Raw genomic sequence first — 57523 nt, 5'->3', positions numbered from 1 at the left:
CCCTGGGCCGGCGGTAGGGTTCCGTCATGATCGGGGACGGGGAGACGGCGAGCGGCAGCGTCACGACGGTTCTGCGGGTCGGTGACACCATCCGCCGGCCGTGCGGGCGGTGGACGCCGGTGGTGCACGCGCTGCTGGCCCACCTGGAGAGCGCCGGGTTCACCCGCGCGCCCCGGGCGCTCGGGATCGACGCCGAGGGCCGCGAGATCCTGTCGTTCCTGCCGGGCGAGACGGCGCGGCGGCCGTGGCCACCGGCCCTGACCGAGCCCTCCGGGATCGTCGCGCTGGCCACGTGGCTCGCCGAATACCACGCCGCTGTCCGTGACTTCCGCCCGCCGGCGGGCGCTGACTGGTTCGTACCCGGCCTGACCTGGCGGGAAGGGCAGATCATCCGGCACGGCGACCTCGGCCCGTGGAACTCCGTGTGGCAGGGAACGGAGCTGGCCGGCTTCATCGACTGGGACTTCGCCGAACCCGGCGAGCCGATCGAGGACCTCGCACACCTGGCCTGGTACGCGGTCCCGCTGCGCGGCCCGGCTCCCGGTGCCCGCGAGCGCCTCGAACTACTGTGCTCCGTCTACGGCGCCGAACCGGTCGCTGTGCTCGACGCGCTGGCCGGGTTGCAGCGGCGGGAGCGGGAGCGGATCGTGCGGCTCGGTACCGAGGGAATCGCGCCCTGGGACTCGTTCCTGGAGCGCGGTGACGTGCGGCAGATCGACGCCGAGGCTGCCTGGCTCGCAGGTAACCGGGAATCTCTCCTGTGATGGCGGATGGCCGCCAGTCCATACAGGACTGACGGCCATCCGGGTGTCGCTTACTGCGCGGTGCTTACTTCGCGGCGTCGACGCCGAACGTCTTGGCGATGTCGTCGAGGATGAAGTGGGCGCCCTGGACGGACACGGACGTCATCCACAGTTCGTCCTTGACCTCGGTGACGTGCTTGTCCTGCACGCCCTTGAGACGCTGCCACAGCGGGTTCGCCTCGAACTTGGCCTTGCGGTCGGCACCGCCGGCGTAGGTGGTGACGAAGATGTAGCTGGCGTCGGCGAGGCCGATCTGCTCCTCGCTGATCTCGACGGCGAAGGTGTCCTTGGCCTGCGCGTCGGGCCGCTTGAGGCCGGCGTCCTTGAGGACGATGCCCGCGAAGCTGCTGTGCGCCATGAGGCGGGTCGGGCCGTCGACGAACCGGACGACCGAGATCGTCGGGTTCGAAGCCTTGGCGTTGACCGCGTCGCCGATCTTCTTGGCCCGCGCCTCGTAGGCGCCGAGCTTGTCAGCCGCCTTCTTCTCCTCGCCCAGTGCCTGGCCGAGGAGCTTGACGTTGTCCTTCCAGATCGGGCCGGTGGTCTTCACGAACACCGTCGGCGCGATGGCCTTGAGCTTGTCGTACAGCGCGTCGTGGCGCACCGTGGCCGACACGATCAGGTCCGGCTTGAGGGAGGCGATCAGCTCCAGGTTCGGGTTGTCGAGCGGCCCGATGTCCTTGGTGTCCTTCACCGCCGCGCCCAGGTAGTCCGGGAACGTCTTCTGGTTGCGGTAGGACGCGATCCCGCCGACCAGCGGCCGCTCCAGGAGGACGACGGCCTCCACGAGGCTGTTGTCGAGGGCGATGATCCGCTGCGGCTTGGCCTTCAGCTCCGTCGTGCCCTTGTCGTGGGTGACCGTGCGGGGGAACACCGAGGTGGTGTCGGCGGCCGCGCTGCTCGTACCGGCGGCCGGCTTGTCACCGTCCTTGGTGTTACCGCAGGCGGCAAGGCTGGCGGCCAGGGCCAGGCCGGTCAGGCCGATGGCGAACCGGCCAGCGGCCGAACGCGCGAAACGCGACATGCGAAGAACTCCTCAGGTAAGGCTGTCCTTATGAATCCGGGTGAGGTTAGCCTCGCCTGACTTCGACTCTCAAGCCGGCCCCGGCCCGCGGGGCCAACCCGTCGCCGGCCATCGATGTGACGCCGGCCCTGACCTCGGCTCAGGGGGCCTTGGTCAGATGGGTCACACTCTTCGCTGATCCCTTGTGGACTTCGCCCGCCGTGTGCTTAACCCTGCCAACCGGGATCACAATGGGCGTACCGGCCACCGGGCACGTCATCACCTGGCAGTCCAGTTCGAACACGTCGCGGACCAGCTCCGGAGTGACCACCTCCGACGGCCGCCCGGCCGCGACCACCTCCCCGGCGCGCATCGCCACGAGGTGGTCGGCGTACCGGCAGGCCTGGTTCAGGTCGTGCAGCACCATCACGATCGTCGTGCCGTGCTCGCGGTTGAGTTCCGTGACGAGTTCGAGGACGTCGACCTGGTACCCGAGGTCGAGGTACGTCGTCGGCTCGTCGAGCAGGAGCACCTCGGTGTCCTGGGCCAGGGCCATCGCGATCCACACCCGCTGGCGCTGCCCGCCGGACAGCTCGTCGAGCGTCCTCTCCCCGAGCTCGGTGGCGCCGGTCGCGGCCAGTGCCCGGTCGACGATGGACTCGTCGGCACCCGACCACTGCCGCCACCAGCGCTGGTGCGGGGTCCGGCCCCGGGCGACCAGGTCGCGGACCGTGATCCCGTCCGGGGCGATCGGCGCCTGGGGGAGCAGGGCCAGGCGCAGCGCGAACTCCCTGGCCGGCAGGTCACGGACCGGGCTGCCGTCGAGCAGCACCGAACCGGCGGACGGCGTCAGCAGCCGCGACAGCGCGCGCAGTGCCGTGGACTTGCCGCACGCGTTCGGGCCGACGAGCACGCTGACCTTCCCGGACGGCAGGTCGAGGTCGAGGCCGGACGCGACGGTCCGCTCGCCGTACCGCAGGGTCAGGTCCTTACCGGTGAGCGCGGCCATCTCAGCCTCCCGTCCCGAGCCGGTTGGCCCGTAGCAGCAACCACATCAGGTACGGGGCGCCGACCGCGCCCGTCACGACGCCGACCGGCAGCTCGATCGGCTCGAACACCAGCCGGGCGGCCAGGTCGGCACCGAGGAGCAGCGCGGCGCCGACGCATCCGCTGGCCAGCAGCGGCACGCTCGCCGTCCCCGCGAGCCGCTTGGCGATCTGCGGGGCGGCCAGCGCCACGAACGACACCGGGCCCGCCGCGGCGGTCGCGATCGCGGCGAGCACGACGCCGGCCAGCAGCAGGATCATCCGGGCGCGGTGTACCGGGACGCCGAGGCCGAGCGCTGTGTCCTCTCCGTACTGGAGAAGCTGGTACGGCCTGCTCAGCGCGAGCACCACGGGCACCACCACCGCGAGCGCGATCCCGGCCCACCAGGAGTGCTCGAAGCCCCGGCCGTTCAGGCTGCCGGTCAGCCACACCATCGCCCGCGAGGCCTGGTCGATGTCGGCACGCGCCAGCAGCCAGCTCGTCAGCGCGCCGAGGACACCGTGGACGCCGAGGCCGACGAGCACGAACCGGTACCCGGTGATCGTGCCGCCGCGCCAGGCCATCACGTAGATCACGGCGGAGGCGGCGAGGGCTCCGGCGAGCGCGCCGATCGGTACCGCCTCGTAGGAGCCGGCCCCGGCGGCCGTCACGCCGCCGATCAGGATCGCCGCGACCCCGCCGGCACTCGCGCCAGCGGAGACGCCGATCAGGTCGGGGCTGGCCAGCGGATTGCGGGTGACCGCCTGGAACAGGGCGCCGGCCAGGCCGAACGCGCAGCCGACCAGCAGCCCGGTCAGGGCGCGGGGGAGGCGCAGCTCCAGGACGATCAGCGCCGCGTCCTCGCTGCCCGTCCCGGTGAGCGCCGCCAGCACGTCAGCGAACGGGATCGTGAACTGTCCCAGCGAGACGGAACCAGCGAGGGCCGCTGCGGCGAGCGCCAGCGCGCCCAGCACGACCATCGCCAGCCTCGGCCGGAGTACGCCGCCCACCGGGCCTGCCTGCCAGCCGACCCGGCCGGGTGTGCGCTTCACGTTCAGGAGGGTCATCGGGTGTGCTCCCGGAGCTTGCCGCGCCGGACCAGCGCTATGAGGAAGGGCGCGCCGGCGAAGGCCGTGACCACTCCGGCCTGTACCTCGGCCGGATGGTCGAGCACCCGGCCCAGCGTGTCGGCCCCGAGCAGCAGCACGGCCCCGCCGAGCGCGGAGGCGGGCAGCAGCCAGCGCAGGTCAGGGCCGGTGAACGCCCGCATCACGTGCGGTACGACGAGCCCGACGAAGGTGACCGGCCCGGCGGCGGCCACGGCTGCCCCGGTCAGCGTGACGACGGCGAGCGCGCCGAGCAGCCGGGTCGCCCCGACCTTGACGCCGAGGGAGCTGGCCAGCTCGTCGCCGAGTTCGAGCGCGTTGAGCTTCGGCGTCAGCGCCAGGGCGAGGACCAGCCCGGCGATCGCGAACGGGGCCAGCTTGGCCGCCAGCTCGCCGTCCCGGCCGGCCAGGGAGCCGACGGCCCAGAACCGGTACTGGTCGAGTGTGCGCACGTCCAGCAGCACCAGCGCGTACGTGACGCTGCCGAGCAGCGCTGTGATCGCCGCCCCGGCCAGGGCCAGCTTCACGGGTGAGGCTCCGCCGCGTCCCGTGCCGCCGATCAGGTACACGAGCGCGCCTGCCAGCGCCGCGCCAGCGAACGCGAACCACACGTACTGCAACGGTGAGGTCAGCCCGAGCACCCCGATCCCGGCGGCCACCGCGACCGCCGCCCCCGCCGACACGCCGAGCAGGCCAGGGTCGGCCAGCGGGTTACGGGTCACGGCCTGCGCGATCGTCCCGGCCGCGCCGAGGCAGACGCCGACGAGCAGGCCGAGCAGGGTACGGGGAAAGCGCAGTTCCGACACGACGAGCGCGTCGCCGGAGCGTTCACCGGCGAGGGCGCGCAGCACGTCGGGCACCGCGACAGCCTTGGCGCCGATCATCACGCTGGCCAGGCAGGCCAGCAGCACGCCGGCCAGCAGGGCAGCGAGGAGCACCGGCCGCCGGAGCGCCGCCGGGCGTCTGGGGGTCCGCTGCTGGGGAGAGGGCACTAGCACCCGACTAAGATAAGGCAAACCTAATCTGCCGGGCGGCCGGCACCGTGCGGGGTGACGAGAGCCCGGTGATCAGGCCTCGCGGGCCGACCAGGCCGCCACTCCGGACAGTGCGAGCGGGACGACGAGGAGTAACCAGGCGGTGCCGGTGTTCCACTCGGCCATCGGCGCCAGGCGCGGCGCGTAACTCAGGTATGCGATGCCGGCGCCCATCGCCACCAGGCCGATCGCCCGCCGCCGCAGCGGCCCGCGCGGCCCGGCCAGGGTGGACAGCCGCAGCCGGGCGCCCTTCGGCAGCCGCTTGAGCATCCGGTCGCCGGCCAGCCACAGCCCCGCCAGCACCGCCGTGCCCGCGATCGGCCGCCACGGCTGGTTGACCTGCGTGAACGCCACCAGGCAGAACACGCCGAACATGCTGACCGCCCCGCCGGACCACAGCCGCCTGGCCAGCATCATCAGTGCCCAGTCGACATGGTTACGGTGGTTCGAGTCGGAAGGATCGAGCGCCGCTGCGTTGCTCAGCACGTGGATGGCATCGCCGATCTTCCCGTACTGGATGCCGTGCTCGCCCAGCCACTGCAACGCGCCGGCGTCCTCGGGATCGAGGGACAGCACCCGCCGCCAGCAGTCCGCCGCCGCTGCCTGGTCGCCGGACAGCTCCTCCACGCACGCCAGCAGCCGGTGGTTGACCGGCTGCTCAGGCTCCAGTTCCAGAGCTTTCTCCGCGTGTACCCGGGCCTCGGCGTGCTCACCGGTCCGCAGCAGCTGCCATCCGAGGTGACAGTGCCGGTACCAGTGGTCCGGCTGCAGCTCCAGCGCCCGCCGCGAGGCCCGCACCGCCCCCTGGGGGTCGAAGGAGCCGAGCGCGTCGGCCAGCGCGTTGTGCGCCGAGGCTTCCTCCGGGTCGAGCGCGACGCCCCGGCGGGCAGCCTGGAGCGCCTCGGTGTCGTTGTCGAGCGCGTGGTGACAGCGCGACAGCAGGACCCAGCCCTCGGCGCTGTCAGGCTCCTCGGCCAGGTACCTCGCGAGGTACGGCAGGGCTGCGGCCTCCCGGTCGGCCTGGTAGAGCTGCCGGGCGCGCTCGAAGTCTCCGTCCACTACAGCATGTTCCGCGCTTTGAGGTACTTCGCGAGTTCGTCGTACGTGCCGTCGGTGTTCGCGAACAGCGCGACGTTACGGGCCGTCTCCAGCCACGGGCCGATCGAGGGCGACACGTCCCGCAACGCCCGCTCGAAGTCCCGGTGCTCGATCATCCTGACCTGGCCGGAGCGGATCGAGTCGTGCATCGCGTACTCGGCGGCGCTGTCGCACAGGTGCGCCAGGTCGGCACCGGAGAAGTGCTCGGTACCGGCGACGAGCTGGTCGAGGTTGATGCTGGCGATCGGGCGCTCGCGCAGGTGGTACTGGAGGATCGCCGACCTCGCTGCGGCGTCCGGCGGCAGGACCAGCAGCGTCCGGTCCAGCCGGCCCGGCCGGCGCAGCGCGGCGTCGACATCCCACGGCGCGTTGGTCGCCGCGAGCACGAACACGCCCTCGTTGTCGGAGTCCACGCCGTCGAGCTCGGACAGCAGCTGGTTCACCACGGTACGCATGCCGTGTGAATTGATCTTGCTGCGCTTGCCGCCCAGCGCGTCGATCTCGTCGAGGAACAGCACACACGGCGCGTTCCGCCGGGCCTGCTGGAACAGCTCGTGCAGGCTACGCTCCGAGCTGCCGATCCACATGTCGAGCACGTCGACGATCGTCAGCGAGAGGAACCCGGCCCCCAGCTCACCGGCCACAGCCCGCGCCAGGTGCGTCTTCCCGCAGCCGGGCGGGCCGTACATGAGCAGGCCGCCGCGCAGGCTCTTGCCGTACATCGCGCGCAGCTGCGGGTTGCGCATCGGCGCGAGGAACGCCAGCTCCAGCCGCTCCTTGACCTCGGTCATCCCGCCGACGTCCGCGAGCGTCAGCGCCGACCGCTCCACGTCGAACATCCGGTCGCCGTCCCCGGCCACCTGCTGCGGAGCGGCGTGGTCGGCGGGCTCGGCCCCCGGGCCGCCGACGAACCGGGGCGGGAACACGTCGGCCATCTCGGCCTCCAGCGCCCGCAACGGGTCGTCGTCGGGCGCCGGCGTGCTCGGGGCAGCCGGAGCCGGTCCGCCCAGTGCGCGCTGCATGACGCCCTGCGCGTCAGCGCTGCCCGGGTCGTGCTGGAGCGCGACGGCCGCCTGGCCGATCGCCTCGGCGCTGCGCCCGGCGGCGAGCAGCAGCCCGGCCAGGTGCACCCGGAGCGGGACGTCCGCCGGGCGGGCTTCCAGGGCTGCTGTCAGGCTGGCGATGAGCGGATCCTCAGACACCCACGCAGAGTACTTGGGGTTGGGTGGTGGCGTCCTCCCGCAGGTTCCCTTCGCACTCCGGCCTGGGGGCCGTTGTCCTTGCGACGTCTGCCGGCGCTTCACGGTCAGCCCGGTTGTGGCCGGATAGTCGGCGGTAACGATCAAATGTGGATATTTGCCATCGCTTACCCTCGCCCGCGTGCCATGATCGGCTCCACAGTGGTGACCTGGGGAGGCACACGTGGGTGGCTCGATACGGCTGGACGCTGCGCGGAGAACGCTGTCGGCCGTCCTGGCCGCGACGATGGTGGCCGGTGGTGTGGTCACCGGGGTGCTGGCGGCCCCGCCGCCTGCCGCCGCCGGGGTGCCGGTGACGGTGTCCGTGACGCTGCTGGACATCGGGGAGTGCTGCGAGAGCAACATCGACTCGGGCTCAGGGGCCGACTACTACGCCAGCATCTGGCTCGACGGCGCGAAGTCCAGTTTCTCGTACGAGGACAATCACGACTTCATCGAACCGGGCTGGCGCGCGGAGAAGGTCGTGGACAGCGGGACAGAGTTCGTGCAGCTCACCTTCGACGTGTGGGACCGGGACGGCGGTGCGAGCGGCGACGACGACCACATCGACGTGAGCTTCGGCGACACCGGTGACGACCACGACTACGACGCGCGGATCGACCTGCACCGCGCCGGCCACGACTGCGGGGTCGACGGTGACGGCGTACGGGGCTTCTGCAACCAGACGCTGGAGACGTTCGGCGGGTTCGCCAAGTACCCGGAGCGGGCGAGAGTGCACTTCAAGGTGGAGGTGACGGAGCCGCCGGACGCGCCGGGGCTGCACATCCGGTGCACGCACACGCCGCTGTGGCCGCAGCCGAACGAGACCGTCGTCATCACCGCCGAGACGTTCTCCGACCAGCCCGAGGGGCAGGAGCTGCCGGCGCGCACGATGGACGAGATCGAGATCTGGTACTCCACGGACGACGGTGGCACGCGGGCCGTCGACAGAATCGCCAGAGGTTCCACCCACACCATCTCCAGAACGGCTGGGGCCAGCCAGAGCCGTCTGGCGTACGGCTGCCGGGCGAAGGACAGGAACACCCCGGCGGTCTTCTCCGGCTGGAAGAGCGTGCAGGTCGGTGATCCGCCGGAGGGCCGGGTGGTCCCGGTGATGATCGGGGATTCCGCCAAGCGGCACGCGCTCGACGTCGTCATCATCCCGGCGTCCGAGCAGGCTGCGGCTAATCCGTTCTTCTTCCCCACCGTCGGGCCGCGCATGAACGACGCCCTCTACACCGACGCGCGTGACCCGCGGTTCATCGCCCACGCCGGTGCGTCGGTGGCACAGTTCTGGCGGGAACAGGTGATGCTGGAGCGGCAGCGTTCCGTCAACATCTGGTTCGCGATGAGCGGTGCGGCGACGGGTGCGCTCCGGGACCTGATGACCGACACGGACGGCGACCGCAGGCCCGACACCTTGGCACGGGACACGACCGGCGACGGCATCCCCGACGGAGACGGCATCGTCGACTACTGCCAGCACGAGCGGCCGTACCTCGCCAGGTTCGAGTACGGCTGGGCGAACGCGCGGGCCATCCTGCACCCGCCGCGCGTGCCGAACCCGCCGCTGGCCACGTACCGGGACTGCGCCTACGGCGGTGTCGACTCGATTTTCAGCTCGGGCGACGCGGCCTACACGTTCGTCCACGAGACCGGGCACGCCGGCTTCGGCCTGTCCGACGAGTACTGCTGCGACGCCGGCAACCGCCAGGTCGATCCATTCCCCAACGTGTACGCGAGCCTCGACGCCTGCAGGGCCGACGTGGGCAACCTGGGCGGCGTGCCGGCGGACTGCACCGGATACGACAAGAACGGCGACGGCCAGCATGACTACTGGGTGTCCGACCCGCCATCGGCACCGCATCCGACCATTCCGAACGCCACCATCGGCGACATCATGAACAGAGCGACCTTCAAGTACTTCGGCAGAGGCGACCGGCGCAGGATCCGCTGGGTCTTCGACCTGGGCACGAGGGGTGAGCTGTGAAGCGCCACGCGGGGCTGGTCCTCGCCGGAGGCGCTGCGGTCGTCCTCGCGGCCGGGCTCGCCGCCGGCCTGGCGCTCGGCGCCGAGCCCGGTGACCCGGGGACCGAGCCGGTGCCCGTGCCTGCCTATGCGGACCCGGAGCGCAGCTTCGCCGCGATGCTCGACTTCACCGGGCCGCTGGTGGCGAAGCCGGTCGAGGTGGTCGTCGTACGCGGCGCGCCGCCCGGGACGAAGCACCTCCCGCAGGACATGACCCTGCGCGGGCTGGCCCGGGACGCGACGGTGTCGGAACAGGGCATCCCGCACCCGGCGATGGCCAGCCTGGAGGGGCCCGAGTACCCGTACATGCCCGGACAGCGCATGGTGATCGCGCCGTTCGACACGCGTACCGACACGATCGCGCTGACGGACAACGCGACGGGCGCGCGAGTGGCCACTGTGGACACGGCTCCGGCGATCACGGCCGAGTGCAAGGCGACGCCGGCTGCGCCTGAGTGCGCCTACAACCTCACGGTGGGGCTGAGTGCCAGCCCTGATCCGGTACCGGCGGGGACGCCACTGTCCTATCAGGTCAGTGTGCGGAACGCGGGTACCGGGCCCGCTCTGGAGACTGTCGCGGCGCTGGAGTTCCCGTACCCGCCGAGCGCGGTGCCGTCCGGCTGCACCGCCGACGGGAAGAAGGTCACCTGCACCGTCGGCCGCGTGTCGGCGGGGGAGTCGAAGGACCTCGCCGTCGTGGTGCCGATCCCGCCAGGGGCGGCTGCTGGCAGTACCGGGAAAGGGTCTGTCCGTGCCTCGGCCAGCGTCTCGTCCGGAGCGTGGCCGGAGGCGGTGACCACCGACAACGCCGCCACCCTCGACACGACCGTGATCGCGGTCAGCGACCTGGTCGTGACCAAGACCGGCGTGCCGGACGTGGCCACCGCTGGCGACACCGTCACGTACACGGTGGAGGTCCGCAACCAGGGGCCATCCGACGCCGACCTGCTCACCGTGACCGACCTCCTGCCGCCGCCCGGCGAGGCCGACTTCGTCAGCGCGACCCTGCCCGGCGGGACGTGCGAGGTGACACCGGCACCCGTCAGGTCCGTGATCTGCAAGGGCGGGACACCACTGCCCGCCGGCGTCACGCTGCGGCCGACCATCGTCATCAAGGTCAGCGACACCGGGTCGGCCGTCACGCTCACCGACACCGCCGGAGCCACCTCGGCGGGCACCGACCCCAATCCGGCCAGCAACCAGGGCAGCACCAGCACCCGCGTGATCCTGGTCGTCACGAAGCTCGCCGCCGAACCAGTCATCCTGCACGTCAACCACGACGCGAGCGCCATCCTGATGGGTGAGCTGTCGGCCAGGCTGTCCCGGGCCGATCGGGAAGGCTCGGTGACCGGCCGGACCCTGGTCTTCGAGATCGGCGGCCGGGAGGTGTGCCGGGCCGTCACGGACAGCACGGGCAAGGCGGTCTGCCGGGACCTGCGGCTGAGCCTGGACGCCTTGCGGCACAAGGGTTACAAGGTCCGGTTCGGCGGGGACGGCCGCTACGCCGCGACCTCCGCCGACGGAGACCTGCTCATCATCGTGAAATGACACAAGGCGGGGCGGCAGGAAAGCCGCCCCGCCTTTCGCGTGCTACGTCAGCTCGCCGTCGAGGTCGCCGTCGGGTTGCGGCATCTCCTCGGCCGGCTGCTCCGGAGCCTCGTCGTCGGCGGTGAACAGGTCCCAGAACGGGGAGTACAGGTTCGGGCAGATCACGAACGCTCCCTCGCGAGGCGGCGGACGAGCAGGCCGGCTCCCGCCAGGGCCAGGCCCAGCAGGGCGATCGCGCCGACCTTGAGACCGGTGTCGGCCAGGCCCGGCTTGACCGTCGCCGAGTCCGGCGGGATCACGATCGGCGGCACGGGCGTCGGAGTCGGGACGAGCGGCGGCGGGTACACAGTGGACGCCCGGTTCACCTTCTTGCCCGTGATGTTCTCGGTCTGGCAGTAGAACGTCTTGCTGGTCAGCCTCGGCAGGTCGAACGTGCCGGCCGCCTTCACGCAGCCCGGCTCGTCGTCGTCGGTGAGGCGGGCACCGGTGATGTCCACGCCGCCCGGGTTCGTGACGGTGATCCGCCAGTACGCCGTGCCGCCCGTGCTCACCACGGCCTCCTCACCCCACGGCCCGGCCCCGCCCGGCCCGCACGCCTGGGCCGTCCCGCCCTGGCAGACCTCCTTGCGGATCTCCATCAGCGGCACCGGCACGGACAGCACCAGCTGCTGCCCCAGGTACGAGTCGCCCGACGTCGTGAACGCGAGCTTCGCCGACGTGTCGCCGGCCTTGATCGTGCCGTCCGGGGCCGGGAAGTCCCCGGTGTCGATCGAGTAGTTGTTGAGGTGCCTCGGGTTGCTCCCGCCGTCGGCGTTGCTGGTGAAGAAGTTGTCGGTCTGGCTGTACCGGAAACCCTCCGGCATCGGCTTCCCGTTGATCAGCAGCTGGTCGCCGGGGATGCCCCAGTCGCCCTCGTATGCCGTCACGCCGGCCCGGATGTCGCCGCCCGTGTAGCTGAACCCGTCGGCCGTCACCTCGGTCGGCGGGTTGCCCCGGTCCTGCCGGACGTGGCCGTCCCAGATGTACACCCGCTTGAGGTACGGGGCGAACTGCGGGTTCGGAGCGGGGTACTTGTAGACGATCGTCAGCGACCACCCGCCGAAGCAGTTGAAGCCGCTCGGCGTCCACACGTTCCCGACGGTGATCGTGAGCGGGCTGCCGGTCGGCGCGCCCGCGAACTTCGCGGTCACGTCGGCGAGGGCGCTGTAGTACTGCGACTCGGCCCGGTTCGGGGCGGGCTCGGAGGTGAGGACGGGGGCGATGTTCGCCGGCGTCCCGGTACCGATGGTCATCCGGACCTGCTGGGCGGCCGGGTTCGCGGCGGCCGGCGCCGGCGGCTTGGCAGCCCTCGGCAGCCCGCCGGCCCCGGCGGAGGCCGAGCATGCCGCGCCGGTGATCGGCGTGCCGTCCGAGGCGTGGGTGAGGCCGGTGTTGCCGGCCCAGTACAGCCGGGCGAAGTCGACTGCCGAGCCGGCCGGGATCGTGATCTGGACCTGGGACGAGTTGAAGGTCTGCGGATCGGAGTCCACGTCGACCTGGCGCATCGAGTACCAGTCGTTGAGCGCGCCCCGGTTGGTCCTGGTCTGCCCGTCGGCGCACGGCACCCCGGTGTGGGCGGGCGTGCCGTCGGGCGGGCAGCCGAGCACGGCGTTGCCCGCCATGAGGAAGTCCCCGTAGAGCTGCTTGTCGTAGGTGAGCGAGAAAGGCTTGATCACCGCGGCCTGGGCCGCGGGCGGAGCCAGCAGGGCGAGTGCCCCGGTGGCGGCCAGCGCGATGGCGCCCAGCCGGGCGAGTGCGCCGAGAATCATGGTCTATACCCCGGACAGTTGTCAGAATGCGGACTGATATTGCCAAGCAAGGGGTGGTTGGCAGTTTAATGGGGGATAGGTACGTTTCCGCGTATGGAGCCCTTCACGCTGCCCGCGTTCTACATGCCGTACCCCGCCCGGCTCAATCCGCACCTTGAGGGCGCACGCGTCCACAGCAGAGCCTGGGCGCGGGAGATGGGCATGCTGGACGCCCCGGCGGCTGGCGGCGGCGTGATCTGGGACGAGGCAGAGCTCGACCGGCACGACTACGGCCTGCTCTGCGCGTACACCCACCCCGACTGCTCCGCGGCTGACCTCGATCTCGTCACCGACTGGTACGTCTGGGTGTTCTTCTTCGACGACCACTTCCTGGAGCAGTTCAAGCGGACCCGGGACATGGCCGGCGCGAAGGAGTACCTGGCCCGGCTCGACCTGTTCATGCCGGTCGGCGGAGGCCGGATGCCGCAGCCGTCCAATCCCGTCGAGCGCGGGCTCGCCGACCTGTGGCAGCGCACCGCGCCGTCCATGTCGGAAGCGTGGCGGTGGCGCTTCGCGCTCAGCACCCACCACCTGATGATCGAGTCGCTGTGGGAGCTGGCCAACATCAGCGAGGGCCGCGTGGCGAACCCGATCGAGTACATCGAGACGCGGCGGAAGGTGGGCGGCGCGCCCTGGTCGGCGAACCTGGTCGAGTACGCGGCGCGGGCCGAGGTGCCGGACGCGATCGCCGCGACCCGGCCGATGCGCGTGCTCCGCGACACCTTCTCCGACGCCGTGCACCTGCGCAACGACCTGTTCTCCTACCAGCGTGAGGTCGAGCGGGAAGGCGAGAACGCGAACGCGGTGCTCGTGCTGGAGCGGTTCCTGGGCAGGCCGCCGCAGGAGTGCGCGGAGCTGACGAACCAGCTGCTCACCTCACGGCTCCGGCAGTTCGAGAACACGGCGCTGCTGGAGGTGCCGGCCCTGCTCGCCATGGAGCAGGTCGGGCCGGCTGAACAGCTGGCCGTCGGGGCGTACGTGAAGGGCCTCCAGGACTGGCAGGCCGGCGGGCACGAGTGGCACCTGCGCTCCAGCCGGTACATGAACTCCTCTGCCGCCCACAACCCGGGCGGGCTGCACGCCTCGGCGGCCGGCCTGCTCCGCTCGATGATCGCCCCGCACACCCACGTGCCCGTACCAGGAGACGGCATCACCGTCCCCGGCTTCGGCGAGCCCTTCCCCGTGCGGGTCAGCCCGCACCTGGACGGGGCCCGCGAGCGGCTGTCGGCCTGGGCTCGCAAGATCGGGCTCACCGGGCAGCCCGGGCTCTGGGACGAGCAGCGTGAACGTGCGGCCGACGTGGCGCTGGCGGCGGCCGCGATGAATCCGGAAGGTACACCGGAAGCCCTTGATCTCGCGGCAGCCTGGCTGACCTGGGGCACCTACGCCGACGACTACTACCCGGCCATCTTCGGCACCCGCCGTGACGTGGCCGGGGCCCTGGCCCAGAACGAACGCCTGGCAGCGCTGATGCCCCTGGACCGTGCCACCCCGCCCGAGCCGGCTGGTGCCCTCGAACAGGGTCTGGCCGATCTCTGGCCCCGCACGGCTCGCGGCCTGGACCTGGCTTCCCGCAAGGAGTTCCGGGAGTCCATCATGGACATGTTCGCCAGCTGGGTCTGGGAGATCGGCAACCAGCTCCAGCACCGCGTGCCCGACCCGGTGGACTACGTCGAGATGCGCCGGCTCACCTTCGGCAACGAGATGGTCCTGGCCTGCGCCCGGCTCGGCCAGGGAGCCCGGCTGCCCGCGCAGGTCCGTGACTCCCGCCCGCTGGCCGCGATGGAGGCCGCGCTCTCCGACTACCTCGGCTTCGCCAACGACATCGTCTCCTACCCGAAGGAGGTCGAGCACGACGGCGAGCTGAACAACATGGTGCTCGTGACGGCCAGGTTCCTCGGCTGTGCGCCGCAGGAGGCCGCCGGCGTCGTCCACCGGCTCATGGCGGAACGGCTCGCCCAGTTCCGTCACCTGAGCACGGTGGAGCTGCCGGCGTTGTGCGCGGACCTGAAGCTGGACTCCGAGGCGCTGGCGGCCGTCGGCCGGTACGTCGCCCAGCTTCAGGACTGGGTCGCGGGGGTGCTGCACTGGCACGTGAAGACGGGCCGGTACGCCGAGGCCGAGTACACCAGGACCCCGGAGTTCTTCCACTTCGGCCCGGTCGGCCTGGGTACCAGCGCTGCCCGGTTGTAGGGATCAGAGGAGGGCCCTGGCCTCCGCCAGCATGTCGAGGGCTGCCGGGGTCTTCTCCTCCTGCATGACGATCAGGTCGTCGATGCCGTACCCGCCGAAGGCCGCGATGCCCTTCGCCAGCTCTGCGGCCGTGGCCTGTGGCGCGTGCATGCCGACCGTGAGCCGGATCGTCGCCGGGTCGCGGCCCTCGGCCTCCAGCGCGGCCCGGAAGGCGGCCAGCCGCTGGTGGAAGATGTCGTTGGGCGCGGGGTGCCAGGCGGTGTTCCACGCGTCGGCGTGCCGGGCGGCCAGCCGGAGCATGCGCGGCTTGAACCCGGCGATCAGCAGCGGCACGCGCCGGGCAGGCCTCGGCAGCAGCTCGGCTTCGGTGACGCTGTGCCAGCGCCCGGCGACGGTGACCTTCTCCCCGGCCAGCAGCGGCTTGATGATGTCCACGGCCTCGGCGAACCGGCTGGCCCGGTGGTCGTTCGGATAGCCGAAGTCGCGGTACTCCCGGTCGTACCAGCCGGCCCCGATGCCCAGGACCAGCCGGCCGCCGCTGACCCCGTCCACCGTGGCGGCCATCTTGGCCAGCAGGCCCGGCGGCCGGAACGTGGCGCACGTGACGAGCTGCCCGAGTTCCATCCGGCTGGTGACGGCGGCCAGCGCGCTCTGCACCGTCCACGCCTCCTGGATGTCCTCCGGCGGCACGTCGCCGTGCCCGCTGTAGAGATGGTCGAACACCCAGGCCGAGTCCGCGCCGGTCGCCTCGGCGTGCTGGGCGTAGGCACTGATCTCGGGCCAGCCTGCGGTTGTCATGGGCACGATCACACCGATACGCATGGACGCAGACTAATAGCTCAGCTCCGCTCACGGCCTCCGGAACAGCACTGAGGTTTCCGTGCGGAGCGGGGAGTCCTGCCAGCTGTACCGGAGCCCGGTACTGCCGGCGTGCCGCTCGATCCCGACGCTCGCCGAGCCGCCCCGCTCGTCGACCTGCGCGTCGATGCCCTGGTAGCCGAACTGGATCCGGCCGTCCGGGTACAGCGTCGCCGAGAACGTGACCCGGCGGGTCGTTCCCTTGAGCAGCACGTTGCGCCACTCGGCGGTGAAGGCCGAAGCCGAGCTGGTCGTCCGGATCGAGGCGCTGGCGTCCACCACGAAGTCCCGCCAGAACGGTGCGATCATCCCGTTCGGAGCGGCGGCGGCGGGGATGATCGCCGGTGCCGGGAACGACGTCGCTACCGCGCCCATCGACAGGATGCCGTTGGTGTCCACAGTGACCCTGGTGTGGGTCTGGCTGTAGTACGGGAACGTGAACGGCAGGTTCACCGTCGCGACCGCGTTGTCCCCGGTCAGGCTCAGCGCCTGGTTACCGGGAACGAAGGGCAGCGAACCGTCCACGCACGTGTACCCGAAGGCGTCGGTGCGGGCCGCGACCGGGATGTCGGCCGTCTTGGGCTGGTCCACCACGACGGTCGCGCTCGCGGGGGTGACGCAGCGGCCCTTGCCGAGCGAGATGCTGACCGTGTAGGTGCCGGGGGACAGGCCGGTGAACGAGTACGCGCCCGTCGCCGACGTGGTGACCGTCTGCCCGCCCGGCGTCAGGGTCGCCGTCGCGCCCGCCAGGCCCTTCGTGCCGGTGAGCGCCCGGCCCGACAGGCTCAGCGGATTCGTGATCTCGGCGTACGTGGCCGTCAGCGTCACCGGGGCCTCCGGCACGGTCAGGGTGTGCGACTGCGCGCCGCCATCCGACCAGCCCTGGAAGGCGTACGACACCCCGTTGCGGGTCTGTGGCGTCGGGGCGCTGATCGACTCGCCGGACTTGATCACCATCGTGCGGGTGAACGGCGTGACGGCCGAGACCGCGCCGACCACCAGCTCCAGCCCGCTCGGCACCGTGTCGAACGTGACGTCGGTGGTCAGCGGGTCGAGCCGGACGGTGCTGGTGTCCTGCAACCCGGCCGAGTCCGTGGCCGTGAGCGCCAGCTCCACATAGGATGGATAGCCGTGCGAGGGCACGCTGAAACTGCCGCTCGCCCCCGTCGTGTTCTGCACCTCGTGCAGGTGGCAGTCACCACCCTCGCAGTGGAACAGCAGCACGCTCCAGTTCAGCGCGGAGCCGGGCAGGCTGCCGTCCTGCTGGTCCGTCGCGTGCCCGTTGAAGGAGATCACGTCACCGGACCGCCAGCGCAGCTGCCCGCCGGGGGAGTCGATGACGGCTGCGGGCGGTGCCTCGCCGGGATAGATCTCTTTCGTTGTACTGGCGGTGAGGCCATCCGGATCACGCACCGTCAGTTTCGCGATCTTCTTCCCGCCCGTCTGGTACGCGTGACCCGGGGTCTTCGCCGTCGAGTCCACGGTGCCGTCGCTCTGGAAGTCCCAGGAGTACGTCAGCGCGCCGCCCTCCGGGTCGGAACTGCCGCTCGCGTCGAACTGGACGGTCAGCGGCAACGGCCCGAACGTCTTGTCGGTCGTGAACGACGCGACGGGCGGCTTGCCGGAGGCGAAGTACCGGATGCGCTGGATCGTGCCCGTGTTGATGTCGGGGAAGTACAGTTCGCCGCCCGGCCCGAACGCCAGGTCGACCGGCCCGCCGATACCCGAGGCGAACGTCGCCACCTGCGAGGTGTCCGGCAGCCCGTTCGCGCCGGCCTTCATCACCCAGACGCAGTTCCGGCTGTAGTCGGCGAAGAACAGCGCCTTGGCGTACTCGGCGGGATAGTTGCCCTGCCCAGGGTGGAAGGCCAGCCCGGAGACCGACGAGCCGTCGAAGTCGCACGCCTCGCCGGAGATGACAGGCTGGTCGTGGCGGTAGGCGAAGTACGGCTGGGTGTCGCCGCCGGACACGTACAGGCTCTCGCACAGGTTCAGGTTCGCGCCGTCGTAGCCGGGCTGGCGGCCCGGGCCCTCCAGGCACGGCCAGCCGGCGTTGTGCCCGGGAGCGAGCCGGTTGATCTCCTCCCACGTGTTCCAGCCGACGTCACCGGCCCACACCTCCGACGTTCCGGGCCGGACAGCCAGCCTGAACGGGTTACGCAGCCCGTAGGACCAGATCCGCTTCGCGTTGGCGTCGGCGGACGAGAAGTACGGGTTGCCGGCCAGCCCGGCTCCCGTAGCGGGGTTGATCCGGATCACGGTGCCGTCGAGGCCGGTCGGGTCGGCCGTCGCCCGGATGTCCTGCGAGCGGAGTGAGCCGCCCTGCGCGTCCGGTGGCTTCGGTGCCGTCCCGCCGGGGTCGCCGCACGGGTTGCCGCGCTGCCCGTAGTCGGTGAAGGTGAAGCTGGCCCCGTCGCCGGCTGACGCGTACAGCGAGCCGTCCGCGCCGAACTTCAGGTCACCGATGGAGTGGCTCGGGAACTGCTGGCACCAGTCGGTGATCAGCACTTCCTCCGGCCCGGTCTGGTGGTTACCGGCCGCCTTGAGCCGCGACAGCCGCCCGGTCACGACGCAGCCGTTGTTCGTCGCGCCCGGCGGGTCGGGGCAGACGTCACCCCACGCCGGTGACGTGCCGCCGGGCTTCGCGTCGTAGGTGTAGAGCACGTAGACGTACGGGTCGCTCGGGAATCCCGGTGCCAGTGCCAGCCCGAGCAGGCCGCGGTCCCAGTAGTTGTGCACCTTGCCCGAGAGGTCGGCGAACGTGTCGGCCGCCGTGTCGGTGAGCGAGTCGAAAACCTTGATCACGCCGTTCTTCTGGGCGACGAACACCCGGCCGTCCTGCGCGAACTCGACGTTGACCGGCGCGCTCAGCCCCGAGAACACCGTCTGCGCCGCGAACCCCGGCGGCAGCCCGGGGGCCGCCTGCGCGGGAGAGGCCGGCGCGACGCCAGCCGACAGTCCCGCCGCGAGAAGGGAGGCCAGAATAGCTTGCCCGATTTTACGGCGTAATGTCATGGAACCAGATCCTATGCAGACTAAGCACTGATCTGGGGATTTTGATGAATCTCTCGATGCCTGAGCGTCGAGCCTGATAGGAGAGTCATGCGGAAGACTGTGCCCACTGTGGCGGCCCTGGCCGTCCTGGCAGGAACGCTGGCCTGGGAGCCAGCCCACGCTGCGTTACGTATCGCGGCCGACGACGTGCCCGCAGAACCCGTCGTCTACCTCGCGGAGGCGGAGGCCGCGCCGGTCGTCGCGCTCAGCCCGGCCAGCCACGACTTCGGTACCCAGGACCTCGGCACCACCAGCGCCCCCCAGGCCTTCACCATCAGCAACACCGGCGACGCGCCGTACAACATCACCTCGGCTGCGCTCGGCGGCACGAACCCGGGTGACTTCGCCAAGACCTCCGACACGTGTACCGGCAAGGCGATCCCGGCCTACGGCACCTGCAAGGTGACCGTCGTCTTCACGCCGGTGATGGCCGGCCAGCGCACGGCGACCCTCACCGTGACGGACGCCGTGAACGGCAAGGCCGAGCACATCCGCGTCGCGAACCTGACCGGTACCGGCCGCGCCACGCCAGCCGGCGGCCCGGCCCCGGCACCAGCCCAGCAGACCGCGCCCCCCGCGCCGTCCGGCACCCCGGCGGCCAAGGCGAAGGCGAAGACGGCGGAGCTGCCCGTCACCGGCATAGCCCTGCCGGTCCTGCTCGCGATCGGAGCCCTGCTCGTCGCGGCCGGAGCCGGGCTCTACCGGCTGGCCCGCCAGCGGTAACCAGCGCCCGGGTCCAGCCTCCGGGGTGCGGCCCACCCCGGGGGCTGGACGGCTGTGGTGGTCCTATGCTGGGCGCGACCACAGTGGAACCCTGCGATCCCATAGGGAGACCTGCACCGTGCTACGTCCGTCGCTGCTCGCGGCCCTGGTCGCTGTCACCGTCGCCGCCGCGCTGCCGGGCCTGGCCGGTCCGGCTCATGCCGCCCCGCCGGACCAGGGCAACGGCCGGGCGCACGCCGGCGGGCACGAGGCCGCCGCCGAGCAGGCCGCTGTCACCAGGGCTGCCAGCGACTACCCGGTCAAGGGCATCGACGTGTCCAGCCACGACCACTCGACGTACAAGACGATCGACTGGGCGGCGCAGCGGGCAGCGGGGATGTCCTTCGCGTACGTGAAGGCCACCGAGGGCAACAGCTACATCAACCCGTACTTCGCGGCCGACAACCGGGACGCGAAGAACGCCGGCCTGCTGACCGGGGCCTACACGTTCGGCCGGCCGGACCGGGGTGCCCCGGAGACCGACGCGAACTACTTCATCGACAACGCGGCCTGGGTGAGCGACTCGCGCACCCTGATCCCGTTCCTGGACATGGAGTGGCCGTATCCGGCGCTGGGCGTCGGCACCTGCTACAACCTGAACCAGGCGCAGATGGCCGACTGGGTACGGCGCTTCGTCGTGCAGGTACGCGCCCGGATCGGCCGCGACCCGATGATCTACACGGCCAGGGGCTGGTGGGACCAGTGCGTCGGCTCGGCCGGAAACTTCGGCGGCTACAGGCTGGACGTCGCGAACTGGAACACCAACGGCCCCGGTACCCTCCCGGCTGGCTGGTCCACGTGGACGCTCTGGCAGTACGCGGAGGGCAACAACAGCCAGTACGCCAACTACGACAAGAACGTGTTCAACGGCAGCTACACCGACCTGAAGCGGCTGGCCGGCGTCGACGTGCCCGGCGGCATCGGCGACGCGCAGGTCCCGGTGAACTCGTCCTCGCGGCTGCGGGCCGACTTCGACGGCGACGGCAGGGACGACACGGCCCTGTTCTACGACTACGGCGGCGGCCACGTCGCGATCTGGACGCTGAACGCCGCGGGCGGCCTCAGCCTGCGCTGGGAGGACGCCAACTGGGGCCGGGGCACGAAGTACGTGGTCTCCGGCGACATCACCGGCGACGGCAGGTCCGACCTTGCGCTGTACTACGACTTCGGCGACGGCCGGGCCGCGATCTACACCCTGACAGCCACGGGCGGCGGCGCGTTCGGCCCGCCGGTGCTGCGCTGGGACGCGCCCTACTGGGGTACCGGGACGAGGTTCCTGGCCGCAGGCGACTCCACCGGGGACGGTAAGTCCGACCTGGCGCTGTTCTACGACTACGGCGGCGGGCGCGTCGCCGTGTTCACCCTGACCGCGACGGGGGACGGCGGCTTCTCAGGCCCGGCCACCCGGTGGGAAGCGGCGTCCTGGGGCACCGGTACGAAGTTCCTGGCCGCCGGTGACTTCACCGGGGACGGCAAGTCGGACCTGGCGCTGTTCTACGACTACGGCAATGGCGGCGTCGCCACCTTCGTCCTGCCGGCCGGCGGCTCGCTGTACCAGGGCTGGAGCGCGCCGAACTGGGGCAGTGGCACCAGGTTCGCCCAGGCCGGCGACTTCACCGGCGACGGCAAGGCCGACCTGGCACTCTTCTACGACTACGGCGGCGGGCACGTCGCCGTGTTCACCCTGGCCACCGGCGGGGGCCTGACCTGGTCGTGGGACGCGCCAGCGTGGGGCGGAGGTACGCGGCTGGCTGCGGCGGCCAGCCATTCCGGCGGATGCTGCGACGCCATCGACCTGTTCTACGACTACGGGAACAGCCACGTCACCCTGTTCACGCTGACCCCGGCGACCGGCACCCTGGCGACCCGCTGGGACCGGCCCGGCTGGGGCACCGGCACGACCGCGATGGTGTAGCCGCTACTCGCCAGCGAACTCGGCCCGGACACCCAGCAGCCGCACGGGTTTCCGGGCCTCGAACAGGGCCAGAGCCTCCTGGGCCGCCTCCGCCAGCGCCTGCGGATCGGTGCTCGGTTCGGCCAGGCGGTACCCGTGGGTGCTGGTCGTGAACGGCGCGTAGCGCACCTTCACCACCACCCGCGCCGCCGGCCGTTCGATCACCAGCTCGCGGGCGATCCGGTCCACTTCGGCCACCACTTGGGACCAGTCGGCCAGGTCCTCCTGGAACGTGGTCTCGCGGCTGACCGACCGGGGCACGTACGGCTCGCCGGACACCGGTGAGCTGTCCTGGCCCCTGGCCAGCGGGATCAGCCACGGTCCCTGCTGCGGCCCGAACTCGGCGGCGAGCATCGCCGGGTCTGCGGCGGCCAGCTCGCCCACCGTGGTGACACCCAGGCCGGCCAGCCGCCGCGCGGTCTTCGGCCCGACGCCCCACAGCGCGCGGACCGGCTCGCCGCCGAGCAGCCCGTCCCACGTCCCGCTGGTGATCGTGAAGATCCCGGCCGGCTTGCCGTACCCGGTCGCCGTCTTCGCCTGGACCTTGTTCTCCCCGATCCCGATCGTGCAGTCCAGCCCGGTCGCCGCCCTGACGCCGTGCTGGATGTGCCGGGCGAGTTCCTGCGGGTCGCGCTCGCCCGGGTCGGCGAACGCCTCGTCCCAGCCGAGCACCTCCACGACGGCCCCCGTCTCCCTGAGTACCGCCATGACCTGGGCAGACGCCGCCTCGTACGCGTCGCGGTCGACCGGGAGGAACACGGCAGGCGGGCACTTGCGCGCAGCCAGGCGCAACGGCATGCCTGAGTGGACGCCGAAGGCGCGGGCCTCGTACGAGGCGGTGCTGACCACGCCGCGTTTCGCAGGATCGCCGTCGCCGCCGACGACCACGGGCCTGCCGCGCAGCTCGGGCCGGCGGAGCACCTCGACGGCGGCGACGAACTGGTCGAGGTCCACGTGGAGCACCCAGCCTGCCATGTCACCAGTGTCGCGAGCGGGTGCCGGGGCTGGGCCCGATTCACGACACTCCATAGCTCTCCGGGTACCGGAAAAGGCTTTTGAGTATTTTTATGATATTTGTGTCGGATTCGTGACATATCAAGGGGCATGTGGATGAACATCCAGGCGTGGCTGAGAGCTGGACTGGCCATTGTGGTCGTCGCGGCGCCTGGTGTGCAGGCTACGGCGGCGCGGGCTGCCCCTGGTGACGGCACGGTGACGGTGCGGGTCGTGCGGGAGGTCAACGCGAACGGCTCCTGGGACGGTGCCGCGCTCGAACCGGGCATGCCCGGGGTGACGGTCAACCTGACCGACGACGCCGGCAGCACCGTCAGCGGGGTCACGGCCTCCGGCGGCACGGTCACGCTGTCCCCGGGCGCGACCCTGACCGGCGGCAAGTACCGCGTGCAGGTCATCAACCCCAAGCCGGGCGTCCTGTACTCCGCCTTCGCCGCGCGCGAGGGCCTGGCCCAGGCGCCGAACAGGCTCAGCTCCACGGAGGAGTTCGTGGACCTGTCCGGCGGCAGGAACGTCTCCTACACGACGGCACTGTGGAACCCGGGCGACTACTGCCAGAAGAACGCGCTGCTGGCCACGGCCTGCATCCGCAACTCAGCCGAGGCCGACACGTCCCGGACCCTGGTGGCCTTCCCGTACGACGCGCGGGGCACGGACGACGAGACGACCAACTTCGGCACGGACGCCACCACGGGCTCGGTCTACGGCATCGGGTACAGCAAGCAGCGGCGGTGGATCTTCAGCGGCGCGACGGCGCACCGGAACGCGAACTACGGGCCGGGCGGGCGGGGCGCGATCTACCTGAGCCGGTACACGCCGGGAGCGACGCCATCGTTCAGCGCCCCGGCACTGTTCACCACCGTCCCCGACACGGGCACCGCCAGCCACAACTTCGCGGCGCTCACCGACATGAGCTTCATGCCGTACGTCGGCAAGGAGTCCCTGGGCGACGTGGAGGTCTCCGAGGACGGCAAGGACCTGTACGTCGTGAACCTCGCCAACCGCACCCTCTACCGCTACGACGCGACCCAGCCCGCGGCCGCCAGCCCGAAGGCCACGTACCCGATCCCCGGCCCGGACACGCCCTGCCCGGCCGACGGCGACTGGCGGCCGTACGGGCTCGGCTTCCAGGACGGCGTCGTCTACGCCGGCGGCGTCTGCTCCGGCCAGTCCACGCTGAAACGGGCCGACCTGCGTGCGATCGTCAGGACCTTCGACCCGGTGGCCGGCACCTTCGGCCCCGTCATCCTGGACCAGCCGCTCGACTACACCCGCGCGAAGACCTTCGACTCGGCCGCCTGCGAGGGCGAGGGCTGGTACCCGTGGCAGGACTACGTGGCCACCACCCAGGACGGCATAAGCTGCACCGGCGGCTTCTACTCCAACCCGGAGCCGATGCTCGCAGACATCATCGTGGACACCGACGGCAACCTGATCATCAGCATGCGGGACCGGCTCGCCGACCAGGTCGGCTACAGCGAGCGCGGCACGCCCGCCAACCTCGGCATGTACACGTCGGCGGCCGGTGGCACGGTGAGCCGGGCCTGCCTCGGCGCCGGCGGCATGTTCGTCCTCGCCGAGAACCTGGGCTGCGGCAAGACGGTCCGTGGCGCGGAGTACTACTTCACCGACACGTACCCCGAGCACCGCAACGGCATGTACGCGGGCACGGCGCTGTCCAAAGTGGAGACGACGATCGCGACATCCGCCATCGACCCCACCGGAGCCGTCTTCACCGGCGGGACGGCGTTCGTGAACCGTGACGGCTCGCCGACCCCGTTCAACTCGACCCACGGGAACCGGCTGACGACGGCGTTCGGCAAGGGCGGCGGCATGGCCGACATCGAGGTGCTGTGCGACCTCGCGCCGCTCCAGATCGGCAACCGGGTCTGGTACGACGTCGACAAGGACGGCATCCAGGACCCGGGTGAGGCCCCGGTACCCGGCGCGACCGTGCGGCTCTACAACGCGGCGGGTGCCGTGGCCGGGACCATGCTGACCACCGCGCGCGGCGAGTACTACTTCGACAACTCGAACGTGACGGGCGGGCTTCAGCCGGACACCCGGTACACGATCAGGATTGACAACCCGGCCGACTACGCCGCAGGCGGCCCGCTCTACCAGTGGACGGTCACGCAGGCCAACGCCGGGACCAACGACTTCGTCGACAGCGACGGCACCGTGCCGGCTGGCGGAACCTATCCCGAGCACGCGATCACGACGGGCGGGCCCGGTCAGGACAACCACACCTACGACTTCGGCTACAACCAGCCGGACGGCGAGGTGAAGGTCGTCAAGCAGGACACGGCAGGCAACGCCCTGGCCGGAGCGGTGTTCCAGCTCTGGAAGGACACCAACGGCACCGCTGGCCTGCAAACGGGTTCCGACACGAAGGCCGGCGGCACGTGCACCACAGCCGCCGACGGGATCTGCAAGGCCATGGTCCCGCTGGGTACCTACTTCTGGGAGGAGACCCAGGCCCCCGACGGTTACCTGCTGCCCAGCCCAGCGGTGTTCGGCCCGCTGGCGCTGACGATGGCGAACTACGCGCAGGGCGTGTCCGTACCAGCGACGAACACCCTCGCGACAGGCGAGGTCCGGGTCGCCAAGCAGGACAACGCTGGCAAGGCACTGGCCGGGGCGGTGTTCCAGCTCTGGAAGGAGTCCAACGGCGTACCCGGGCTCCAGGCCAGCGGCGCCACACCGGACACGGTGACCGGCGGGACCTGCACGACCGGTACCGACGGGATCTGCAAGGCGACTGTCCCGCTCGGCACGTACTACTGGCAGGAGACCCAGGCTCCCGACGGTTACCTGCTGCCTGACCCGGCGATCTTCGGCCCCCTCGTCCTGACGATGGCCAACCGTGTGGCCGGCGTGACCGTACCCGCGCAGAACGAGCTGGCGACCGGCGAGGTCAAGGTCACGAAGCAGGACAAGGCCGGGAAGGTACTCGCGGGGGCAGTGTTCCAGCTCTGGCGGGAGACGAACGGCACGGCGGGCCTGCAAACGGACTCCGACACGAAGGCCGGCGGCACGTGCACGACCGGTACCGACGGGATCTGCAAGGCGACTGTCCCGCTCGGCATGTACTACTGGCAGGAGACCCAGGCTCCGGCCGGTTACCTGCTGCCTGACCCGGCGATCTTCGGCCCCCTGGTCCTCACGATGGCGAACCGCGCCGCCGGCGTGTCCACAGTGGCCACGAACCAGCTCGCCGAGGGCGAAGTGAAGATCGTCAAGCAGGACACCGCCGGCAAGCCGCTCGCCGGGGCGGTGTTCCAGCTCTGGCGGGACACCGACGGCACTGACGGCCTGCACACCGCCACCGACACGGCGACCGGGCCACCGTGCACGACAGATGCCCCCGGCGTGTGCAAGGTCGTCGTCCCGCTCGGCACGTACTTCTGGCAGGAGACCCAGGCCCCGGCCGGTTACCTGCTCCCGGACCCGGCGGTCTTCGGCCCGCTGAACCTGACGATGGACAACCGGACGCAGGGCGTGTCGGCCAGCGCCGCGAACGAGCTGGCCACGGGCAAGGTCTCCGTCGTCAAGCAGGACCCGGCCGGTAACCCGCTCGCCGGGGCGGTGTTCCAGCTCTGGCGGGACACGAACGGCACGGCAGGGCTTCAGCAGGCCACGGACACCGCGATCGGCGGACCCTGCACGACCCCGGCCGCCGGCACCTGCGAGGCGACGGTCCCGCTGGGCACGTACTACTGGGAGGAGACCCAGGCCCCTGCCGCGTACCTGCTTCCGGACCCGCCGGTCGCCGGCCCCCTCACGCTCACGATGGCGAACCGCACCCAGGGCGTGACGGTCACCGCGACCAACGTGCTGGCCACCGGCGAGGTACGCGTCGTCAAGCAGGACCAGGCTGGCAAGCCGCTCGCCGGGGCCGTGTTCCAGCTCTGGCAGGACACGAACGGCACCGCCGGCCTGCAAACGGACTCCGACACGAAGACCGGTGCCACGTGCACCACCACGGCCGACGGTGTCTGCAAGGCAGTCGTTCCACTGGGGACGTACTTCTGGGAGGAGACCCAGGCTCCCGCGGGTTATCTCCTGCCCGCCCCGGCGGTCTTCGGCCCGCTCACCCTGACGATGGCGAACCGGACGGCGGGCGTGTCGGCGAACGCCCAGAACATCCTGGCCACCGGCGAGGTGAAGATCCTCAAGCAGGACAAGGAAGGTAAGCCGCTCGCGGGAGCGGTGTTCCAGCTCTGGCAGGACACGAACGGCACCGCCGGCCTGCAAACGGACTCCGACACGAAGACCGGTGCCACGTGCACCACCACGGCCGACGGTGTCTGCAAGGCAGTCGTTCCACTGGGGACGTACTACTGGCAGGAAACCCAGGCCCCCGCCGGTTACCTGCCGCCCGGCCCGCCGGTCATCGGCCCGCTCGTCCTCACGATGGCCAACCGGACGCAGGGTGTGGCCGCGACCGCCGTGAACGAGGTGGCGTACGGGCCGGTCCAGGTTCTCAAGCAGGACCCGGACGGCAAGCCGCTGCCGGGTGCCGTGTTCCAGCTGTGGCTGGACAGCGACGGCACGCCCGGACTCCAGCCGGCCTCCGACACCAGGGTGGGGGAGCCGTGCACCACTTCGGACGCTGGCCTGTGCACCAGCCCCGTCCGGGCCGGCACGTACTACTGGCAGGAGACGGCGGCACCCAGCGGGTACTACCTGCCCGACCCGGTCGTGTCCGGTCCGCTGGTCGTGACCACCAGGCACGTGAACCAGACGGTGGCCGTGACAGCAGTCAACCAGCCGAAGCCGAACCGGATCAAGCTGTGGAAGACCAGCGCGGGCGACGGCTCGCCGCTGGCGGGCGCGGTGTTCCAGCTGTGGCGGGAGAGCAACGGCACGCCGGGCCTCCAGCTCGGCGGCGACACCGTGGCCGGAGCGCCGTGCACGACGACCGGTGCGGGCCTGTGCGACTTCACGGGCCTGGCCGGAGGCGTGTACTACCTCCAGGAGCTCCACGCGCCAGCAGGCTTCGAGCTGCCACCTGCGACGGTGGGCGGGCCGTACGCCGTCCGGATGGACGACGAGCTGATGGTGCTCGCGTCCAACGCCCGCAAGCCGCTGCCGGTGACCGGGGTCAGCGGTCCTGTGCACGGGCTGACGCTGATCGGGCTGTTCCTGCTGGCCGGCGGGGCGATGCTCCGGGCACTCGCCCGCCGCAGGAAAGCCTGACGGCCTGACAGCCAGCGGCTGAGAGTGCCGGTCCTGGGCAGCCAGGGCCGGCACATCCAGTAGTTACGGAAGCGTGATATTGATCTTGGTTTGAGGGATGGGCATTACCTTTTCCTTACAATCGGGACGTAGCTGGCTCGCCGGGCACGTTTCCCCGCCTGCCTTGCCCCCTTTTCGGGGCAAAAATCGTTCAGCTGTACCCCAGCTCACGGCCGGCAACTCCGGAAGGCCCGTTGAGCGTCTCCTGTGTGATCCTTTCAGTCCGCCGGAAGGCGGGCTGTACTGCACACGGGGTAAGGGAAAGCATGGAGGACCAGGTCAGCCGCCGGAACCTGCTGCTGCGGGCCGGCGCTACAGGTGCTGTGGCCGGGGTGGCCGCGGTGACGGCCAGGCGCGCGATCATCCGGCAGCGCGAGGCACCGGACAAGGCCGTGTGGCGGCCGGCCGCCACACCACTCACGGGCGGAGACGAGCTGCGCTACCTCCAGCTCACGTCCGGCACCGACGGCGTCATCTACGGCGTACGCGCGGACGGCGCTCTGGTCTGGCTCCGGCACCTCGACTGGCGGACCGGCGGCGTGGCCTGGGCCAACAGCGGCGACGGCCGCGTCATCGGGGAGGGCTGGCACCAGTACGTCTCGATCGCCGGCGACAGCTTCGGCCACATCTACGGCCTCCGGCGTGACGGCACCCTGTGCTGGCACCGCTGGGACCTGTCCAACGCGGAGACCGGCGAAGGCAGCTGGGCGCGCGGCAGCGGCCGGGCGATCCGCAACCTCGCCGGTACGAGCGCGCTGGCCTGCGGCGGCGACGGTGTGCTGTACGCCCGGTGCTGGGACACCAAGCTGTACTGGCACAAGTACCTGGCCCGCGACGGCTCGGCCGGCCCCGGCGCGTGGGCGCCGAACTCCGGAGCGGTCATCGCGCAGGACCTGCCCGGCAAGTGGCTCATGGCCGACCGCGAAGGCGTGGTCTACACCATTGCCGACGGCCACCTGACCGGCCGCAAGTACCTGGCGGGCGACGGCAGCTCCGGCCCCGGGTCCTGGGCGAACGGCGGGAAGCCCGCGAAGTTCGGCCGGAAGGGCTTCGACGACCTCTGGAAGGTGATGGCCGCCGGGGACGGCGTCTTCTACACCATGCCCATCGACGCCCGCCCCGACCCGAACCCGGCCGACCACCTGCACTGGCGCCGCCTCCGGGACTGGTCGGCCGCCGCGACCGGCGGCGCCGGCACGTGGAGCAAGGACAGCGGCAAACGGGTCGCCTCCGGACTCGTCGTCCACCAGGCCGCCCGCATGGAGGCCTACGTGTGGCCGCCGTCGGTCACCAGCGGCGAACGCCTCGGCATCGCCGTGTCCACCGCGATGAACGGCACCATCTCCATCCGGCACCTGTCGCCCGGCGGGAAGACCCAGCCCGTCACGTACGGCCCGGTCCCGTTCAAGGGCAAGGTCCACCCCCTCCCGCACCGGTACCGGGCCCGCGGCTGCGGCTGGCCCCACGCGCAGGAGGTGACCATCCCGCCGAACTGGCCGAGCGGCCTCTACTGCGCCGAGGTACGCGCCGAGGACGGCACCACAGTGGACGTCGCCTTCTCGGTGCGCCCGCCGAAACCGAAGGCGAAGACGGCCTTCCTGGTGTCCACCTACACCAGCCTCGCCTACAACACCTGGGACGGCGCGAACCAGTACGGCCCCGGGTACGGCGGGCGCCGCCGCGTGTTCTCGCTCCAGCGCCCGAACCCGTGGACGGACCTCGGCACGAACGCCCCGCCCGAGCACGTGGTCACCACCGACATCACGATCACGAACCTGATGGCCGGCGCCGGCCACGCCTTCGACTGCTACGACGACGGAGACCTGCACCGCGAGGGCGGGCGGTGGCTGCCGGAGTACAGGACGCTGGTCACCGGCGCGCACCCCGAGTACTTCTCGGCCGAGATGCGCAGGCACCTCGCAGCCTTCCTCGACCGGGGCGGCCGGCTGCTGTACCTGGGCGGCAACGGGCTCTACGAACGCGTCGAGCCGACCCCCGACGGCACAGCAGTGCGTTTCCGCGACCCCTGGGGCGACCGCTGGGTCAACCGCTGGCACGACCAGCCGGAGAGTGAGATCCTCGGCATCGGTTACGCCGTGGAGGCATACAACACGGCCGGCCCCTACCGCGTGCTCCGCGACCACCCGCTCCTGGCCGGTACCGGGCTCAAGCCGGGGCAGACCTTCGGCGCGACGGGCGGGCTCGGGCCGGCGGCCGGCGTCGAGACCGACCGCCGGATGGGCACGCGGGGCGACGCGCTGGAGACCGAGGTCATCGCGGCGGGGGAGAACCACAGGACGCACGGCGCCGAGATGGTGTTCACCCGCAGGCCGGGCGGAGGCTGGACGTTCGGCGTCGGCTCGGTCACCTTCGCCGGAGCGATCCCCCAGGACCCGGCGGTACGGCAGATCGTCCTCAACGCCCTCAAGCTCGCCGAGCTCCCGTAACGCGTGTCCTGGTACGTGCCCGGGCCGGGCTGGCCCCCGTAGCAGCCCGGCCCGGCCCGGGCCTCTCACACGGGGATCTCCCGTGCCTCCACAAGGGACGGTGGTGGTGGCTGGGGCGCGCGGACGATCCGGGGCGCGCTGAGCGCGGCCAGCCCGAAGCCGATCAGCATGGCCCCCGACACCATCGGCAGGCCGTCGGCACCGATGTCCGTGCCGGACAGCATCAGCAGCGGCCTGCCGGGCAGGATGGACAGGAACATGCCCATCGCGAACGCCGGGAGGGCGAGGGTGACGGCGACGATGCCGGCGGCGGTGACCTTCCATGCTGCGATCGGCCGGACGAGCACGAGAGCGAGCACGGCCAGGGGCAGGCCGGCCATGCCGGGCAGCGCCTTCCAGTCCAGCAGGTCCGGCTTGGGTGTCAGCAGCAGGCCACCCGCCGCGACGAGCCCGGCCGGGGCCAGCACGAGCACCGCGCCACCCAGGAATCCGATCCGGCGCGTGCTGGCGGCCAGCGCCGCGAGCATCGCCGTGGCCACCAGCAGCCCGGCCACGATGGCAGCCGTACGCGGGAAGATGACGGGCAGGTAGGGGCTGGGCGCGGCCGTGTAGCTCTGTGCCAGCACCGAGGGCCCGGTGATGGCCGCGAGCACGGCGGCACCGGTCAGCACGCGGCGGCCGCCGAGCGGTGACGGTGACGGTGACGGGGTGAGCCTGTTCAGCAGCCAGGTCAGCCCGGCCAGCGCCGCGCCGGCGAGGACGCCCGCGCCGAGCAGCGCGAAGAAGACGGGCCTGCCGGACAGAGCGTTGGCGGCGACCTGCCCGTCGATCACGACCAGCGCCCCGGCGGCCACCGCGGCCGGCAGCACCCCGCCCGCACCACGCCGCGTGACGGCGATCAGCATCCCGAGCACGATGACAGCCATCGCCCCGAGCCGGATGTCGTAGTTCACGGTGATCAGATCGCCTGCGCCGTAAGGGTTTCCGTCCGTGCGCATGACCTTCTCGCCGAGCTGCGTGCCGAAGGCGGCGAACTGCGCCCACGTGGCGAGCCCGAGTGCTGCCACCAGCACTCCGCACAGGACGGAAGCCCGGCCACTGCCCGGCCCGGGCTCGACCCGCGCACCGGCCAGGACGGGCACCTTCACCCGGGCCGGCCGGAGCACGGCCTGGCTGGCCCGGATCCCGTACCGCAGGGTGAAAGCCGAGGCCATCAGCAGCAGCCACGTCACCCCGGCGACCTGACCGGCCACGACGTCCGAGGCCACGTACCCCTGGTCGACCTTCCCGAGCTGTACGCCGCTGTCGAGGGTGTCGAGCAGGCTCAGCGGGAACCAGAGCAGCGCAGTCTCCCGGCCGAGCCCGGCCCTCGGGGCCTCCTCGAACGCGATGGCCACACCGACAGCCTCAAGGATCAGCAGCGTCCCGCCGAACCCGACCGCGAACGCCAGCCACCGGCGGCCGCGCAACGTCAGGCGCGTGACCCACCAGGCCAGCCCGGCCATGCCTGCCGCCCACAGCGCCAGGCCGGGCCAGGGGTTCATCAGCTCCAGATACTCCACGCCCGGCTCTTCGGGGCGCAGGCGCATCACCGTGTACACCCCGCCGACCGTCACGGCGAGGATCAGCGGGGCAGCGACGGCGCTACCCGCCCGGCCGAGCCAGGCGTTGTGCGCCCAGTGCACCGGGAGCCGCTTACCCAGCCAGCCGCCGATCCAGGCGCTCGCCAGGGCCGCCACGGCCAGCGAGCCGACGGAGGCGGTGTTCGCCGCCCAGTCGAAGCCCTCGCCGGGGGCGACGGGCCCCCGGCCGGCCCTGGCGATCGCCCGGCCGACGAGCGTGAGGCTGAGCAGCACCCCGAACACGATGGTCATCCCGGCCAGGGCCAGCACCGGCTGGAGGCCGCGCCCGGCACCGGGCAGCACCTCGCGCCAGCCGCGCGGCACGCCGTGCTCGTCCTCGACGGGCGGGGACACGGCGAGGCTCAGCGCGTACCGGAAGGCGCGGAACGGGCCGAGCCCGTGCAACTCCGCCTCCCACTCGCGCAGCTGGCCGGCCCGCAGCTCCTCGGGCCAGCGCCGGGCGGCGACGCGTAACAGCGCCCTCACGCCGTCCTCAGCTTCCCGGGCGCTGAGCCCTTGGTGAGCGAGGCGTGCAGGGCTGCGAGCTCGCTGCGCGCCGAGGCCAGGCCGTCGGGGGTCAGCCGGTAGTACCGCCGGGCAGGCCGGCCAGCCGCGACCGGGTCGATCTCCTCCCAGGACGCCTCGACCCAGCCGGCCCGCTGGAGCCGGACCATGATCGGGTAGAGGGTGCCGCTGGGCAGCCCGGTGTCGTGCATGAGGTCGAGCCCGTACCGGTCGGCGTCCGGATCGGACACCAGCGCGGCCAGGACCTTGGCAACGGCCGTCGTCAGCCGGATCTCCTGTCCCATAGTCGACAGACTACATAGGGTGTCAACAGGGGATACCACAGTGGACCCCCTGGATCAGGTCAGCGCAGGTCACCGAGCCGGTAGATCCCCACGGAGACCCGGAGGCTGTTCACCAGCAGCGCGCTGCCCGCGAGCTCGTCGTGCAGCCGCGCACACCGGTCGATCTCGGCGTCGAGGGCCGCCCGGTCAGCTCCGGGCAGCGCGAGAGCGTTGAGCGTGCCGGCGGCCAGGTCCTTGTCCGCCGACCGCAGGTCGTTGGCGAGCCGGACAGCCTGGCAGGCCCAGCCCAGCGCGGCGTCCAGCTCGGGCCCGGCCTCGGCCCTGGTGACGGCGAGCAGGGCATGGGCCCAGCCACGGTAGCCGATGCTCCGGCTGGCCACCGCGAGATAGTCCACAAGGGACGGATGCTCGCCGGAACGGCTCAGCAGCGCGTGTTCCAGGCTGCCGGCCGCGTCGTCGGCGAGGGCGGCCAGCAGGGCAGGGCTCGACGGCAGCCCGGCCAGTACCTTGGCCAGGGCCGTCGCGACGCGTCCCGACGGGGGCTCGCCGGCGAGGACGGCCTGGACGGTTTGTTCGGTCTCGCGGAGCTCGGCCTGCCCGGCGCCGGAGGAGTCCATCACGTTGTCGTACAGGAAGGTCCACACCGCGAACCGGGTCAGCCTGGCGAGCTGGACAACCCGCAGCGCCGGCGCGATCGCGGTGACGGCGTGCGCGAGAGCCCGCCCGGCCCGGCCGCCAGCCGGCCCGAGCAGCTCGACAGCCCACGGCATCACGTCATGCTGTACCCGCCTGGCCTTGAGCGCGGCGATCGGCCGCTGAGCCGCCGGTACGAGCCGCAGCGCGGTGGTCACGAGAGCCGGGCGGCGGGATCGGCCACGCCGCCGAGCCGGACGCTGACGAGCAGGTCGTTCAGCTCGTCGAAGCCGCCCGGCGCGACCGGCAGCTCCGAGGCTGACTCGGCCTCGTCGAGCCGGGCGTGCAGGGCGGCCAGGCCGGCGGCGACACGATCGGCGCCGATCCCCGAGGCCGGCGCGTGCTCGGCGCTGGCCTTCGCGGCGATGAGATCCGGCAGGTAACCCGGAGCCTGGTACTCGCCGAGCAGCGTGGGCAGGTGCGCCTGCACGGTGCCGGAGCGCATCAGGTGGATGCCGGTGAGGAGGGCACGGAAGGCGTAGAGGAGAGGCTTGAGCTCGCCGGTACGTGAGAAGAGGTCTTCCTGGGTTTTGGCGAAGCCCCGGTAGTGGTGCGCGTGGCTGCTGGTGAACACGAGCGGAGCCAGCGCGGCGAGCGCCTCGTGCTCGGGCGTGGTGTGCACGACGAGCGGCGACAGGAGCTGCTCGAGGACGTACCCGTTGCGGCGCAGCATCAGCCGGGCGAACTTCCGCAGGTCGTGGCTGACCAGATCCAGCTCGGTCCCCTGGTGCCACCACATGCAGGTGTGCGTCTCCTCCAGCTCGCGCAGGCCGGCCAGGTCGGCGGCCGGGAGCAGGTGCACGCCGCGCAGGTCCACGTCGGAGTCCTTCGACGGGAAACCGTAGAGGTGCGCGCCGGAGACGGTCACGAACAGCAGGGGGTGAGGCTGCTCCGAGATCACCTCGGCCAGCCCCGGCACGGCCGGGATCATGACGGTGATCGTAGTGCCACCGGCGGGGCCCGGCGGAATCGCTTTCACGATCCCGCCGGGCAGGCCGCCGTCAGAGCCGGGGATCGACCGGTTCGGACTCCAGAGCGAGAATCGCGAACACCAGTTCGTGTACCCGCCACAGCGGCTCCCCGCTCGCGAGGGCGTCCAGCGCCGCCAGCCCGAGCCCGTGCTCCCGGAGCGCGAGGCTGCGCTTGCGGCTGAGCCCGCGGTCCCGGAGCCGGTCGAGGTGCTCCGGCATCGTGTAGTCGGGGCCGTAGATGATCCGCAGGTACTCCCGGCCACGGCACTTGATGCCCGGCTGCGCGAGCTGCCCCCTGACCCGGTGCGCCAGCCCCTCGTACGGCTTGATCACCATGCCCTCGCCGCCGGAACCCGTCAGCTCCAGCCACCACCTCGTCGCCTCGGCCTCGTCCTCGGCGGAGGACAGGTCGACGACCCGCCGGCCCGTCGCCCGGAACAGCTCCGGGTCTGCGGCCACCAGCGTGTCGCACTGGGCCAGGTGCCAGCCGTGATCACGACCCGCGTGCGAGGCCCCTTCCGAGGCGAGCACCATGAACGGCGCGAGCTGCACGCCATCCAGCCCGTCGACCGGCCAGCAGTACTGGCGGTAGGCAGCCGTGAACGCCTCGGCGTTCGCAGCGCGCTCCTTGAACCGCCCGGCGAGCCCTCCGGCGTCCACCCCGCGAGCAACCGCACTGTCCACAGCGGACAGAACGCCGGGCAGTGCCGCGCGGGCGGCCGCGCCGACACTCGCGTACTGGCTCCGGATCAGCGATCCAGCCTTGGCCGACCACGGCAGCAGCTCGCAGTCGAGCAGCAGCCAGCTCGTCTCCAGCTTGGCGAAGAGGGGCCGGGCGGCGGTGCGTACCCGCTCCAGCAGCGCCTCCGTCGTCGCCGGATCGCTGAAGAACGGCCGTCCCGTCCGGGTGTACACCGCTCCGCCCTCCTCGCGGACGAGGACGACGGCACGCGAGCCCATGTGCTTCTCCTCGCACACCACTGTGGACACGCCGGCCGACCGGTAGTCGGCGAACGCCTCGGCCGGGTACTCCAGGTACCCCTCCTGCCGGGAGGTCGAAGGCGGGGACATGGTCGGCGGCAGCCACAGCAGCTGACGCGGGTCGATCGCGAAGCGGCTCATCACCTCCAGCGCGGCGGCCGAGCTCTCGGCGTCCACGAGCACCGTCCCGTACGCCGTCTTGATGTGCCGCCGGCCCGTCACGTCAGAGATGCTCAGCGTCGCGCCATCCCGCTCGGGGGCGATCTCTGCGAGCGGCTTGACCGGCTCGTAGTGCACCCGCTCGGCGGGCACGGACACGAGTTCCTTCTCGGGGTACCGCAGCGCCGTCAGTTCCCCGCCGAACACGCAGCCGGTGTCGAGGCAGATGGTGTTGTTGACCCACTCGGCCTTCGGCGACGGCACGTGACCGTAGACGACCATCGCGTCGCCACGGTAGTCGCGCGCCCACGGGTACCTGACCGGCAGCCCGTACTCGTCGGTCTCCCCGGTGCTCTCGCCGTACAGGCAGAAGTCGCGCACCCGCCCGGAGGCCCGGCCCTGGTACTCCTCCTTGAGCCCGGCGTGCGCGACCACGAGCCGCCCGCCGTCGAGCCGCAGGTGGCTGACGAGCCCGTCGATCCAGGCGGCGGCCGTTTCCGTGAAGGCGGGACCCTCCCGCTCCAGCTGCTCCAGCGTCTCGGCCAGGCCGTGCGTCACGCTCACCTTGCGGCCACGGAGCTTGCGCAGCAGCTTCTGCTCGTGGTTGCCGGGCACGCACAGCGCCGTGCCCGCGCCGGTCATGCCCATCACGAGCCGCAGCACGCCCGGTGAGTCGGGGCCGCGGTCGACCAGGTCGCCGACGAAGACAGCCTGCCGGCCCTCCGGGTGCGCCGCGCTCACCGGCCGGCCCTGATCGTCACGCTCGATGACGTAGCCCAGCCTGACCAGCAGCGTCTCCAGCTCGGCACGGCAGCCGTGCACGTCGCCGATGATGTCGAACGGGCCGGTGACGTCCCGCCGGTCGTTCCAGGCCTTCTCGTACGAGATCGTCACGTCGCCGGGCTCGCGGACGATGTGGACCTTCCGGAATCCCTCCCGGCCCAGGTCGCGTACTGACCGGCGCAGGTCGGCGGCCTGCCGCTGGAGTACCTTCCGGCCGAAGTCCCGGTCGGGCCGGGCCTGCGTGCGCTCCCAGGCGACCGCCTCTGGAGTGTCGATGACGATCGCCACCGGCAGCACGTCGAACGACCTGGCCAGCTTCACCAGCTCCGCACGCGCGTGCTTCTGCACGTTGGTCGCGTCGACCACCACCCGCCGCCCGGCGCGCAGCCGGATGCCGGCGATGTGGTGCAGCGCGGCGAAGGCGTCCTTCGTCGCCGACTGGTCGTTCTCGTCGTCGGCGACGAGCCCCCGGAAGAAGTCGGAGGACAGCACCTCCGTCGGCTTGAAGTACTGCCGGGCGAACGTCGACTTGCCGGAACCGGAGATGCCGACGAGCGCGATCAGGGACAGCTCAGGAATGTCGAGCTTCATCAGGCAACCTTCCGGAAGTACGCGAGCTGGGTGGGCGGGCCGGTCTGCGGGTCGTCCTCGCCCACGGGACGGATCTCGGCCGTGTAGCCGTGTGCTGCGCACACCCGGGCGGTCCACGCGGCGAACTGCTCGCGGGTCCACTCGAACCGGTGGTCGTCGTGCCGGTGCCCGCACAGCGTCTCGTACCGCACGTTGTACTCCACGTTGGGCGTCGTGACGACCACGGTGGACGGAGCGGCGTGCCCGAAGACGGCGCGCTCCAGCGCGGGCAGCCGTTCCTCGTCGACGTGTTCGATGACCTCCATCAGCACGGCCGCGTCGTAGCCGGTCAGCCGGTCGTCGTGGTAGGTCAGCGCCGACTGGATCAGCCTGATCCGCTCACGCTGCCGGTCGGGCTGGCGCTCCAGCTTGAGCCGCCGCTCGGCGATCGCGAGACTCACGGTGGAGACGTCGGCACCCACGATTTCCGTGTACCGGCGGTCAGCGAACAACTCCAGCAGCAGCGCGCCCTCGCCGCACCCGAGATCGAGTACCCGGGAGGCACCCGACTCCGCGAGTGCCGCCAGCACGGCCTGCTTGCGCAGCTTCACCAGCGGAACCCGCCGCTCGGGTACCTCGGCCTGCTCCTCGTCCTGCCCGGGTTCCGTGGCTGCGGTGTCACCCTGGAGCCGCTCCAGCGCGGACAGCACGAGCGAGCGCCGCCCGGCCAGGTACCGCCGCGCGATCAGTTCCTTGTCCGGGTGCCCGGCGAGCCAGCCGTCACCGGCCCGCAGCAGCTTGGCGACCTCGTCCTCGGAGACCCAGTAGTGCTTGGCGTCGTCGAGGACGGGCAGCAGCACGTACAGGTGGCTGAGCGCGTCGGCCAGCCGCACGGTACCGGTGAGCCGGAGCTGCACATAGCGGGCGTCGCCCCATTCGGGGAATGCCGGGTCCAGCGGTACCGGAACGGCCTCAACGGTCCAGCCCAGCGGCTCGAACAGCCGGGCGACGATGCCGGTGCCACCCCGGCAGGGCAGGGCCGGCACCTCGATCTCCAGCGGGATCGGCGTGGCGGCCAGCTCGGGCCGGTCCTTGCTCGCGCCCTTCATCGCCGACCGGAACACCCGGCCCAGCGCCACGGTCAGCAGGCTCGAAGCGGCGTACGGCCGGTCGTTCACGTACCGGCCGAGCGAGAAGCTGTCCGGCCCCTTCTGCCCCTTCGACGGCCTGGCCAGCTCGACCGGGTCCACGTCCAGCAGCAACGCGGCCGTGCATCTGTCCTCGGTGGCCTGCGGGTAGAACACGTGCGCCGTCCCGCCGGTCGTACTGAACGACTGGAGTTGCGCAGGGTGCTTCACCAGCAGGTACCCGAGGTCGGTCGCCGGACTGTGTGTGGTGGAGATCGTGAGCAGCACGGATCCGATCATCCCAGCCCAGGCCAGGCATTTTCAGCGATCAGCTCGGGGACAGGAGGCAGAACTCGTTGCCCTCGGGGTCGGCGAAGACCTTCCACGGCACGTCGAGGTCGACGGCGGTGGCGCCGAGCGCGACCAGCCTGGCCGCCTCGGCCTCGATGTCGTCGCCCGGGTACGGCCTGATGTCGAGGTGGACGCGGTTCCACACGGTCTTCGCGTCGGGGGTGCGGGCGAAGATGAGGTACGGGCCGACCTCCTTCGCGGAGCGCATCACCGCGATGTCCTCGGTGACCCGCTGCACGGTCCAGTCCATAGCCTGGCCCCAGAAGGTCGCCATGGCCTGCGGATCCGCGCAGTCGACGACCACCGACGCGATCGGCCCGGTCTTCTCGTGGAGGGAGTCCAGCACGCAGAACTCGTTGCCCTCCGGGTCGGCCATGACGACCCACGAGACGTCGTCGCCCTGGCCAACGTCGGCGAGGGTCGCGCCGAGGTCCTTGAGGCGCGCGACGATCTCCGCCTGGTGGGCCGGCGAGGTGGCGGCGAGCTCGACGTGCACGCGGTTCTTCACTGTCTTGGGTTCTGCCGACACGACGAGGTCGATGCAGATGGCGGCGGGGTCGGGGTAGACGTTGCCCACGGGTTCGAGGTTCGTCACGCCGGGGCCCTCGCTGGTCAGCTCCCAGCCGAGTACGTCAGCCCAGAAGCGGCCCAGCGCGTTCTCGTCGCTGGCCTTCATGTTGATCTGCACAAGTCGCGTCGCCATGCCGAGATGCTAGCGCTTCCATGATCATTTATGGGAGCGAACGCCAGCTCCACGGAATCGGTGCCTGCCCGCACGGCACGGCGGGCGGGCACCGATCCCGGTGCGGCCGAGTGGTTACCAGCCCAGCGGGACGATCTGGGCCGCCGAGGTCCACGGCCCCCGGCCGCCGGCCTCGGTGAGCGCGCGGAGCCGGACATACCGGGCCTGGCTGGGCCAGCACCGGATCGTCTTGAGGGTGGCGTCGTCGGCGAGGGTACCCGTGGCGACGGGCGAGCCCCAGGCGACGCCGTCCGTGCTCACGTACACCTCGTAGCTGCCGATCCGGCCGTTGACGCCGGTCTGGCGGGGCAGGTACCGCAGGCCGGTGACCGTGCGCACCCGGCCGAGGTCGAGGTCGATCTCGTGGGGGAGCGGGTCGGAGCCGCCGTACCACTTCGTGTGCCAGATCGTCGTCGCCGACCCGTCGACGGCGTTGGCCGCAGCACCGTTCTCGCCGACGAGTTCCTGGCTGTCGGCGCGGGCCACGGTGCACGTCATCGGCGCGGAACCCATGATCGGGTCGCTCTTGCCCTCGGTACCGGACTCCATGTGCCCGACGAACCGCCGCACGAAGCCGTCGGTCGTGTCTGCGGTGACCGTGAGGTCGTACCAGCCCGTCAGCCCGTACCCGACGGTGAAGTAGTCCTCGGAGGACGCGCCGGCCGCCACCGGGTACGTCCACGGCCCGCCCGGCCGGTTGCCGGCCCTGACGGTGAACGTGCAGGCCTTCGACCCCGTGTTGGTCATCTTCACCCAGACCCTGCCGTCGGCCGGGGCGTACCGGAGTGTGGCCTCCGGATTCGCGTTGCCGGTCGTCGTCGCGGTGACCCGGTTGCCGGCGAACCGGCGGATGAAGCCGTTGGGCCCGTTGACCGTCAGGTCGTAGGCCCCGGCCGGCGTGCCAGCGACCCACGAGTCGGACAGCGTCTTGCCACCCTCCACTGTGTACCGCCACGGCCCGTCGGTCCGGAAGGCGTTGGCGTACACGTAGAAGTGCGCGCCGGCCGTCCCGGTGTTGACGAAGTCGATCCACAGCTTGTCGGCGGCCACGCGGGTCGACACCGTCAGGTTGTACGGCAGCGGGCGCGACGGCCGGACACCCGGCTCCTGTACCGGCATGGCCTGGCTGGCCGGCGGCTTCGGCGTCGTGTGCCGTGGGCCGGTCGTCAGCGCTGGCGTGCTGAGCGCCGGGTACGTGGCGTCGGCGGTCGTCGTGTCGATCGCCGACGTGAGGTCGCCGCAGACGGTCCGCCGCCACGGCGAGATGTTCGGCTCCGCGATCCCCGACCACTTCTCCAGGAACTGGAGCACGGACGTGTGGTCGAAGACCTGCGAGCACACCTTGCCGCCACGGCTCCACGGCGACACGACCATCATCGGTACCCGGATGCCCAGGCCGATCGGTGCCGTGCCGACCAGCTCCGTCGCCGTCGTGGCTGTCGACAGGCCGTCCGCCGCAGACACGGGCGGGGCCGGCGGCGGTACGTGGTCGAAGAAGCCGTCGTTCTCGTCGTAGTTCAGGATGAACAGGGTCTTGTTCCACACGGCGGTGTTCGAGGCCAGCGCGTCGAGGATCTGCTTGACGAGCGCGGCACCCGTGCCGGGCCCCCAGTCGGGATGCTCGCTCTGGTACTCGGGTGCGACGATCCACGACACGGCCGGCAGCCGCCCCGCGTTCACGTCGGCGGTGAACGCCGAGGCGAGCTGGCCGGGCCGCTGCCGGGCGAGCCCCCGGTCGTAGAGGCTGCGCTCGGCGGCGGTCAGGGTTGCCACGCCGTCGGCGAGCTGCTGGAGCAGGACAGTCTGCTGGGCGGCCGTCGCGGCCTGCACGGCGTAGAAGAAGTACTCCAGCTTCTGGTACGGGTTGCCGGCCGAGTCCTTCGTCTTCGACAGCGCCTTGCGGCCGACAGCGAGGAAGCTCGCGAAGTAGTCGAGTGAGTTGTCGCCGTAGTTGTCCCACTCCTGGTAGACCCGCCAGCTCCGGCCTGCGGACTCCAGGCGCTCCGCGTAGCTGGTCCAGCTGTAGCCGGTGTGGCCTGGGTTCTGCCAGGCGTCGTTGCCGGTGGCACGGGTGCTGGTGCCCGGCTCGTTCCCGATCATGCCGGAGAAGAGGAAGAACCGGTTCGGGTTCGTCGCGCCCATCACCGAGCAGTGGTAGTTGTCGCAGATCGTGAAGGCGTCGGCGAGCTGGTAGTAGAAGCCCAGCGATGCCCGGTCCATGTAGGTCATGGACCGCACGGTCTTCTGCGGTACCCACTGGTCGTGCCTGCCGTTGTTCCAGGCGGCGTGCCCGTCACCCCAGCCGTGCGGCGTGCCCTCCATGAACTGGTCGTCCACCCGGTACGGCAGAACGTAGTTGCTGCCGCCGTTCGGCTGCCGGTAGACGGGCGCGCCGCCGGGCAGGCTGATCGCCGCCGGGTCGCCGAAGCCGCGCACGCCGGACAGTGTGCCGAAGTAGTGGTCGAAGGACCGGTTCTCCTGCATCAGGATCACGACGTGCTCGATCACCTCCAGCCCGCCGGTCGGGGCGGCGGCCGCGAGCGCCTCGCGGAGGCTGAGCGGGAGGAGGGCGAAGCCAGCTGTCGCTGCGGCGCTGGCGCGGAGGACGTCACGGCGTTTCATCGGTGGGCTCCTGAGGGGGTCACGGCAGGCGGGGGAGCGCACGGAGCCTATGAACGCCAGTGCCCAGCATCAATGGCCTGCGGATGAACGCGCAGGTAATGATCGGAAACGGATCAGAGCGTGTTCGGAACGAAGATCATTCAGCAGTACCGATGCGCGAACGTGCGCGGAAACTGCGCACTTCCAGCAGCCCCGCACGCCGTACCCCTACCGCCGCGCCACCAGGCGGACCTCCGCGACGCCGGTACCGTCGCCCTCGTCGGTCTTCGTCACGCCGTCGGCCGCGAAACCGGCCCGCTCGTAGAAGCGGATGGCTGTCTCGTTCGGGGCGTACGCGTACACGCAGACCGGCTCGTGGCCACGTTCCCGCAGGTCGGAAACCCCGTGGCCGAACAGCAGGCGCCCGAGGCCGGTACCGATCAGCGCTGGCTCGACGTAGAGCCCGTAGACCTCGCCCGCCCCGGTACCAAGGTCGGGATCGGACTCCGCCGGCCCCGTGCGGCAGAAGCCGGCGACGGCACCGTCCACCTCGGCTATCCACATCCGATGCCCGGCCGGGATCTCCGCGAGGTACTCACCCCACGCCTCACCCTCCCGCACCGGATCGATCCCGTCCAGGTACGCGGCGGGCATGAAGCTGGAGTAGGCGGCGCGCCATGCCCGGGCCTTGAGCTGGCCGATCGCGGGGCCGTCGTTCGGGGTCGCAGGGCGGATCAGGGTCGTCATGCCGGAAGGCTACGTGAGCGCGGCGAGCACCCGGCCGGTCGCGTGGCCTGCGATGGCGAGCATGAAGTCCCGGTCAGGGAAGTCGCCGTCGAGGAGGCGGAGCGGGCCGGACACCAGCGACAGGTCCATAGCGAGGGAGTAGAGGGCCATCCGGGCCGGGTCGAGCCCGGGCACGGCCAGGTGCCGGTAGTGCTGGCCGAACCGGAGCCGGAGGAAGGCGTGCTCCCACTCGGCGTCGAAGTGCATCAGGCCCTCGATGTCGATCAGCACGGGCTCGCCGTCCGGGCCGACCAAGACGTGGTCGGGGCCGAGTTCGCCGTGAACCAGGCTGTGCTCACTCCTCGGCCCGATGGCGGCGGCCAGCTCGTGCAGCGTGCCGGCCACCTGGCCGGACACCTCCCCGATCCGGCTCGTACGGCGGGCAGCCTCCGCCAGGTCGCCGAGCGCCCGGCGCAGCACGAGGTCCGGGCAGGCGCCCCCGGCTGCCGGGCGGGCGAGCTTGCCGATCCTGGTACTCGTGTCGGCGCGCATCAGGGCGAGGGCTTCGCGGAGCCTGCCGAGCACCGGTCCGGCTCCGGCCGGGTCGGCGGCGAGCCGGGAATCCAGCGTCTCACCGCGTACGTCCTCCACGATGGCCAGGTCGGCCGGGTAGCTGGCGTGGGTGTCGTCGGTGAAGTACACGGCTGGTGCCCGCACGCCGAGCGCGCGCAGCCGGTCGGAGGCCGCCGTGAACAGGTCGAGGCCCGAGGCATCGGCGAACGGGTCGGCCGGGCCCGGCTCGCTCCCGGCGTCCCGGGCCGGCCAGTAGTTCTCGTCCGCGCCCCAGGAGTACAGGACCACGGTGGACCCGTCGGCGAGTGCCAGCCGGTACACGCCCTTCTTGCTGCCGCCGCGCAGGCGGTGCGCTCCGGCGATGGCCCGGCCGGGGCCGAGGGCCGCCGTGACCACGGCGGCCAGTTCCCCGGGTACAGCGAAAGCTCTTGTCATGATCTCCCCGCCTGAAGCCGAACGGAGAGCCTAGCGCTACTCGACCGGGCGGCGCATCGAGTAGGTGACCACCTGGAGGCGCAGCGGCTGGCCGATCATGCGCGGCGAGCGGTCGTAGGCCTCCCAGCCGGCCGCACCAGCCTTGTTGAGGTGCGGGATGTCGTTGAAACGCTCGTCGGTGCCCCAGTTCTCCGCGCCACGGGAGTGCACGAAGACGGCTCGCCAGTCCTGGTCACGGTCGCCGCCGAAGTTACCGGTCGCGCGGTACTCCAGCCGGGCGTATTCCCATCGGATCATCCCAGCATCATGACCTATCGGTGCGAGCCGGGCGGCCCCGGGGTCCGTCCACAGAGGAGGGTGCTCAGGAGAGGGCGTCGCGGGCCGCCAGGGCGGCTGCGATCCTGGGCAGCTCGGCCGGGCGGGTGGCGTCGAGACCCGTCAGCGCGGCGACCTTGCGCAGCCGGTAGTCCACTGTGTTCGGGTGCAGGTGGAGCTGGCGGGCGGCGCGCTGCCGGTTCAGGCCGGTCGCGACGTAGACGCGCAGGGTGCCCAGCAGCTCCGGGTCGAGCGGGTCCAGCAGCCCGGCGAGCTGGTCGCGGGCCGCCGACGGCCGGGTGAGCTGGTATTCGAGGAGGAGATCGGTGAGCTGGTAGAGGCCGGGGGCCCGGCCGAAGGTCCTGGCGACGGCGAGCAGCTCCCGCGCGAGCCGGGCGGCCTCGGCCACCTGCCGTGGCACGGCCAGCACGCCGCTGGCCAGTACCTCGCAGCCGCACGCCTGGCCGAGCCTGGCCGGCAGTCCCGCGTACCGCCGCCACACGTCCTCGTCGCCCGGCCCCGGCACCGGTACCAGGGCCAGCCCGCCGTCCGCCGTGAGCATCGCCAGCACCGGCTCGGCGGTGAGCTGGGTCAGCTCGACCCGCAGCCTGCGTACCCGCCGCCGGGCCGCGATCTCCGCACCGGCCCCCGCGATCTCCGCGCCGGCCCCGTCCGGCACTGCGGTGCCGCCGGTCAGCGCGAGGCTGAGCACGAGGTACCCGCCCGGCAGCCTGACCCCGGCCCGCTCGGCTGCCGGTTCGATCATGAGCCCGTCGAGCAGGGCTGCCAGCAGGGCCTGGCGGGCCGCGTGCTCGTCCCCGCTGGCCGTGTCGAGGTACCCGGCGGCCACGGCTGCCGTCGTCCGCTGGAGGAAGCCGAGCACCAGGCCCTGCACGGCGCGCAGGTCGCCGACGTCGGAGGGGAGCGCGTCGGCGGAGACCCGGTCGAGGCTGATCCGGGCGCCGACGTGGTAGGCGGCGATCACCGCGTCGATCGGCACGCCTTCCTCCGCCCGCCGCGCCGCCGACTCGCGGATCGCCGCCAGATCGGTGACGGGCGGGAGTTCCCGGCTGCGGAGGACCTCGCCGAAGGCGCGCAGTCCACGTTCGACGACGCGGGCGATGTCGCCGGACAGTTCCTCGGCCGGCAGCAGCCCGTACATCGGGACGGCGGCGGCCAGCTCGGCGAGGATCTCGGACGTGAGGGCAGGCACGGCGGCCAGGAAGCGCTCCAGCAGAGGCCTGCCGCCGATACACAGTGTCCTGTTGTCACCGGTCACAACTGCCGCCTTCCAGGTCTGGTGACGTTTCCAGGACCCCGGTGCCCGTCGCGGGGCGATCCTGTTACCCACCAGTAAACAGCGCATCGCCTGGAGGTAACAGTGGCTGCTCTGCGCTCTGTCATGGCCGTGCTGGCCGCCGCCACAATGCTCGTGGCGGGGCTCGCGGCCCCTGCCGCCGCCGCCCCCGAGTCCGGCGGCGGCAGCCAGGTCTCCGACCCGCCCGGCGCGAACGACTGGGCGTGCAGGCCCAGCGCCGCCCACCCCAACCCGGTGGTGCTCGTGCACGGCACCTTCGCCAACCAGTTCGAGAACTGGCTGGCGCTGGCACCGCTGCTGAAGAGCAAGGGCTACTGCGTCTACGCCCTCACCTACGGCCTCACCCCGGACAGCTGGACGTCCACCGGCACGGGGATCGGCCTGCCGATCGGCGGGCTCCAGCCGATCGCGTCCTCGGCCCGCGAGCTGGCGGCCTTCGTCGACCGGGTCCGGGCGTCGACCGGCGCGGCCAAGGTGGACATCGTGGGCCACTCGCAGGGCGGGATGATGCCCCGGTACTACCTGAAGTTCCTCGGCGGGGCCGCCAAGGTGGACAAGCTCGTCGCGCTCGCGCCGAGCAACCACGGCACGACGCTGTCCGGCATCGCGAACCTGGCGGCCTACTTCCCGGGCATCGCCGACCTGGTCTACTCTGCCTGCCCGTCCTGTAAGGACCAGGTCGCCGGCTCGGCCGCGCTCACCCAGCTCAACGCGGGCGGCGACACCCAGGCCGGGGTCAGGTACACGGTGATCTCGACCTGGTACGACCAGGTGGTCACGCCGTACGAGACGCAGTTCCTGGCCGGGCCCGGCGTGACCAACGTCGTCATCCAGCACAACTGCATCTTCTCGCTGGCCGAGCACGTGGCCATCGCGTTCAGCCCGACAGCGCTGCACCACGTGACCAACGCCCTGGACCCCGCCCGAGCCACGCAGGTCTACTGCGGCTAACAGTTCTGACCGTGAACCGCCGGCAAACGTAGCGCGGGTAACGGCCCCGGGCACGGGTTGGATGGGCTGCCCCGAACCTGCCTGAGGGGCAGCCCATCCAACCCCGGCACAATAGGCTCATGGAGATCCCCGAGATCCTTGAACTCAAGACCTGGGCCGTCGTCGGCCTGACGAGCAACCCCTCGCGTGCCGCGTACCGGGTGGCCCGGTTCCTGCTCGACAAGGGCAAGCAGGTGATCCCGGTCAACCCGGCCGGCGAGGCCGTGCACGGGCAGACCGGCTACCGCAGCCTCGCGGAGATCCCGGTCCCCGTGGACGTGGTCGACGTCTTCCGCCGTTCCGAGGACGCGGGGGCGCACGTGGACGAGGCGATCGGGATCGGCGCGCGTGCCGTCTGGCTCCAGCTCGGCGTGATCGACGAGGCGGCGGCGGAACGCGCGCGGACGGCCGGGCTGGCGGTCGTGATGGACCGCTGCCCGGCCATCGAATGGCGGGACTGAGCTAGGTCACGCTGGCGGGGTGAGCAGCGAGGCTGCCCGTTCCCACCGGCTGAGCTGGCAGCCGTCGGCCCGGCTGAAGGACGCGCTGACCCACTCGCCCTGCCACAGGCCGAACAGCCAGGCCGTCTGCGGGCCGCCGTAGATCCTGGTGCAGGCCGCGCCGGCCGGCACCGGGGCCAGTGCGGCGTAGGCCGACGGGGTCAGGCTCGCGCAGGTCTCGCCGGTGGCGCAGCTGATCGTCCACTGCACCGGCTGGGCGCCCTGCCCGGGCCGCAGCTCCACGAAGAGCAGCGTCGGGCCGGCGGTGGCCAGGTCGGTCACCGTCCCGGCATCCTTCGCGAGGCTGATCGCCTGCTCCAGGATGGCCGGCGCGCCGCCACCGTCGATGGTGCTCACGGTCTTCACAACACCGTTCTTGTACCGCACGGTGAGGTCGTAGGTGAACCGGTCGCAGCACGGGTCGTCCGGCAGGTAGCTGTCGCCGAGCGTCGTGAAGGCCGGGGTCGAGGTGAGGGAGAGCAGCTCGGAGGCCTGGGCGGTGGCCGCGTTACGGTCCACGGTGTACCGCAGGCGCACGCCGGCGTAGCCGCCGGTCTGGTCGAGCGTCACGCTCTGGACGGCGTGCCCGGGTGCCGCCGAGGCCGGGGCGACCGCGAGCCCGAGGCCGGCCAGCAGGGTGAAGATCAGCACGCCAGCGGGCCGGGCCAGCCTGAGGAGTGTCGTACGCATCGTGGGTCCTTTCCACGCCGAAAGGTGAACGATGCCCAGCCTGTCCATCCACAGAGGATGCGTGCAAGTCAAGTTGCTTAAGCCCCTTTTATGGGAACTGCAACCTTCCTCAGGGTTAGGGGTCCTCAGGATCGTGGCCAGCGGGGACGGTGTACCCGGCCCCCGGGTTCCACTTCGGACTGTGAGAAAAGCCTCACCCAGAGTATCCAGGTAGGGCGGTCAGCAGCAGCCGGAAGGCCTCCTCCGCCGCCCACTCACGGATCTCGTTCCTGCCGGGGGCGGGGCTGAACAGCCCGGCGTGGGTGACGCCGGCCGGGCCGGCCAGCCCGAGGAACAGCGTGCCGACCGGGTGGCCGTCCTGGGTGTCCGGTCCGGCTACCCCGGTCGTGGCCAGCCCGAAGTCCGCCCCGAACAGCCGCCGCGTACCTTCGGCCATCGCGCGGGCGCACTCCACGCTGACCGGCCCGTGCGCGGCGAGGAGGTCCGCCGGCACGCCGAGGACGTGGGCCTTGGCCTCGGTCGCGTAGGCGATCACGCCGCCCCGGTAGCAGGCGGACACCCCCGGTACCGAGGTGAGGAGGCTGCCCAGCAGCCCGCCTGTCAGGGACTCGGCCGTGGCGAGGCTCAGCCCCGCCGCCTTGAGTTCTGCTGCTGCCATCTCCGGAGAACTGGGCATCTGTGCAGCTTACCCGGGGTACACAGAACTCTGGGCTGCCTGGAGCTTGACAACGTACAACCAATCGGTTGTATATTGGAAGGGTGAGTGAGAGGGACGAGGACCAGGCAGACGCCTTGTTCCACGCGCTCGCCGACCGGACCCGGCGCGACATCCTGCGCCGTGTGCTGCGCGGCGAGCATTCGGTCTCGGTGCTCGCGGCGAAGTACGAGATGAGCTTCGCCGCGGTGCAGAAGCATGTCGCCGTGCTCGAGAGGGCAGGCCTGCTGACCAAGCGGCGCAGTGGCCGCGAGCAGCTGGCCAGCGGCGACGTGGAGGCGGTGCGCTCGGTGGCCTCGATGCTGGCCGAGCTGGAGCAGGTCTGGCGCGGCCGGATCGCGCGCATCGACGAGCTCATCGCCCTCGACAACGACAAGCAGCAGTAACGACAGCGGTAACGACAGCAGGAGGACAGAGCCATGCCCGTCATCGACGTCCAGAGCGACCTCGACAGCCGGACCCTGAGCATCATCGCCGACTTCGCCGCGCCGGTGGAGCGGATCTGGCAGGTCTACGCCGACCCGCGCCAGCTGGAGAAGGTGTGGGGCCCGCCGTCCTACCCGGCGACCGTCGTCGACCACGACCTGAAGCCCGGCGGCCGGGTCACGTACTTCATGACCGGCCCGGAAGGTGACAAGCACTCCGGATACTGGCTGGTCACGGCGGTCGACGAGCCGCGCAGCTTCGAGTTCGAGGACGGCTTCGCCAACCCGGACTTCACCCCGAACACCGACATGCCCGTCTCCGGGAACGTCTTCACCTTCACCGCGCACGAGGGTGGCACCCGCGCGGTGTACGTGAGCACGTACGCGACGGCCGAGGGCCTTCAGCAGGTGCTCGACATGGGCGTTGTCGAGGGTGCCTCGCAGGCCATCAACCAGATCGACGAACTGGTCGCCTGAGAGAAGCAGAGCCGCCAGCAATGATCCCGCGCTGGGGAAACCTAGTGCGGGATCGGCGTGCCGGTGGGCTTGCCTGGCCCGGACGGCGGGTCGATCGTGAAGAAGCGCTCCTCCGGCAGCCTGGCCGGCAGCAGGCACAACGCGGACACCGCGCCGGCCACGACGCTCGCGAACCACGACCAGCCCTGCACCAGGTGCGCAGCCGGTTCCGGTGACCCGGCCCGCCACGCGATCATGTGCGCGAAGATCCAGAACACCCCGCCGAAGATCGCGCCGCCCAGGACCAGCCAGGGCGCGCTGCCCGGGGTCCGGTTCGAGGCGAAGACCTCCAGCGCCGCGCTGAACAGCAGCGCGATCACCACGACCACGGCGAGGGCGATCAGGACGGTGGAGGCGCTGGCCCGCCCGTCGAGTGCCACCGAGTCGCGGAACGTCTTCGCGATCGGCGTGAACACCTCAGCGATCGGGCGACCGCTGGCCGCGTACCCGAAGAACATCACCAGCAGCCAGGCGGCGGCGCTCGCCAGCCCAGCCAGAACCGTGCCCCTGAGAATTCGCATGGCTACCACCCCGGCTGTGATGAGGGGTCCACCCCTCAGGATAAGCCGTGCGCCCCCGGCCCGGGCGCTTTCGCGGATTCCTGTCCGTGCCGTGCAACCCGCCACGGCTCCGGCGCCATCAGGAGGGCGAGGACAGCGGAAAGGAAGCCGGTGCGACACGAGCAAGCCTACGAGGACTACGTGCAGCTCCGCCTGCCCTGGTTACGGCGGGTGGCCTACCTGCTCTGCCAGGACTGGCATCGGGCTGACGACCTGGTCCAGGTGACCATCACGAGGTTGTACGTCCACTGGCGCAAGGCGGCCAAGGCGGACAACCTCGACGGGTACGTCCGGACGATGCTGCTCCGGGTGTTCCTCGGTGAGAAGCGGACGGGCTGGGGCTCCCGGGTGCACCTGACGGCCGAGCCGGTGGACCGGCCGGCCGAGACGGCGGACCACGAGACCGGGCTGGAGGTACGCGCCGCGCTGCGCGACCTGCCGGACCGGCAGCGTGCCACCCTCGTGCTCCGGTTCTACCTGGACCTGTCCGTCACGGACACCGCCGAGGCACTGCGCTGCTCGGAGGGAACCGTGAAGAGCCAGACCGCCCGGGGCCTGGAGGCCCTGCGCCGGAACCTGATCGTGCGGGAGAGCTGAGATGGATACACGGGAACTGTTCGGCGATGTGGACGGCGAGCTGCCGCCGTCCCGAGTGGACGTGGGGCTGGCCATGCGCGACGGCCAGCGTACGGTCCGGCGGCGGAGGGTGGTGGCTTCCGGAACGGCCGGGCTGGCCGTCCTGGCGGTGTTCACCGCTGGCGCCCTGATCACCCAGAGCGGCGGCCTGCCCTCCGCCGCGGTACCGGGCGCGGGCCAGGGGGCTGGCGCGACGCCGGGCGTCGTGGCTGCGGACGGCAGCATGCAGGTGCCGGAGCGGCTCGACCCGCTGGTCCGGTACGCCGGCTGGGGCTGGCTGCCTCCCGGGCTCAGCAGCTACCGCGCGACGAGAAGTACCGACGTCGTGTACATGCTGCTGGCCGACAAGGTCACGTTCCGGATGCACGCGAAGTTCCGGAAGCCGCCCGGCGCGACCACACCGGCACCGGACGTGAACCACCGCACCGCGATGTGGCTGGACATGGGCAGCCAGACCGTTTCCCTCTACTGGCAGCTCGGGCCGGACGCGTGGGCGGGCGTCTCCGTGGACAGGGAGTTCGCCGGCTCGGAAGCGCAGGGCAAGGAGATGGCGCTCCGGATCGCCGGCGCGATGCAGTTCGGCCCCGGTCAGCGGCTTGACCTCCCGGCGAATGTGCCTGCCGCGATGGACGGTATGCCGCTCCGCGAGATCATGGTGCGCCGCACACCGGACTCCCCGTCCCAGGGCAGCTCGTTCACACCGTGGTCGGTGAGTGTGGAGTACGGCCCGAGTGTCGCTGTGGTCGATCCACCGGCGCCCAGCACGCAGCTGATCCGGATCTCGATCATGCCCTACCTGCCCGTGCACGCCGAGAAGGCGAACACCACAGTGGACGGTTTCAGGGCCGCCACCGGTGCCGATCCTGGCGCGTCGGCCAGCTGGCTGAACGTGTACGACGTGTCGGGCTACACCGTGGCGATCGACCTGAAGCACAAGCCGGAAAACGTCGCGACGGCTGTCTTCCGGCAGCTCACGTTCCGTCCGTACAGCTGACGCAGACCGCTGGTGGCGGGCCGGGCACTCCCGGCCCGCCACCGCCCTCAGCAGGGGACGCGCTCGAAAAGGGTCGCCGGTACGCCGCCGAAGCGCCCGGCGGCCTGCCCGGCCATCATGGACAGGAACGCTTCCGCATCGGCCATTGGGTGCTCACCGAGGCCGTCCAGGTAGGCGCCGTGGGCGCGGAGCGAGGCGATCGAGGCGTCCAGGGTGCCGCTGATGTCCACAGCGTGGGTCGGCTCCGGGGAGCCGGCGATCAGGACGGCCCGCACGCCGTTCCAGGCGGGCCCGGCCTCCGGGAAGATCCACTGGTTACCGGCGTCCCCGGCCGCGTCCAGCACCGCCTCGCCCACGGCGCGGTGGTCCGGCGAGTTCCGGGGCCCGCCGGGCCCCCACGTCGCCCGGTTGTTCAGGGTGATCAGGATGTCGGGCTGGTGCCGGCGGATCGCGGCCGTGATGTCCCTGCGGAGCGCCGTGCCGTACTCGATCATGCCGTCCGGATGGTCGAGGAAGTCCACAGTGTCCACCCCGACGAGCCGGGCGGCAGCGATCTGCTCCTCGGCGCGCAGCGGCCCGCACCGGCCCGGTTCGAGGTCCTGGATGCCGGCCTCGCCCCGCGTGACCATCACGTATCCGGCCCACCTGCCCTGTGCCGTCCAGCGCGCGATGGCGCCGGCCGCGCCGTACTCCAGGTCGTCGGGGTGGGCCACGATGCCGAGTACCCGGTCGAAGTCCTCCGGCAGCGCCGGCAGCTGATCACTCATCCCGCCATCCTGCCGCACGCAGGAACGCCCCGGCGAACGTCTCGCAGGTCTCGTCCACAGTAGGCAGGTCGAGCAGCCTCTCGATCGTGGGCCGGGTCATCATGTGCACGAACAGCGGGCCGAGCAGCAGGTGGACCAGCAGCGGCGGCGCGATCGGCCGCAGCCGCCCCGATGCCACCTCCGCGGTGACCAGCGCGCCCAGGCTGCCGAGCAGCCGGGGGAGATGCGCGGCGAACACCTCGCCGCCGGGGCCGGCCGGCCGGGAGAGCAGGTCGGCGAACACGGCGGGCAGCAGCCGTGGCTCGTCGGTGAACGCGCTGACCACCACCCGGTAGACCTCCCGGATCGTCTCGGGGAACTCGGCCGGCGGGTTCGCGGCCAGCGCCTCCAGAGCGACGATGAACGTGTACCGGTCGAACAGCGCGCTCAGCAGCCCGTCGCGCCCGCCGAAGATCGCGTGCAGGCTCGGCAGGGAGCACCCGGCCGTCCTGGCCACCTCGTCGAGTGTGACGCCGCCCAGCCCGTGCTCGCTGATCAGCGCGGCAGCGGCTTCGAGGGCGCGCTCCCGCACCGGTACCCGCTCGCCGGGGTCGAAGCCCGCGGCGCGGACGGCGTCGTCGAGTGTGGTGCGGGTGCCGCCGAGGCGGCGCAGCAGCGTGCTACGCGACATGCCAGCGGCCGCCGCGATCGTGGCCAGCGGCAGCTCGGCCACGTCTCTGCCCTGTGCCCTGGCTGCCTCGACGGCGGCGGTGACCACGTGGTCCGGAACTGTCATGGTGAAGACTTTACTATACATCTGGAACTGGATCAGATACTCTACCTAAGACAGTTCCAAAGACGGTGGTGTGACAGACGGAGGCGATGACGATGCGAACGACGGAATCCGCGACCTGCGTGATCAGCGGCGGCGGCCCGGCCGGGATGATGCTCGGCCTGCTGCTGGCCAGGGCCGGCGTGCGGGTGACGGTGCTGGAGAAGCACGGCGACTTCCTCCGCGACTTCCGCGGTGACACCGTGCACGCCTCCACCATCCGGCTGCTCGACCAGCTCGGCCTCGGCGAGGGCTTCCGCGAGCTGCCGCAGAGCAAGCTCGGCAGCGTCAGGTTCCCGCTGCCGGACGGCAGCACGGTGACCTTCGGTGACCTGGGCATGCTCGACCCGCCGTACAACTACATCGCGATGGTCCCGCAGTGGGACCTGCTGAACTTCCTCGCCGAGGCGGCAGCGCAGGAGCCGGTGTTCGAGCTGCGGATGAACACCGAGGTCACGGACCTGCTCACCGAGGACGGCAAGGTCGCCGGGGTCCGGTACCGGACCAGGGACGGGCAGGAGGGTGAGATCCGGGCCGAGCTGACGGTCGCCTGCGACGGGCGGCACTCGGTGCTCCGGCGGCTGGCCGGGTTCGTGCCGCGCGAGTACCCGGTGCCGTTCGACACGTGGTGGTTCCGGCTGCCACGGTTCGCCAGCGAGCAGGGTGAGATCGCGTCGGTCCTGCCGACCTTCGGGGAGGGCCAGCTGCTCCTCGCCCTGACCCGCGAGGACTTCTACCAGATCGCGTACCTGTACAAGAAGGGCGGGGACGCCGAGCTGCGGGCCGAGGGCGTGGAGAGCTTCCGGGCCAGGGTCGCCAAGCTCGCGCCGAGGTTCGCCGACAGGCTCGGCGAGATCGGGTCCATGAACGACCTGCACATGCTCGACGTGAAGCTCAACCGGATCAGCACGTGGCACCGCGACGGGCTGCTGTGCATCGGCGACGCGGCGCACGCCATGTCACCGGCTGGGGGCGTCGGCATCAACCTCGCGATCCAGGACGCGGTGGCAGCGGCACGCCTGCTCGCCGGGCCGCTGCTCGCTGGCCGGGTCACTCCGGCGGACCTGGCCAAGGTGCGGGGCCGCCGGTGGATGCCGACCGTCGTGCTCCAGGCGGTGCAGCGCCTCCTCCACCGTTTCGTTTTCGCTCCGGTACTGCGCGGTGAGACCAGCGGGCCGCCCAGCCTGCTCCTGACTCTCGCCCAGCGGGTACCGGGATTCCGCAAGCTGCCAGCCCGCATGGTCGCCTTCGGCCCCCGGCCGGAACACGCGCCGGACTTCGCCCGGCGTTAGCTGGTCAGGCCGCGAACAGCACGGCCGAGATCAGCGGGTCGTCCAGCACCGTCCGGGCGGCGCGCGCGATGGGGTCGGTCCGGAGGATGGCGCCCAGCCGGTCCTCGCGGATGTCGGGGTCGAGGCCGGGCAGGGCCGCCTCGCCGATGCGTGCCGCAGCGATCAGCGCGAGCAGTGCGGTGGCGCGCGGCGGGGCCGTCGCGGGATCGTAGAGCGCCGCGGCGAGGTGCGCACGGATGACCGCGCGTGCCGAGGGATCCCGCTCGGGATAGATGGCCCCGCCGAACCGCCACTCGCGCCCGAGCACGCCAGCCCGCACCAGCTGGCCGAGCAGCCGGCGGTTGACCCCGTCGGACTGCACGGACGAGATCCACCACTCGGGAGGGTGCGGCGCGCCCTCGCTGGCGACCGTGAGATGGAAGGCGTCGAGCGCCGGGGTGCCGGTGGAGGCAGCGGCACCGGGTACGACGGTGATCAGGCCCTGCGCCAGCTCCAGCCTTCGGTCCAGGACCAGCTCGCTGAGCAGCGCCCCGGCCACGGTTCCCCGCAGGGCCGGCATGCCACCGCTGATCGCCGGGTAGACGGGGCGGCCGTCAGCCCCGTACGCGATCAGCAGGAAGTCCTCGGCGATCGTGCGTGTCATGCTCCCAAGCTACGAGCCTGGCCGGCCTGCGTCGTCCATCCACGGGCAGAGCGGCGGCTATAACCCCAGGTAGAGGACCGGATGCCGGCGCGTTTCCCGCCCGGAGCGCAGACTCGGAACTATCGTCGCGAATCATGGACTATCTCGCGATCCTCCGCCGGGAGCTCGCCGCGTTCGGCGACTGCCTCGGCGGTGACCTGTCCGCCCCGGTCGAGCACTGCGGCGACTGGACACTCCACGATCTCGCCAGCCACCTCGGCAACGGCAACACGTGGGTGGTCACGGCGATCCGCGAGCGGCGCAACGACTACCCGGTCACGCCGGCCCCGCGCGACAGCATCCGCGAGTGGTACGAGAGCACGTGCCAGGAACTGCTCACCGCCCTTGAGAGCGACCCGGCCACCGAGGCGTGGACGTTCTTCCCGCCGCACACCGCCGGCTTCTGGCGCCGCCGCCGGAGCCTGGAGACCGTCGTCCACCGGTGGGACGCAGAGCACGCCCTCGGCCGGCCAGGCCCGATCGACCCGGCGCTCGCCGCCGACGGCATCGCGGAGGTACTGGAGGTGATGGTTCCCCGGCTGGTCGACCGGGGCCGCGCCGAGCCCCGCAAGCACGCCGTGCGGCTCGTGGCCACCGACACCGGCCAGTCCTGGGTACTCGGCCCCGACGAGCCGGTGGCCCAGCTCAGCGGCGCGAGCGAGGACCTGCTGCTCGGCCTGTGGGGCCGGCGCGAGCTGACCGGCCAGCACTTCACGTGGGAAGGCGACACGTACGTCGCGCAGGAAGTGCTGACCGGCCCCCTGGTGCCGTAGTCAGTCCGGTTCCACGGGGATCCAGAGCGAGGCTTCGGCCTGGCTGCCGTCCGCCGTCAGCTGGATGCTCAGCATCTCCGGTCCAGCCACGGCCCGGTACGGGTTCGACGGGAACCACTGGGTGTAGATGTCCCGCCACAGGTACTGCACGGCGCGCGGGAACTCACCCGAACTGGTGAACACGGCCCACGTACCGGCGGGCACGGCCAGCGTGTCCATCCCGTCCGGTACCGGGCGGCCCGTCACGACCGCGTGGTAGTAGTCGAGCTCCGTGCCCTCCGCGCGCCCCTCGGCCAGGCCGTGGCTGACCTGGAGGATGCCGGCGGGCTCCTGGTCGGACAGTGCACGGATCTCCTCCACTGTGGATGGTGGAAGGCTCCGGATGAAGTCCACGATGGCCGGGTTCATGCCCTCGTGCACGAGTGGCACGCGAGCCTTGCGCCCCGCCAGGGTGAAGGCTTCCTTCCGCACGATCCGGTACTGCATGGTGCTGCTCCCTTCGACGACGAGCCGGAAGGACATGCGAGGCTGGGCGCGCAGCACGGCACCCGTCCGCCGTGCCTCACCCGGTGCCACGCCGTGCACCGCGCGGAACGCCCGGGTGAAGGCCTCGGCCGAGGTGTAGCCGTAGCGGACGGCGATGTCGAGCAGTGTCCGCTCCCCGGCCAGTACCTCGGCGCCGGCCACCGTGAGCCGCCTCCGCCGGACGTACTCGGACAGCGGCATGCCTGCCAGGGCCGAGAACATCCGCCGGAAGTGGTACTCCGACGTGACCGCGATCCTGGCCAGCGCCGCCGCGTCGAGCTCACCGGTGAGGTGGTCCTCGATGTGGCGCATGGCGTCGTTGAGCCGTTCGAGCACGCCCGGCCTCCCTTCCTGCCGTTTCACCGTAGGCGGGCGGCCACCCCCCGGACCCGGCAATCGGTGCCCGGATCGGTCAGGTTCGGCTCAGGCCAGCCGCCGGGAGTACCGGAGCTCCTTCAGCTCCGTGCCGTCGTAGTCGTCGGCCTGCACGGCGCCGTCGGGCTCGTAGCCGGCGAGCCGGTAGAAGCGCTCGGCCCTGGCGTTGCCGTCGAGTACCCACAGGACGATGGACGTGAAGCCCCGGCCTGCGGCCCAGCCGTGCGCCTCGCTGACCAGCGCGCGGCCGACGCCGGTGCCGATCAGGTCGGGGCGGGCGTAGACGGCGTAGATCTCGCCGGTACCGCCCGGGCAGCCGCGGGCAGGCCCCGCGCTGAGCCAGCCACCGAGGGTCCCGTCCACCTCGGCCACGAAGTCGGTGACGGTGTCCCGTGACCTGGCGAAGAACCCGGCGCGCCACTCGGCGTCGGCCTCGGCGGACATGCCGTCCAGGTAGCTCTGCGGGATCAGGCCACGGTACGCGGCGTGCCAGCCGTCGAGCCGGAGCCGGGACACTGCCGGGATGTCGGCGGCCGTCATCTCTCTGACGATCATCATGCGGACAGTACATCTGACGGGCTGTCCCCTCGGAAATGCCCCGGAAAGCGGCGCACTGGCCGAGAATGGGGCTCATGGCGGGAGGCCCGCAGCTCAAGTCAGTGTTCCGCTGGGGTGCAGCCGGGGCGGCAGGCGCCCTGGCGGTGCTGCTGGTCCTGTGGGCGGTGTACGTCGTGCGCGGCCTCATCGTCCAGGTCTTCATCGCCATGTTCATCGCGGTCAGCCTCGACCCGGCCGTGCGCTGGCTGGTCCGGCACAAGGTACGCCGCCCGTGGGCCGTTCTCATCGTCATCCTGTGCGCCGTGGCCTTCATCGCCGCGTTCCTGCTCGCGATCGTCCCGCCGCTCGTCCAGCAGGCCCGCTCCCTGATCGCCGACCTCCCCGGGTACCTGGAGCAGGCCCGCCGCCAGTCCGAGCGGCTCCAGAGCCTGGAGGACCAGTTCCACTTCCGGGAGCGGCTGGAGGCCTGGGCGCGGACCCTGCCGGAGTACCTGGGCGGCCAGGCGCTCGACTACGGCCGCCGGTTCCTCGGGGTGCTCGCCTCCTGGCTGCTGACCTCGGTGCTGGCGATCTACTTCATGCTCGACCTGCCGAAGATCATCAGGAGGGTCGTCGGGCTGTTCCCGGAGACCAGGAAGGCCAGGGCGGCCGAGGCGGTCGGCGTCGTCGTCGACAAGATCGGCT

Annotated in this window: 48 protein-coding genes (1 of these 48 running past the window's edge); 17 read left to right on the top strand and 31 right to left on the bottom strand. The window is 71.4% G+C overall.

What is annotated here, in order from left to right; all coding sequences use genetic code 11:
- Positions 1-26: 26 nt before the first annotated feature.
- Positions 27-764 carry an aminoglycoside phosphotransferase family protein gene (locus A3G1_RS0112070; RefSeq protein WP_018349730.1) on the top strand — a complete coding sequence of 246 codons (738 nt, stop codon included), beginning with the start codon at positions 27-29 and terminating at the stop codon, positions 762-764.
- A 64-nt stretch (positions 765-828) separates the two neighbouring features.
- Here A3G1_RS0112070 and A3G1_RS0112065 read toward each other — a convergent pair whose 3' ends face one another.
- The 6 genes from A3G1_RS0112065 to A3G1_RS0112040 form a co-directional block, all read right to left on the bottom strand.
- Entirely contained in the window at positions 829-1827 is a 999-nt protein-coding gene (locus tag A3G1_RS0112065) for an ABC transporter substrate-binding protein (protein ID WP_018349729.1), read from the bottom strand.
- Positions 1828-1966: 139 nt separating this feature from the next.
- Positions 1967-2815: an ABC transporter ATP-binding protein gene (locus A3G1_RS34475; protein WP_018349728.1), complete on the bottom strand. Its 849-nt coding sequence runs from the start codon at positions 2813-2815 to the stop codon at positions 1967-1969.
- A gap of 1 nt (position 2816) precedes the next feature.
- Complete coding sequence (locus tag A3G1_RS0112055; RefSeq protein WP_018349727.1) at positions 2817-3899, bottom strand: FecCD family ABC transporter permease; 1083 nt, start codon at positions 3897-3899, stop codon at positions 2817-2819.
- Complete coding sequence (locus A3G1_RS0112050; RefSeq protein ID WP_245563486.1) at positions 3896-4936, bottom strand: FecCD family ABC transporter permease; 1041 nt, start codon at positions 4934-4936, stop codon at positions 3896-3898. The genes A3G1_RS0112055 and A3G1_RS0112050 overlap by 4 nt, the downstream gene beginning before the upstream one ends.
- A 69-nt stretch (positions 4937-5005) precedes the next feature.
- Positions 5006-6031, bottom strand: a complete 1026-nt coding sequence (locus tag A3G1_RS0112045; RefSeq protein WP_026212071.1) for a tetratricopeptide repeat protein — start codon at positions 6029-6031, stop codon at positions 5006-5008.
- Positions 6031-7272, bottom strand: coding sequence for an ATP-binding protein (locus A3G1_RS0112040; protein ID WP_018349725.1), 1242 nt, complete (start codon positions 7270-7272; stop codon positions 6031-6033). Before A3G1_RS0112040 ends, A3G1_RS0112045 begins: the two co-directional genes overlap by 1 nt.
- 220 nt (positions 7273-7492) lie before the next feature.
- Between A3G1_RS0112040 and A3G1_RS0112035 the strand changes: the two genes are divergently transcribed.
- Positions 7493-9298: a hypothetical protein gene (locus A3G1_RS0112035; RefSeq protein ID WP_018349724.1), complete on the top strand. Its 1806-nt coding sequence runs from the start codon at positions 7493-7495 to the stop codon at positions 9296-9298.
- The gene (locus tag A3G1_RS0112030) at positions 9295-10884 is read left to right on the top strand and encodes a DUF11 domain-containing protein (protein ID WP_018349723.1); all 1590 of its coding nucleotides are present in this window, start codon (positions 9295-9297) and stop codon (positions 10882-10884) included. Before A3G1_RS0112035 ends, A3G1_RS0112030 begins: the two co-directional genes overlap by 4 nt.
- A 42-nt stretch (positions 10885-10926) precedes the next feature.
- Here the strand turns inward: A3G1_RS0112030 and A3G1_RS42100 are convergent, their stop codons facing one another.
- Together A3G1_RS42100 and A3G1_RS34470 are read right to left on the bottom strand one after the other, a co-directional pair.
- Positions 10927-11049, bottom strand: coding sequence for a hypothetical protein (locus A3G1_RS42100; protein WP_018349722.1), 123 nt, complete (start codon positions 11047-11049; stop codon positions 10927-10929).
- Positions 11046-12692 carry a DUF7617 domain-containing protein gene (locus A3G1_RS34470; protein WP_018349721.1) on the bottom strand — a complete coding sequence of 549 codons (1647 nt, stop codon included), beginning with the start codon at positions 12690-12692 and terminating at the stop codon, positions 11046-11048. The genes A3G1_RS42100 and A3G1_RS34470 overlap by 4 nt, the downstream gene beginning before the upstream one ends.
- 93 nt (positions 12693-12785) lie before the next feature.
- Between A3G1_RS34470 and A3G1_RS0112015 the strand changes: the two genes are divergently transcribed.
- Positions 12786-14924 (top strand): terpene synthase family protein, encoded by a 2139-nt coding sequence (locus A3G1_RS0112015; protein ID WP_018349720.1) that lies wholly within the window; start codon positions 12786-12788, stop codon positions 14922-14924.
- A gap of 3 nt (positions 14925-14927) precedes the next feature.
- On the opposite strand, the gene A3G1_RS34465 is transcribed toward A3G1_RS0112015, so the two are convergent.
- A complete protein-coding gene (locus tag A3G1_RS34465; protein WP_018349719.1) occupies positions 14928-15746 on the bottom strand; it encodes an LLM class flavin-dependent oxidoreductase in 819 nt (272 codons plus the stop codon).
- Between the two features lie 27 nt (positions 15747-15773).
- Complete coding sequence (locus tag A3G1_RS34460) at positions 15774-18797, bottom strand: PQQ-dependent sugar dehydrogenase (RefSeq protein WP_026212070.1); 3024 nt, start codon at positions 18795-18797, stop codon at positions 15774-15776.
- Positions 18798-18884: 87 nt separating this feature from the next.
- Here A3G1_RS34460 and A3G1_RS0112000 point away from each other — a divergent pair, with 87 nt between their 5' ends.
- Both A3G1_RS0112000 and A3G1_RS38455 read left to right on the top strand, forming a co-directional pair.
- Positions 18885-19559 carry a choice-of-anchor D domain-containing protein gene (locus A3G1_RS0112000; RefSeq protein WP_018349717.1) on the top strand — a complete coding sequence of 225 codons (675 nt, stop codon included), beginning with the start codon at positions 18885-18887 and terminating at the stop codon, positions 19557-19559.
- A gap of 118 nt (positions 19560-19677) precedes the next feature.
- Positions 19678-21513 (top strand): GH25 family lysozyme, encoded by a 1836-nt coding sequence (locus A3G1_RS38455; RefSeq protein ID WP_018349716.1) that lies wholly within the window; start codon positions 19678-19680, stop codon positions 21511-21513.
- Between the two features lie 3 nt (positions 21514-21516).
- Here the strand turns inward: A3G1_RS38455 and A3G1_RS0111990 are convergent, their stop codons facing one another.
- The gene (locus tag A3G1_RS0111990) at positions 21517-22527 is read right to left on the bottom strand and encodes a DNA polymerase IV (protein WP_018349715.1); all 1011 of its coding nucleotides are present in this window, start codon (positions 22525-22527) and stop codon (positions 21517-21519) included.
- A 135-nt stretch (positions 22528-22662) separates the two neighbouring features.
- On the opposite strand from A3G1_RS0111990, the gene A3G1_RS38450 reads away from it, so the two are divergent.
- Together A3G1_RS38450 and A3G1_RS0111980 are read left to right on the top strand one after the other, a co-directional pair.
- The gene (locus A3G1_RS38450) at positions 22663-27768 is read left to right on the top strand and encodes a SpaA isopeptide-forming pilin-related protein (protein ID WP_211216288.1); all 5106 of its coding nucleotides are present in this window, start codon (positions 22663-22665) and stop codon (positions 27766-27768) included.
- Between the two features lie 305 nt (positions 27769-28073).
- Positions 28074-30254, top strand: coding sequence for a N,N-dimethylformamidase beta subunit family domain-containing protein (locus A3G1_RS0111980; RefSeq protein WP_018349714.1), 2181 nt, complete (start codon positions 28074-28076; stop codon positions 30252-30254).
- 65 nt (positions 30255-30319) lie between these two features.
- Here the strand turns inward: A3G1_RS0111980 and A3G1_RS34445 are convergent, their stop codons facing one another.
- The 12 genes from A3G1_RS34445 to A3G1_RS0111920 form a co-directional block, all read right to left on the bottom strand.
- A complete protein-coding gene (locus tag A3G1_RS34445) occupies positions 30320-32362 on the bottom strand; it encodes a hypothetical protein (protein WP_018349713.1) in 2043 nt (680 codons plus the stop codon).
- Positions 32359-32685: a PadR family transcriptional regulator gene (locus A3G1_RS0111970; protein WP_018349712.1), complete on the bottom strand. Its 327-nt coding sequence runs from the start codon at positions 32683-32685 to the stop codon at positions 32359-32361. Before A3G1_RS0111970 ends, A3G1_RS34445 begins: the two co-directional genes overlap by 4 nt.
- Positions 32686-32744: 59 nt before the next feature.
- Positions 32745-33536 carry a terpene synthase family protein gene (locus tag A3G1_RS0111965; protein ID WP_018349711.1) on the bottom strand — a complete coding sequence of 264 codons (792 nt, stop codon included), beginning with the start codon at positions 33534-33536 and terminating at the stop codon, positions 32745-32747.
- A complete protein-coding gene (locus A3G1_RS0111960) occupies positions 33533-34318 on the bottom strand; it encodes a nucleotidyltransferase domain-containing protein (RefSeq protein ID WP_425411382.1) in 786 nt (261 codons plus the stop codon). The genes A3G1_RS0111965 and A3G1_RS0111960 overlap by 4 nt, the downstream gene beginning before the upstream one ends.
- 61 nt (positions 34319-34379) lie before the next feature.
- Positions 34380-36863 (bottom strand): polynucleotide kinase-phosphatase, encoded by a 2484-nt coding sequence (locus A3G1_RS0111955; RefSeq protein ID WP_018349709.1) that lies wholly within the window; start codon positions 36861-36863, stop codon positions 34380-34382.
- The gene (locus tag A3G1_RS0111950) at positions 36863-38257 is read right to left on the bottom strand and encodes a 3' terminal RNA ribose 2'-O-methyltransferase Hen1 (protein WP_026212067.1); all 1395 of its coding nucleotides are present in this window, start codon (positions 38255-38257) and stop codon (positions 36863-36865) included. Before A3G1_RS0111950 ends, A3G1_RS0111955 begins: the two co-directional genes overlap by 1 nt.
- Before the next feature lie 40 nt (positions 38258-38297).
- Positions 38298-39023, bottom strand: coding sequence for a VOC family protein (locus tag A3G1_RS0111945; RefSeq protein ID WP_026212066.1), 726 nt, complete (start codon positions 39021-39023; stop codon positions 38298-38300).
- Positions 39024-39137: 114 nt separating this feature from the next.
- On the bottom strand, positions 39138-41684 hold the full coding sequence (locus A3G1_RS0111940) for a phosphocholine-specific phospholipase C (RefSeq protein ID WP_018349706.1): 2547 nt from the start codon (positions 41682-41684) through the stop codon (positions 39138-39140).
- 207 nt (positions 41685-41891) lie between these two features.
- Positions 41892-42410 carry a GNAT family N-acetyltransferase gene (locus A3G1_RS0111935; RefSeq protein ID WP_018349705.1) on the bottom strand — a complete coding sequence of 173 codons (519 nt, stop codon included), beginning with the start codon at positions 42408-42410 and terminating at the stop codon, positions 41892-41894.
- A 9-nt stretch (positions 42411-42419) separates the two neighbouring features.
- A complete protein-coding gene (locus tag A3G1_RS0111930; RefSeq protein WP_026212065.1) occupies positions 42420-43397 on the bottom strand; it encodes a phosphotransferase family protein in 978 nt (325 codons plus the stop codon).
- Between the two features lie 36 nt (positions 43398-43433).
- Positions 43434-43694, bottom strand: a complete 261-nt coding sequence (locus tag A3G1_RS0111925; protein ID WP_018349703.1) for a hypothetical protein — start codon at positions 43692-43694, stop codon at positions 43434-43436.
- A gap of 64 nt (positions 43695-43758) precedes the next feature.
- Complete coding sequence (locus A3G1_RS0111920) at positions 43759-44991, bottom strand: PucR family transcriptional regulator (protein WP_018349702.1); 1233 nt, start codon at positions 44989-44991, stop codon at positions 43759-43761.
- Between the two features lie 102 nt (positions 44992-45093).
- Here A3G1_RS0111920 and A3G1_RS0111915 point away from each other — a divergent pair, with 102 nt between their 5' ends.
- Positions 45094-45981 (top strand): esterase/lipase family protein, encoded by an 888-nt coding sequence (locus tag A3G1_RS0111915; protein WP_211216287.1) that lies wholly within the window; start codon positions 45094-45096, stop codon positions 45979-45981.
- Positions 45982-46100: 119 nt separating this feature from the next.
- Positions 46101-46481, top strand: coding sequence for a CoA-binding protein (locus A3G1_RS0111910; protein ID WP_018349700.1), 381 nt, complete (start codon positions 46101-46103; stop codon positions 46479-46481).
- A gap of 6 nt (positions 46482-46487) precedes the next feature.
- Here A3G1_RS0111910 and A3G1_RS34440 read toward each other — a convergent pair whose 3' ends face one another.
- Both A3G1_RS34440 and A3G1_RS34435 read right to left on the bottom strand, forming a co-directional pair.
- Positions 46488-47210 (bottom strand): hypothetical protein, encoded by a 723-nt coding sequence (locus A3G1_RS34440; protein ID WP_018349699.1) that lies wholly within the window; start codon positions 47208-47210, stop codon positions 46488-46490.
- A 193-nt stretch (positions 47211-47403) separates the two neighbouring features.
- Positions 47404-47886: a nicotinamide-nucleotide amidohydrolase family protein gene (locus A3G1_RS34435; protein WP_157641074.1), complete on the bottom strand. Its 483-nt coding sequence runs from the start codon at positions 47884-47886 to the stop codon at positions 47404-47406.
- Between the two features lie 83 nt (positions 47887-47969).
- Here A3G1_RS34435 and A3G1_RS0111895 point away from each other — a divergent pair, with 83 nt between their 5' ends.
- Together A3G1_RS0111895 and A3G1_RS0111890 are read left to right on the top strand one after the other, a co-directional pair.
- Positions 47970-48311, top strand: coding sequence for an ArsR/SmtB family transcription factor (locus A3G1_RS0111895; RefSeq protein ID WP_018349697.1), 342 nt, complete (start codon positions 47970-47972; stop codon positions 48309-48311).
- 33 nt (positions 48312-48344) lie between these two features.
- Positions 48345-48827 carry an SRPBCC family protein gene (locus tag A3G1_RS0111890; protein ID WP_018349696.1) on the top strand — a complete coding sequence of 161 codons (483 nt, stop codon included), beginning with the start codon at positions 48345-48347 and terminating at the stop codon, positions 48825-48827.
- A 41-nt stretch (positions 48828-48868) separates the two neighbouring features.
- Here A3G1_RS0111890 and A3G1_RS0111885 read toward each other — a convergent pair whose 3' ends face one another.
- A complete protein-coding gene (locus tag A3G1_RS0111885) occupies positions 48869-49387 on the bottom strand; it encodes a hypothetical protein (RefSeq protein WP_018349695.1) in 519 nt (172 codons plus the stop codon).
- A gap of 150 nt (positions 49388-49537) precedes the next feature.
- On the opposite strand from A3G1_RS0111885, the gene A3G1_RS0111880 reads away from it, so the two are divergent.
- Positions 49538-50023: a sigma-70 family RNA polymerase sigma factor gene (locus A3G1_RS0111880; RefSeq protein ID WP_018349694.1), complete on the top strand. Its 486-nt coding sequence runs from the start codon at positions 49538-49540 to the stop codon at positions 50021-50023.
- A 1-nt stretch (position 50024) separates the two neighbouring features.
- Positions 50025-51056, top strand: coding sequence for a hypothetical protein (locus A3G1_RS0111875; protein ID WP_018349693.1), 1032 nt, complete (start codon positions 50025-50027; stop codon positions 51054-51056).
- Between the two features lie 47 nt (positions 51057-51103).
- Here A3G1_RS0111875 and A3G1_RS0111870 read toward each other — a convergent pair whose 3' ends face one another.
- Positions 51104-51823 (bottom strand): PIG-L deacetylase family protein, encoded by a 720-nt coding sequence (locus tag A3G1_RS0111870; protein ID WP_018349692.1) that lies wholly within the window; start codon positions 51821-51823, stop codon positions 51104-51106.
- Positions 51816-52598, bottom strand: coding sequence for a TetR/AcrR family transcriptional regulator (locus tag A3G1_RS0111865; protein ID WP_040478149.1), 783 nt, complete (start codon positions 52596-52598; stop codon positions 51816-51818). The genes A3G1_RS0111870 and A3G1_RS0111865 overlap by 8 nt, the downstream gene beginning before the upstream one ends.
- A gap of 92 nt (positions 52599-52690) precedes the next feature.
- Between A3G1_RS0111865 and A3G1_RS0111860 the strand changes: the two genes are divergently transcribed.
- Positions 52691-53926 (top strand): FAD-dependent oxidoreductase, encoded by a 1236-nt coding sequence (locus A3G1_RS0111860; protein WP_157641073.1) that lies wholly within the window; start codon positions 52691-52693, stop codon positions 53924-53926.
- A 4-nt stretch (positions 53927-53930) separates the two neighbouring features.
- On the opposite strand, the gene A3G1_RS0111855 is transcribed toward A3G1_RS0111860, so the two are convergent.
- Positions 53931-54569, bottom strand: coding sequence for a GOLPH3/VPS74 family protein (locus A3G1_RS0111855; protein WP_018349689.1), 639 nt, complete (start codon positions 54567-54569; stop codon positions 53931-53933).
- A gap of 134 nt (positions 54570-54703) precedes the next feature.
- On the opposite strand from A3G1_RS0111855, the gene A3G1_RS0111850 reads away from it, so the two are divergent.
- Positions 54704-55381: a maleylpyruvate isomerase family mycothiol-dependent enzyme gene (locus tag A3G1_RS0111850; protein ID WP_018349688.1), complete on the top strand. Its 678-nt coding sequence runs from the start codon at positions 54704-54706 to the stop codon at positions 55379-55381.
- Here A3G1_RS0111850 and A3G1_RS0111845 read toward each other — a convergent pair whose 3' ends face one another.
- Together A3G1_RS0111845 and A3G1_RS0111840 are read right to left on the bottom strand one after the other, a co-directional pair.
- On the bottom strand, positions 55382-56242 hold the full coding sequence (locus tag A3G1_RS0111845) for an AraC family transcriptional regulator (RefSeq protein ID WP_018349687.1): 861 nt from the start codon (positions 56240-56242) through the stop codon (positions 55382-55384).
- Positions 56243-56329: 87 nt separating this feature from the next.
- Entirely contained in the window at positions 56330-56839 is a 510-nt protein-coding gene (locus A3G1_RS0111840) for a GNAT family N-acetyltransferase (protein WP_018349686.1), read from the bottom strand.
- Between the two features lie 74 nt (positions 56840-56913).
- On the opposite strand from A3G1_RS0111840, the gene A3G1_RS0111835 reads away from it, so the two are divergent.
- Positions 56914-57523: the 5' portion of an AI-2E family transporter gene (locus A3G1_RS0111835; RefSeq protein WP_157641072.1), read on the top strand. 449 nt of this gene lie beyond the right edge of the window; the window shows 610 of its 1059 coding nt (coding positions 1-610); it begins with the start codon at positions 56914-56916; the stop codon falls past the right edge of the window.

It is taken from the genome of Longispora albida DSM 44784, assembly GCF_000379825.1.
Classification (GTDB): domain Bacteria; phylum Actinomycetota; class Actinomycetes; order Mycobacteriales; family Micromonosporaceae; genus Longispora; species Longispora albida.
The sequence above is the reverse complement of the archived record's forward strand: the minus strand, read 5'-3'. Positions and strand labels throughout refer to the sequence as shown.

Bases quoted from the DNA above. Each gene is read 5' to 3' on its own strand.
- A3G1_RS0111990 (WP_018349715.1), bottom strand. From the start codon at position 22,527: ATGGCAGGCTGGGTGCTCCACGTGGACCTCGACCAGTTCGTCGCCGCC.
- A3G1_RS0111865 (WP_040478149.1), bottom strand. From the start codon at position 52,598: ATGACAGTTCCGGACCACGTGGTCACCGCCGCCGTCGAGGCAGCCAGG.
- A3G1_RS0111860 (WP_157641073.1), top strand. From the start codon at position 52,691: ATGCGAACGACGGAATCCGCGACCTGCGTGATCAGCGGCGGCGGCCCG.
- A3G1_RS34435 (WP_157641074.1), bottom strand. From the start codon at position 47,886: ATGCCCAGTTCTCCGGAGATGGCAGCAGCAGAACTCAAGGCGGCGGGG.
- A3G1_RS0111890 (WP_018349696.1), top strand. From the start codon at position 48,345: ATGCCCGTCATCGACGTCCAGAGCGACCTCGACAGCCGGACCCTGAGC.
- A3G1_RS0111955 (WP_018349709.1), bottom strand. From the start codon at position 36,863: ATGAAGCTCGACATTCCTGAGCTGTCCCTGATCGCGCTCGTCGGCATC.
- A3G1_RS0111840 (WP_018349686.1), bottom strand. From the start codon at position 56,839: ATGATGATCGTCAGAGAGATGACGGCCGCCGACATCCCGGCAGTGTCC.
- A3G1_RS0111980 (WP_018349714.1), top strand. From the start codon at position 28,074: ATGGAGGACCAGGTCAGCCGCCGGAACCTGCTGCTGCGGGCCGGCGCT.
- A3G1_RS0112000 (WP_018349717.1), top strand. From the start codon at position 18,885: ATGCGGAAGACTGTGCCCACTGTGGCGGCCCTGGCCGTCCTGGCAGGA.
- A3G1_RS34465 (WP_018349719.1), bottom strand. From the start codon at position 15,746: ATGCGTATCGGTGTGATCGTGCCCATGACAACCGCAGGCTGGCCCGAG.
- A3G1_RS0111970 (WP_018349712.1), bottom strand. From the start codon at position 32,685: ATGGGACAGGAGATCCGGCTGACGACGGCCGTTGCCAAGGTCCTGGCC.
- A3G1_RS0111855 (WP_018349689.1), bottom strand. From the start codon at position 54,569: ATGACACGCACGATCGCCGAGGACTTCCTGCTGATCGCGTACGGGGCT.
- A3G1_RS0111925 (WP_018349703.1), bottom strand. From the start codon at position 43,694: ATGATCCGATGGGAATACGCCCGGCTGGAGTACCGCGCGACCGGTAAC.
- A3G1_RS0111870 (WP_018349692.1), bottom strand. From the start codon at position 51,823: ATGAGTGATCAGCTGCCGGCGCTGCCGGAGGACTTCGACCGGGTACTC.
- A3G1_RS0111945 (WP_026212066.1), bottom strand. From the start codon at position 39,023: ATGGCGACGCGACTTGTGCAGATCAACATGAAGGCCAGCGACGAGAAC.
- A3G1_RS34460 (WP_026212070.1), bottom strand. From the start codon at position 18,797: ATGACATTACGCCGTAAAATCGGGCAAGCTATTCTGGCCTCCCTTCTC.
- A3G1_RS0111850 (WP_018349688.1), top strand. From the start codon at position 54,704: ATGGACTATCTCGCGATCCTCCGCCGGGAGCTCGCCGCGTTCGGCGAC.
- A3G1_RS0111910 (WP_018349700.1), top strand. From the start codon at position 46,101: ATGGAGATCCCCGAGATCCTTGAACTCAAGACCTGGGCCGTCGTCGGC.
- A3G1_RS34440 (WP_018349699.1), bottom strand. From the start codon at position 47,210: ATGCGTACGACACTCCTCAGGCTGGCCCGGCCCGCTGGCGTGCTGATC.
- A3G1_RS0112055 (WP_018349727.1), bottom strand. From the start codon at position 3,899: ATGACCCTCCTGAACGTGAAGCGCACACCCGGCCGGGTCGGCTGGCAG.
- A3G1_RS38450 (WP_211216288.1), top strand. From the start codon at position 22,663: ATGAACATCCAGGCGTGGCTGAGAGCTGGACTGGCCATTGTGGTCGTC.
- A3G1_RS0111935 (WP_018349705.1), bottom strand. From the start codon at position 42,410: ATGACGACCCTGATCCGCCCTGCGACCCCGAACGACGGCCCCGCGATC.
- A3G1_RS0111885 (WP_018349695.1), bottom strand. From the start codon at position 49,387: ATGCGAATTCTCAGGGGCACGGTTCTGGCTGGGCTGGCGAGCGCCGCC.
- A3G1_RS0111875 (WP_018349693.1), top strand. From the start codon at position 50,025: ATGGATACACGGGAACTGTTCGGCGATGTGGACGGCGAGCTGCCGCCG.
- A3G1_RS0111930 (WP_026212065.1), bottom strand. From the start codon at position 43,397: ATGACAAGAGCTTTCGCTGTACCCGGGGAACTGGCCGCCGTGGTCACG.
- A3G1_RS0112065 (WP_018349729.1), bottom strand. From the start codon at position 1,827: ATGTCGCGTTTCGCGCGTTCGGCCGCTGGCCGGTTCGCCATCGGCCTG.
- A3G1_RS0112070 (WP_018349730.1), top strand. From the start codon at position 27: ATGATCGGGGACGGGGAGACGGCGAGCGGCAGCGTCACGACGGTTCTG.
- A3G1_RS34475 (WP_018349728.1), bottom strand. From the start codon at position 2,815: ATGGCCGCGCTCACCGGTAAGGACCTGACCCTGCGGTACGGCGAGCGG.
- A3G1_RS34470 (WP_018349721.1), bottom strand. From the start codon at position 12,692: ATGATTCTCGGCGCACTCGCCCGGCTGGGCGCCATCGCGCTGGCCGCC.
- A3G1_RS0111940 (WP_018349706.1), bottom strand. From the start codon at position 41,684: ATGAAACGCCGTGACGTCCTCCGCGCCAGCGCCGCAGCGACAGCTGGC.
- A3G1_RS0112015 (WP_018349720.1), top strand. From the start codon at position 12,786: ATGGAGCCCTTCACGCTGCCCGCGTTCTACATGCCGTACCCCGCCCGG.